This window comes from Escherichia sp. KS167_9B, assembly GCF_030295215.1.
Classification (GTDB): Bacteria; Pseudomonadota; Gammaproteobacteria; order Enterobacterales; family Enterobacteriaceae; genus Escherichia; species Escherichia coli_F.
On record NZ_AP025754.1, the window covers coordinates 2,521,865 to 2,578,979 of the forward strand.

Genomic DNA, 57,115 nt, shown 5'->3' on the forward strand with positions numbered 1-57,115 from the left:
CACGCCGTGAGCCAATAAAATCATATTTTGCGCACTGGGAATAAAACCCTTTCAGACACTCTGGACAAGTAAAACAGGGTAATAACGGCACACAGGCAACCGCATCGCCAGGATGTAAATCATCAACACCGGATCCCACAGCATCAATATAGCCGCTAAATTCATGGCCTAACGTTATTGGATAATAATGTGCACCATTTTTAAAAATTCTGGGTAAATCGGAACCACATAATCCCGAGCTGGCAATTTTTACCCGCACCTCATCCTGATGTTTAATTTCAGGAATGACTCGTTGGGCAACGCGTACGATACCATCAGTATCATTCACCACTGATTTCATAAAAACTCCTGATTATTAAGGGGGATAAACTCCCCCTCAGGTAAAAATTATTCTGCGAGAACGGCTTTTTCTTGTTTAATAAAGCCGCGCGCTCTACGCCAGGTCATGAAAATACCGGTAAGATAAATGGCACCGATAATAATGAAACCGGGAATATTTTGCGGGGAGAAAACCTGAATCAGTAACCAGGTAATGGGAGAACCGCCCTGATCCATTGAAGCCACCATGCCCCCGGCTTTTAACGCCCCAGCATTAGCCGCCAGTTGGGTGTGCAAACCAATAGTTTGCGTCGCGATCCACAGGGTGATGCTCATAATGATGACACCCGAGATTAAGGTGCGGAACAGATTTCCACGATGCACGGCAACTGCCATCGCAACAAAGAAGCCGATGGTGGCAAGGTCGCCAAACGGCAGTACCTGATTACCCGGAACACAAACAGCAATTAAAATGGTGAGCGGGATAAAAATCAGGCTTGCCGATACCACCGCCGTATGCCCCAGCAGCAACGCCGGATCAAGGCCAATCAGGAACTCCTGACCGCCGAACTTCGCCTGTAAACGACTACGGGCCTGCTTAGCGATGGGCGTTAAACCATCCATGATGGGTTTAATCACCCGTGGCATCAGCAGCATAACTGCCGCCGTTTTTACCGCCAGCTGCAATACACCTTTGACATCGTAACCCGCGAGGATGCCGATAATCAGCCCCATCACAAAGCCCACGGTGACAGGTTCGCCAAATGGGCCAAATTTGCGCTGAATATCGTCGGCGCTAAATTTAATACGGTTAACGCCTGGGATTTTCTCGATGATAGCATCCACCAGCACCGCAATTGGCCCCAGATACGCCGACGTACCGTGCGGAATAGCAATGCCTTCCAGCTCAAAGAAATTTCGGGTATCGCGGGCAAACCAGTCGCCGAGCTTATAAACAAACGCCGCGTGAATTACCACACCCGCCATCCCTATCATCCATGAACCGGTTGCCAGATGCAGCAATGCGCCGGTGAAGGTCATATGCCAGATATTCCATATATCAACATTTACCACCCGCGTCATACGGGTCAGTAGCATCGCCACGTTAACCAGAATCGCAATCGGAATCGCCACCAGCGCAATTTGCGACGCCCAGGTCATTGGTGAAGAGCCCGGCCAGCCGACATCGACCACATGCAGATTCAGGTCGAAATTTTCCGCCATCGCTTTCGCCGCCGGGCCAATGGAATCCAGCATTAAGCCAATCACAAGGCCAATGCCAACAAAGCCAATCCCGATATGCAGACCCGCTTTAAAGCAATCGCCTGCCTTCATGCCTAATATCTTAGAAAAAATAATGATGACAATCGGCAACATGACCGTAGGGCCGAGGTCGAGAATATAACGCATGACTTCTGAAAACATAGGTCACCCCTGTAAGATAGTCAGAATTTTATTTTGTAATGCTTCGATACCGACACCAGAAACAAAAGGCATGCCGTGAACTAACGGAATATCGCCAAAACTGCGGTCAACTCTGGCGGTAGTACAAATAAGATGTACACCATCCATATAGGTTTCTATTTCATTAACCCGACACTGGATTAATTCAACAGGAATATTATGACTCTGACACAACTCTTTAATTTCTTCCGCCGCCATCGTAGAGGTCGCAACCGCGCCTCCGCAAGCGACAATAATCTTGCGTTTCATAAATAGTCCTTTTTATTGTTACAGAGGGATTTATTCGTCTGAATCTAAAACATACTTTGTGAAGTATTCCTTTAACTGGGTTTCAGGAAGAGTGATTAGTGTCTCGACGATCTCGGGCTGTTGTAACTTGCCAAATAAACAGCGTAAAAGTTTCAATTGCTGCTGCGGATTTTCCACAATCAACGCAATAACCAACGATACCGCCACGTCGTTATCATCATCCGCTTGCTGAAAATGAACTTTATTTGTTGGCCTTAACAGATAAATGGCTGACGACTTAGCATGAATCGCCTCACAATGCGGTATTGCAATGGCGTGCTGTTCAAGCATTATCCCGGTGGGGAATTCTGCTTCTCTGGCAATTAATGCCTGTGGCCAGGTTTCATGAACCACACCTTTCGCGATCATCTCATTACCGATATGGGTTAAAACTTCGCTACGATCGACAAAAGAAATTCCGCTACGAACAAACAGGTTAGTCATATACCGTCCTTATTCCGCACAGCCGTAGCGATAGGCACGCAAAACATCATAAATTTTATCCATAATCAACTGATACGGTATTGCCGATAATTCCCCGGACTGTATGCGTTCAAATTGTTTGGGTAGATACTGACTAATCATGCCCAGTGGGATGTCCACGTCTTCCAGATTCGCCATCATCGTTTCAACGCTATTTTTAATTCGACTATGCGGCCAGTAATAACGAATACGATCCGACAGGCTGTAACGAATATCCAGTAATGAATCGTTAAAACCCGTGCGATAATATTTTTTCCAGTACTGCGGTTCATCGAGCATCACTTCTTCAATTACCGCCAGGCAACTGCTACGATTTTCGGGGCCGATAAGCTCCTGCTCAATTTGTGCCAGCGCAAATATCGCCTCGCGTAAAGCAAAGGTTAATGCGGGGCCGACTTTCAATATTGCAAAGTGATCGCGGACTAATTCCCAATAAGCCGTCCGGGTCTGGTAATCGGTAGAATGTGCTTCATAAACCATACGGGTGTTTTCTATCCATTGTGCCAGGGCCTGCGCTTCTTGCGGCTGATAATGGATAATATTGCTGTGATCAAATTCCACACCCGGCTGTACCACGATGGCAATCACGCGTGTTAACGCCTCTGCCAGCCCACGGGCAATAAAGGCCTTTTGATGCGTACGTAAAGTATTGGCGGCATCTTCAACCTGGGTGATGTGTACTGACTGAATGGCACTGGCCTCACCGCCTGGAACCGGAACTTCTGTGCCAATGACATAGCTCAGTTGCTCACGCTGGTAATCTGTCGCCACACTTTCCGCCACCTGACAAAGCACGGCAGCACGTTCAGCAACCGTTTCTGGCGCTAATGGTATTGGATCCCCCGCACATGACATTGACGCATCAAGGTGAATTTTACTGAACCCCGCTCGAACATATGCTTTTACCAGCTCGACGGATTTTTCCATCGCCGTATCCGCATTTTCTTGCTGCCAGCAGTTCGGTCCCAGATGGTCGCCGCCGAGAATGATACGCTCACGAGCAAATCCGATTTTATCGGCAATCGCAAACACAAATTCGCGAAAGTCCGCCGGTGTCATTCCGGTATAACCGCCAAATTGATTGACCTGGTTTGACGTTGCTTCAATCAGCACTTTGCGCGTGCTGTTGCGATCAAATGCCAGCGCCGCTTCGATAACCAACGGATGGGCAGAACAGACTGAACATATGCCGATATGTTCACCAGCTTTATGCCGGGCAATTAACGTTTTCATGTTTTTTCCTTGTTAAATGGCAGGTGCGTTATGCCCTGCCCTCGCAGCCACAATCGGCAATCACTTTGCTCACCACATCGCGCATTGCGGATTTAGCCGACTGCAAATAATCCCGGGGGTCAGTCGCTTCAGGGTGCTCGGTCAGGTAATTTTTTAACGCCTGCGAGAATGCATTTTTCAGCTCCGTTGCAACGTTGATTTTGCATATCCCCAGTTTGATGGTTTGCTGAATATCCTTAGTCGATAATCCTGACGCACCATGCAGCACCAGCGGTAAGTTCACCCACTGGCGAATGTTCTCCAGTCGAGAAAAATCAAGCGCCGGTGCGCTGGCATACATACCGTGAGCCGTGCCGATGGCGACCGCCAGGGAATCAATCCCGGTTGCCTCGGCAAATTCACGCGCCTGAACGGGGTTGGTGTACAACGCATCTGCTTCATTGACTTGCACATCATCTTCCTGGCCGCCAAGTTGCCCCAGCTCCGCTTCGACGCTGACATCAAAGCGATGGCAAAAATCCACCACCTCTTTGACCCGTGAAATATTTTGTGCAAAAGGCAGATGCGAGGCGTCGATCATTACCGAGCGCACACCTGAACGAACTTTCTGAGCGATATCGTCAAATTTCGTGTGATGGTCGAGGTGAATCGCCAATGGATGGTGATAGTGCTTCGCCATCGCGCTGACCAGCGCCACCAGATTTTCTGTACCAGCATGAGTAAATGTACCGGGCGTTCCGGCAATGATGACCGGCGCATGCATGCTGGCAGCGGTTTCCACCACCACGTGCATCGTTTCGAGATTATGAATATTGAATGCCGGAACCGCGTAACCGCCTCGCTGCGCGTTGTTCAGCATCTGCTTTGTCGATACCACGTACATTTTCACACCCTGTCGTTTGTTTTCGATTTCAAAATATAATGAAATTATTTGTTTTCAAATGTCGAGATAACGATCACAAAAACGACAATATGAAAATTAATCAGAATGACAGGAAAAAAAAACGGCCTCCCGGGGGAAGCCGTAACGAAGTGCGCGTGTTTTTATGCCGGATGCAACGTAAACGCCTTATCCGGCATACGTGGCAGCGCTGTGTAGGCATGATAAGACGCTTCAGCGTCGCATCAGGCATAGGTTGCCGGATGCGGTGTGAACGCCTTATCCGCCCTACGGGGTAGTGCTGTTCGTATGAGGCGTATCAGGCGATAGTAATTTTGCTATCGAGATAAACGTCCTGCACGGCGTTAATCAGTTTCACGCCGTCAGCCATCGATTTCTTGAACGCCTTACGTCCAAGAATCAGCCCCATTCCGCCTGCGCGTTTGTTGATAACCGCAGTACGCACTGCATCGCTGAGGTCAGTTTCACCGCCTGCAGCACCGCCGGAGTTTATCAACCCTGCCCGGCCCATATAGCAGTTAGCTAACTGATAACGCACCAGATCAATCGGGTTTTCGCTGGTCAACTTGCTGTACACGCGATCGTCGGTATAACCGTAATTAATCGCTTTATAACCGCCGTTATTTTCCGCCATTTTTTGTTTGACGATATCTGCACCTATGGTTGCCGCCAGATGGTTCGCCTGACCTGTCAGGTCGGCGGAAACATGGTAATCAACGCCATCTTTCTTAAAGGCGGAGTTACGCAAATAGGCCCACAGCACGGTCACCATGCCCAGCTCATGCGCGCGTTCAAAGGCCGCAGAAATTTCTTCAATCTGGCGACGTGACTCTTCCGAGCCAAAATAGATAGTCGCGCCAACCGCCACCGCGCCCATGTTGAACGCCTGCTCCACGCTGGCATACAGCGTTTGATCGTAAGTGTTCGGGTAACTTAGCGTCTCGTTGTGATTAAGTTTGACAAGGAATGGAATGCGATGCGCGTAACGCCGCGATACCGATGCCAGCACGCCGTAAGTTGACGCCACACAGTTACAACCCGCTTCGATCGCCAGTTCAACAATGTTTTTTGGATCAAAGTAGAGCGGGTTAGCGGCAAATGAAGCTCCGGCAGAGTGCTCAACGCCCTGGTCAACCGGCAGAATAGAAAGATATCCTGTGCCAGCCAGACGCCCAGTGTTGTACAACGTCTGCATATTACGTAACACCGCTGGCGGGCGATTATTGTCAATCATCACGCGGTCTACGTAGTCATGTCCGGGGAGATAAAGCTGGTCAGAAGGAATAGTCATACAACGGTGCTGTAAAAGGTTGTCGGCGTCTTTGCCAAGCAACTGCGCAATATCTGTCATTACTATGCTCCCGTAAATTCCGATTGGATATCGGCTATGGATTGTCCTGGCCCGCCTTTTGCGGGCAATCATAATCCTGGTCGTTACAGGCGAGTTTTTCCATCTTTTGGATGTTTTTTCAGCGTTTTCTGTTGGCTCGATTCATCAGAAAAAATGTTACCGCGGTCAAGTTTTCACCGCAAAGGTATTTAAAAGGTATTATTAAATGGTATTGTCATCGCGTACCTTACATTACCTGTCATGAAGGAATTAAAAGATGAAAACAACAGCAAAGCTGTCGTTCATGATGTTTGTTGAATGGTTTATCTGGGGCGCGTGGTTTGTGCCATTGTGGTTGTGGTTAAGTAAAAGCGGTTTTAGTGCCGGAGAAATTGGCTGGTCGTATGCCTGTACCGCCATTGCGGCGATCCTGTCGCCAATTCTGGTTGGCTCCATCACTGACCGCTTTTTCTCGGCGCAGAAAGTGCTGGCGGTATTGATGTTCGCTGGTGCGGCGCTGATGTATTTCGCTGCGCAACAGACCACTTTTGCCGGGTTCTTCCCGTTACTGCTGGCCTACTCGCTAACCTATATGCCGACCATTGCGCTGACTAACAGTATCGCTTTTGCCAACGTGCCGGATGTGGAGCGTGATTTCCCACGCATTCGTGTGATGGGCACTATCGGCTGGATTGCCTCCGGTCTGGCATGTGGATTTTTGCCGCAAATGCTGGGTTATGCCGATATCTCTCCGACTAACATCCCGCTGCTGATTACCGCCGGAAGTTCTGCTCTGCTCGGTGTGTTTGCGTTTTTCCTGCCCGACACGCCGCCAAAAAGCACCGGCAAAATGGACATTAAAGTCATGCTCGGCCTGGATGCGCTGATCCTGCTGCGCGATAAAAACTTCCTCGTCTTTTTCTTCTGTTCATTCCTGTTTGCGATGCCACTGGCGTTCTATTACATCTTTGCCAACGGTTATCTGACAGAAGTCGGCATGAAAAACGCCACCGGCTGGATGACGCTCGGCCAGTTCTCTGAAATCTTCTTTATGCTGGCATTGCCGTTTTTTACCAAACGCTTTGGTATCAAAAAGGTATTATTACTTGGTCTGGTCACCGCTGCGATCCGCTATGGCTTCTTTATTTACGGTAGTGCGGATGAATATTTCACCTACGCGTTACTGTTCCTCGGCATTTTGCTGCATGGAGTAAGTTACGATTTTTACTACGTTACCGCTTACATCTATGTCGATAAAAAAGCCCCCGTGCATATGCGTACCGCTGCGCAGGGGCTGATCACGCTCTGCTGCCAGGGATTCGGCAGTTTGCTCGGCTATCGTCTTGGTGGCGTGATGATGGAGAAGATGTTTGCTTATCAGGAACCGGTAAACGGGCTGACCTTCAACTGGGCCGGGATGTGGACTTTCGGTGCGGTGATGATTGCCATTATCGCCGTGCTGTTCATGATTTTTTTCCGCGAATCCGACAACGAAATTACGGCTATCAAGGTCGATGATCGCGATATTGCGTTGACACAAGGGGAAGTTAAATGAAAACAGAACGTATTCTCGGTGCTCTTTACGGGCAGGCGTTAGGGGATGCGATGGGGATGCCGTCCGAGCTTTGGCCACGCTCCCGCGTCAAAGCACACTTTGGCTGGATTGACCGTTTTTTGCCTGGCCCAAAGGAGAATAACGCGGCCTGTTATTTTAACCGCGCCGAATTCACCGACGATACCTCAATGGCGCTGTGTCTGGCGGATGCGTTACTGGAACGTGAAGGCGAGATCGATCCGGATCTGATTGGGCGTAATATTCTCGACTGGGCGCTGCGTTTCGACGCCTTTAACAAAAACGTACTAGGTCCGACCTCGAAGATTGCTCTCAACGCCATTCGCGACGGTAAACCCGTTGCTGAACTGGAAAACAATGGCGTGACCAACGGCGCAGCGATGCGCGTCTCGCCATTAGGTTGTTTGCTTCCGGCGCGTGATGTTGATTCCTTTATTGATGATGTAGCGCTGGCGTCCAGCCCGACTCATAAATCCGATCTGGCGGTGGCAGGCGCGGTAGTCATCGCATGGGCGATTTCTCGTGCCATTGACGGAGAAAGCTGGTCAGCGATTGTTGATTCACTGCCTTCAATTGCGCGACATGCACAGCAAAAACGCATCACTACCTTCAGCGCCTCACTGGCAGCACGTCTGGAGATTGCGCTGAAAATTGTGCGCAATGCCGACGGCACCGAATCCGCCAGCGAACAGCTGTATCAGGTGGTTGGGGCAGGTACCAGTACTATTGAGTCCGTTCCGTGCGCCATTGCGCTGGTTGAACTAGCACAAACCGACCCGAACCGTTGCGCCATTCTGTGCGCCAATCTTGGCGGTGACACAGACACCATCGGTGCTATGGCGACGGCAATTTGCGGCGCGTTGCATGGCGTTAACGCTATCGATCCTGCGTTAAAGGCGGAACTGGATGCGGTAAATCAGCTTGATTTTAATCATTACGCCACGGCGCTGGCGAAGTATCGTCAACAACGGGAGGCGGCATGAGCGGCGCTCGATTACACACGCTGCTGCCTGAATTAACCACGCGTCAGCCGGTTATGGTGATTGGCGCGGCAGTCATTGATGTGATCGCCGACGCTTATGCCCTGCCCTGGCGCGGGTGCGATATCGAACTGAAACAGCAGAGCGTTAACGTTGGCGGCTGTGCACTGAATATTGCCGTGGCGTTAAAGCGCCTCGGTATCGAAGCGGGTAATGCCCTGCCGCTCGGCCAGGGTGTGTGGGCGGAAATTATTCGTAACCGGATGGCGAAAGAAGGATTAATCAGCCTCATCGATAACGCTGAAGGCGATAACGGCTGGTGTCTGGCGCTGGTTGAGCCTGATGGTGAACGCACGTTTATGTCGTTCAGTGGTGTTGAAAATCAGTGGAATCGCGAATGGTTGGCGCGATTAACCGTTGCCCCTGGCAGCCTGCTCTATTTTTCCGGTTATCAACTGGCCTCGCCCTGCGGTGAATTGTTAGTGGAATGGCTGGAGAGTCTGCAAGACGTGACGCCGTTCATCGATTTTGGCCCACGTATTGGCGATATCCCGGATGCATTACTGGCGCGAATCATGGCCTGTCGACCTTTAGTGTCACTCAATCGTCAGGAGGGTGAGATTGCCGCCGAACGTTTTGCTTTATCAGCAGAGATAACAACACTTGGCAAGCAATGGCAGGAGAAATTTGCCGCGCCGTTGATCGTTCGTCTGGATAAAGAAGGCGCATGGTATTTCAGCAATAACGCTTCTGGCTGCATCCCGGCATTTCCAACGCAAGTTGTAGACACCATTGGGGCGGGCGACAGTCATGCAGGTGGCGTATTAGCTGGACTGGCCTCTGGTTTGCCACTGGCGGATGCCGTATTGCTGGGCAATGCAGTGGCGTCGTGGGTTGTCGGGCATCGCGGCGGTGATTGCGCGCCAACCCGCGAGGAACTACTCCTCACACACAAAAACGTATAGATCACTGCGACAGTGGCTGATGCTGTACTCAATAGGCCGTTGCTGTTGGTCAAGCGCCACTTGCTTGATCACCAGCACCGGTATTTTACTATCTAATTGAATATGTGACTGAAACTCGGCATCCGGCATCCGGGCGCTAACGCGGGAACGGGTACGCTTTGGAAAAATATGCTGACTGCGGAAGTAGTCATAAAGAGAGATTCCGATGGCATCAACATCATGAATTAAATGCGCCGGAACCCACGACTCCTCAATAGAGACCGCTTCTTCATCAACATAGCGAATACGCTTAAGCAAAAAGACATCACTACCCGCTTCGACCGCCAATTGCTGCGCCACCTCTTCAGGGCATTTAACCACTCGCTTGTTAACCCATAGCGTATCGGGCTTTTTCCCGCGCAACACCACCTGCTGAGAAAATCCTCGCGCTTCTTTTAACGAGTATTCAAAGATGTTATTAATCTGCGTGCCGTAGCCGCGCGAACGTGTCACCACGCCCTCTTCTTCCAGCGCCTGCATCGCCTTGCGCACCGTAATACGCGAAACGCCGGTTAACTGACTTAAATCGCGCTCGCCGGGTAAAATATTGCCATGTTCCAGCACCCCGCTGCGCACGGCATTTTTCACCGTTTCGGCAAACTTAATATAAAGCGGCGTGTTATCCGCCGCTAAAATACGTTCGTTCAGTTGGGCAATCAGCTGGGTATGCGCTTGTTCCATTTGTCTTTTTCCTGCCAGGGAGTCTGGTGGGAGTATATCACTGCTTCTTATTTAAGGCGTTTCTTTAATCCCATCAACGAATGCCTGCAACTCCTCCACCGTGCCATTAAACACATTAAAATCCACCGGACCATTAATGCCATCTACCTGTCCACGGTCGGAATGCTGCCAGAAGCGCCAGGCCATTCCGTCATTGTCCGGACGACGTTGATAGTAGTGAGCCACCCACCACGGATATTCATTGAAATAGCCCGCCAGATTCGTGTGATAAAAAACGGCTCCTGAGTAAATAATCGGCTTTTTTCCCGTGCGTTTTTCGACCATTTTTAGCCACTGACTTACCCGCTTGCGTAATTCTTTTGCCGATAATTTTCCCCGTTCTTCTACGTCCAGCACGGCAGGGAAATCGCCTTGTGAGAAATCCACCGTTTGCAGAAATAATCGCGCCTGAACTGAAGCGGATACCGACGGGGAGAAATAATGATACGCCCCGCGCAGCAGGCCATTTTCGCGGCTTAGTTGCCAGTTACGCGAAAAATAGGGGTCCACCAGCTTTTCGCCCTCCGTCGCCTTGATAAAGGCAAATTGCAAGCGAATACCGTTATCGCGCATTTTTGCCACCCGCTGCCAGTCGATTCGCTCCTGCCAGCGTGAAACATCAATACCATGAATGGTGTAACTGGCAGGAATGCGAATAGCAAAAGATTTGACCGGACGATAACCGTAGAAGTGGATGTAGTCTTTAATCTGAATTGCTGTCGAGTAGAAAAAATTCACCGTCTGACGCGGATAAATTGCAACGATGGAAATTAGCCCAAGAGCGCATAATAAAGCGGTGAATTTTTTTCGACTGGTGATGCTCAGCTGCATTGGTTTCATCCCTGAATGTCAGCGCCAAAGACTGACAATAACCAAAGCAGCTATAGTACGGTGCTCACCACCAGGCGTGGAAGTGGTGAACCGGACCAATACCGTGACCAACTTCCAGCGTGTCGGCCTGGGCTAATGCCGATGAAAGCCAGCTTTTTGCCTCCTGTACGGTGTCAGCCCAGTTTGTATGGCGCGGGCGCAGTGCAGCCAACGCCGCAGAGAGCGTACAACCAGTGCCGTGGGTGTTTTGGGTCATAATGCGCGGTGCGGTAAACCGTTGTTCACCCTCGCGGGTAAACAGCCAGTCCGGGCTTTGCTCATCATCCAGATGACCACCTTTCATTAGCACTGCGCCACAGCCCATCGCCAACAGCGATCGCCCTTGTTCCAGCATTTCCTGTTCGTTGCGCGCGTGTGGCGCGTCGAGCAAGGCGGCTGCTTCGGGCAAGTTTGGCGTTATTAATGAAACCTGTGGCAATAATCGACTGCGCAGCGTAGCAACCGCCGAAGGTGAAAGCAGCGGGTCGCCGCTTTTTGCCAGCATAACGGTGTCGAGCACCACGTTTTGGATCTGATAACGTTGCAACCGTTCTGCCACCGCTTCAACAATATCAGTTTCCGCCAACATACCGATTTTAGTGGTATCGATTCGCACATCGCTGAACACCGAATCGAGCTGGGCGGCGACAAAATCAGGCTCAATGCGATACACCGACTGTACGCCACGGGTATTTTGCGCCACCAGTGCAGTAATCACTGAGCAACCATAAGCGCCAAGTGCCGAGAACGTTTTGAGATCTGCCTGAATTCCTGCGCCACCACTGGGATCAGTGCCTGCAATTGTCAGAGCGTTAATTCGTTTCACGCCTGCACCTCCTGCGTCAATTGCCAGAGCGCATCAAGAAAATGGGGAACAAAACTGCCAGGCCCTTCACTTCTGGCGACGGCGCGTTCTCCGGCTTGTTTCATCCAGTGACAGGCAGATGCGATATTTTCCAGCATATCGCCAGGTAATGCACAACAGGCAGCGACAACTGCCGATAATGCACAGCCAGTTCCTACCACTTTGGTCATTAACGGATTGCCGCCGTGAATGCCAACGGTGCGACGACCATCGGTAACATAATCCACCTCGCCTGTGACCACGACGATTGCGCCAGTTTCCCGTGCCAGTGTTTGTGCAGCGGGTATCGCATTAGCTGCGGCGTCAGTGGTGTCCACTCCCCGTCCACCATTAGCAACGCCAGCTAATGCCATGATTTCCGAAGCATTACCACGTATCGCTGCCGGTTTAAAAGATAAAAGTTCATGACAAAAACGGCGACGATAATCGAGTGCGCCAACCGCGACCGGATCAAGCGTCCAGGGGGTTTGAGAGTGTGTTGCCTGTTCAACGGCAGCACGCATCGCCTGTGCGCGTGGCTGCGTCAGCGTGCCGACGTTAATTAGCAAGGCACTGGCGATAGCCGCAAACTGACTGGCTTCTTCGGTTTCGATAACCATCGCTGGCGATGCACCGAGCGCCAGCAAGGTATTGGCAGTAAAGGTTTGCACCACATCATTGGTCATGCAATGCACAAGAGGGGAATGTTGGTGAAAAAGGTGTAACGCGTGCGCAGATTGCGCGGAACTCAGCAGGTCGACTTGCATAGTTTGCTCCTGCCATAACGTGAAGAAGCAATGACCTGGTGGTCCGTGACTTCCCTACGCTGGCATTATCCAGATCAGGTGATACGGGTATTTCTCAGCCTTCACGCAGAAGGGCACCCCGAGTCGTTTGGTTGAATCTCTATATTTTGTGCCAGATTAGGGGAAGAGGCTTGCAGATGCAAGCTCGCCTCCATTCATCGCTTCTTCATTGTGACCCCATTTTGTACTCCATATCAGAAATGAAAAAGAAACAATCCACATCCATTATTCATATGGTAAAAACTATTGATTATCTTATTTATCTAATTTATATTATTTATCTAAATTTGATAGGTGAGATAAAAAATGACAGAAACCCAGATCTACGAGAACATTAAGCAAGCCATTAGCAGCGCACCACGAAATAGCCAAACGATGGAAATGCACCTCCAGATGATCAAATACGCTGACCATCTTAAAAACGTCACGGCAAAAGAGTTTTGCGAAGGTGTAGGACTTAAAGCCAGCTTTGGTACAGAGTTCAGCAAAATGAGAAATCTTACCGAGCGACTCAAAGCCGCCGGACTTGATACCACGAAGTTATAACAAACGAAATCATCAATATATTACTTTTGTTTTCCAGGGTTCCCTGTATATGTGTACCTATGATCATAAACACCAGTTACCACCACGTAGCTGATACCATAATATTTTCATTTTTACTTTAAATAAAGAGATAAGTTTAGAGAGTGGAATAATTAAGGTCTATTTCCTCTAGCTTTTTGAGATTGAAAGTTGAGAAAGATAATTCTTTCATCTCAATAACACCGAAGTTTGATAGCTGTTTAAGCCACAGTTGAAGACCAGCATCAGAGCAACCTGCTCGATGTGTTACATCACTATATTTTATTAGTGTTGATTTCCTCTTATAGAGATAAACAAGGACTTCATAGATGCGTTCTCCGGTGTCATTGGATACGCGCTATACCACCATTCTTGGCTAAATATTGGTTCATAATCATACTTTAATTAAAATGGATCTAAAAATTCATCATAGATGGCTGGATTTTTCATAGAAAAATATGTTTGAACACCATTTGATATTTTTATTTATTGATCACAGGTTAACGTTCTTGAATATTCTATAAATGATGCCTCCTCTATTCTAACTCTACCCACGCAATATATATACAACCCTACCTATACTCGAAGTACGTTCAACACATAAGACAACGAAAAGTAGTTGTGTGCTGTAAAATTTAAATATCTTAATAATTAATTTCAAGAGCATGCTGTGCCCCCTATATTATGCAAATGAAAAGTAGGAAAAAATCCATAAGACACATTAAACGATTACAATAATCAAACCTATATTAAGGTGAATAGAAGGTATTCGAATGAGTCATTTCTAATATTTTTAGTCTTACGGGCAAAGGCTATCTATTACCTAACATACAATGGAAAGCGGGAAAGTATGTAGATAGTGCAACTTGTTCCCTGAACTGCTGTTTATCCAACCTATTGCTATGAAAGTACGTAATAATTTCAAACCTAAACAATACCATTACTAAACAAATGAAAACTTGTTCATTTTACTAATTAATAGTTTTATAATGACTACCCCAAAATAGGTAACTCAAATCCAAGCAAAGGGAAAATATGAAGAGTAAAATTTTTGCTGCACTTCTGCTACTACCTCTATTTACTTATGCAAGCTCCTATAAATGTGATGCTCTTCAGCAGGGTCAAATTGGCAGCAATGGGAAAACCGTTACGGCACAATCCTCCATCGATATTGACGGCAAACAGATGCATTTTAGCTTGAACGGAGTGAGTTGGGATCTTTCATATATTGGTGAAAAACAGATTGCAAAGATGTATAGCACCGAAAGCGGGAACGTCTCTGTATCTTTCATTGATGCCAATCCCATCATCTTCGTGCTACATCTCGTAAACGATGATGGTAGAAAAGGCACTTACAACATCAGTGAATGTTCTGAATTATAAGAGGCTACAATGAAAAAACTACTCGTTACCGTCATCTTTGTGGCAATGATGCCAAATGCATTCGCACTAAGTCACGGAGACAGCGCAACACTTAAAGAAGGTACATTTAACTGTAAAAAGTTAACTGACTTTTACGAGATGATCAGTTACATTCAGGACAATGACCAACAGGCTATGCTGAGTCTCATTACATCCAATAAATGTCGCGTGTTAGATGAATCAATGACAGTAGAAATCCAGAGCGTCGATGACAAAGGTTTTGTTTCATTCATAACTCCAGGTGGTCATGGTGGCTGGGCTGTGAAGCAATTTTTCGAAAATTAATCAAACTATATCCTCGAATGGCGTGTGTCCTCACGCCATTTACTCTAATTCAGCTTAACGTCACTTGTCCCTCTATTTATTGCCTCAACTACGGCCATATTAGGCACTTTCATTTGATATAAGAATCCAGCACCTTCAGAACGACATCCAGATCTTCTTCACGTTTTAGCTCATCCCCCTGGTGAACGATGTGTTCCGTCAGATGCCCCTTAATCACTTCGCGCATCAGGCCGTTTACCGCGCCACGGATAGCAGCAATCTGTTGTAGAACAGCTGCGCATTCGTGCGGCTCGTCGAGCATTTTCTTGAGCGCCACGACCTGGCCCTGAATCTTACTGGCACGCGCTTTCAGTTTCTGTTTATCACGGATTGTATGAGACATGGCAACACCTGGTTAACAAGAACATGAAAAATCATAGCACTATTAATCTACTGGGGGGTAGTATCATGTACTGGGGGGGAGTAGAATCAGATTGTCGAATTAATACTAAGAATTATTATCATGACTGAATTTACCACTCTTCTTCAGCAAGGAAACGCCTGGTTCTTCATTCCCAGCGCCATCTTACTTGGTGCGCTTCATGGCCTGGAACCAGGGCACTCAAAAACGATGATGGCGGCGTTTATCATCGCCATCAAAGGCACCATTAAACAGGCGGTGATGCTCGGACTGGCAGCAACCATTTCGCATACCGCGGTGGTCTGGTTGATTGCCTTTGGCGGGATGGTGATCAGCAAACGTTTTACTGCTCAATCTGCAGAACCGTGGCTCCAGTTGATTTCCGCGGTGATCATTATTGGCACCGCGTTCTGGATGTTCTGGCGTACCTGGCGCGGCGAACGTAACTGGCTGGAGAATATGCACGGGCATGATCATGAGTATCATCACGATCACGAAGATCACCACGACCATGGACATCATCACCATCACGAACATGGGGAGTATCAGGATGCTCATGCACGAGCCCATGCCAATGACATCAAACGACGCTTCAATGGCAGAGAAGTGACCAACTGGCAAATTTTATTGTTTGGGTTAACAGGTGGACTGATCCCCTGCCCGGCAGCAATTACCGTGCTGTTGATTTGTATTCAGTTGAAAGCCCTGACACTAGGCGCAACACTGGTCGTCAGTTTCAGCATTGGCCTGGCGTTAACGCTAGTCACCGTAGGCGTTGGCGCAGCAATCAGCGTTCAGCAGGTCGCAAAACGCTGGAGCGGATTTAACACTCTCGCTAAACGTGCCCCCTATTTTTCCAGTCTGTTGATTGGCTTAGTTGGGGTGTATATGGGCGTGCATGGCTTTATGGGCATTATGCGATAGGCTGCATGTTATCTTCAGCCCAGGATGATTCTTAAATCAGCTATTTCCGCTGGCTCTCTGCTCGCTAAGGATGCTTTTAGGGCATCCTTTCATTTACACTTTTTACGAAATCATGGGATCACTAACAAAATATCGCTTGTCAGTTATATTGTATGGCAGGAAAGATATGCGACTGATATTACAGATCCCCAAAGTGGAGAGTATATGACCATTAAAAATAAGATGTTGCTGGGTGCGCTTTTGCTGGTTACCAGTGCCGCCTGGGCCGCACCAGCCACCGCGGGTTCGACCAATACCTCGGGAATTTCTAAGTATGAGTTAAGCAGTTTCATTGCTGACTTTAAGCATTTCAAACCAGGCGATACCGTCCCAGAGATGTACCGCACCGATGAGTACAACATTAAGCAGTGGCAGTTACGTAACCTGCCCGCGCCTGATGCCGGGACGCACTGGACCTATATGGGTGGCGCGTATGTGTTGATCAGCGACACCGACGGTAAAATCATTAAAGCCTACGATGGTGAGATTTTTTATCATCGCTAAAAAAAGCCCCCTCATCATGAGGGGGAAATGCAGACACCTTGTTATTTTTTATTATTAGCCACTTGCTCGTCTTGCTTGTTATTAGTCGTATTTCACGTTGATTAATGCGGTTGCCTCCAGTGCGCCAGATTTAATTTTATTTGTATCGTAGACGTAGTAACTGGCAGTTATCGGAATTGAAACCGTTGTATCTGTAAGTATTGACTTTGCCGCAATTTCTTTTAAATTTGTGTATTCTTTACTGCTGTTAGTGATATTTAAAAGTGTGACTGGAGAACCATTACTTTCAAGAATAAATCCTACACCATTATCTTCCGCACCTTTCAGTATTGTGTTGCTGTTGGTTAACAAGTCAGAACTTGATAAATACACCTGCATTTTCCGTGATGTTTGATTTTGTTGACCTAATAAGTTTTTACAACGCAGAACAATATCCCCTTTGTTACTATTTATTGTTGCTTTGTTACCTGTAGCTGGTAATTGTGAAACGGGAATACTCTCTAAAGTAATTAATAAATCGTCCGGTTTGCAGGTTGTGGTTATCGGGTTGTATGACAATGTCAGATTAAAGGAATAGACACCTGCATTTTGTGCCAATGCATTTCTGTAGCTATTTACACATGCATCCCATGACTTGCCACCGAATAAACACAGTAAAAATTGTACTGCAGCACTCCCGCGTGTCGATGATGAAGCACTGGATAATGTCGCAACACCATTAATCATCACTGAACCGCCGCCCCCCGCAGAAACATTCACTTTTGCATTACTGGCCGCAGGTGTCACCGTTACCGAATAACCATTGGTGAAACTGGTCTGATTATTTGACAACGTGATGTTGTTTTTATTGGCCCATTCAAAATGTAAATTTAATTTAATGGTATCGTTATAAAGTCCAACAATAACATCCGACGGGCTCATAGGGGTGATAGTATTTGTACTCACGCATGACGAATCATTAAAATTATGCTCATATGTTGCCATTTGTGTTTGAGTAAGTGCAAAATCCCCCTGAACAATCAAATTGTGCTGAACAGATAACTCACTATAACATGCTGCATAGCTCACAGGCATAACCATCATCGTTAATATAAATAGCATTATGCGAATTTTCATAGAACCACCTGACTATTACTGGCAAATATAATTTCTACTTTCATCAATCTCTTTACCGAAGGTGATTGTGCATGAAAGCCCTTGTTGCTTATCAATTGCTACATTAACCGATGGCGGTACTTCATTGGTGCGAATAAATAACTGGCTTCCCTGGCCGACAACGCCAATATTATGACCATGGATATCATTGACTTCATAACCAAACGTTAATGGTTGCCCATCCGTTCTTAACGCTTTTATAAACCAGGGCTTGCGCTGATCGGTATCAAAATTAACCAGTACAACCGCGCCGCGAAAAGGGGCGGCAATGTTCCGGTTGCCACGTAATTCTGCTTCGCTATCGCTTTGCGACACATCCAGCATCAGGTGATTTTCCCGATAAGGTGTCATTCCGTCGTATACCACCACTCCATTACGGTTTGTTGTGCGATATTTTTGCCCATTGACATAAGCATCTTTAATTCCTGGCGCATTCATCACAGCAAACGTTTCGGAAAGACGGTTCGCCAGATTAACGCCACCCGACCAGGCGACAATGCCCCCTGAAATACTGGCTCCAGCTTGTCGATAAGCACTCGACTGACTATAACTGCCATTCACTGTCGCAACCGGCGCGTTCCAGGTCAAATTCGCGCCAGCTGTCGTTTCATTTCCCTGATGCTGATGACTTAAGTTGACCCCATAGTTAAATTGATCCCGGCTTCCAACGGTTCCCGATAATCCCGTATTATTTGAGGCAAACCCCTGATCATCAAACGTCGTTGAGTTAGATATATATATTTGCCGACGAGGCGTCGTAACGTCATCACCCCAATCAAAGGGAATCGCTATAAAAATATTAAAACGTTTCTCTTCATGATGATTCTCGTCATAAGCCTGGCTTGCCGCGAGGGTATAGCTTATCCGTCGCAGGTTGTTGGAATAACTCAACTGATAATCCTTACTGCTGCCGCTACGCCCCCAGTAATCTCGCCATAACGTACTTAAGGACACAGAACCCCAGCCTTCTGGCAATGACTGGCTCATATTGGCAGAAAAGCTATTTTTACGGCCAAAATCGTTCTGGTAATAATCGGCAATGTCATAGATATCGTTTTCATCACGGCGATAATTATCTTTATTGTTTGCCCAAACGTGATCGTTAAATGTCCGGTAATCACGCGACGAATAACGCCAGGCCGCCAGACCAAAACGCGTCGACGTTTGGCTCACAAATTTGTTGTAGGCAATTTGATAACTTTGCCCGTCAAACACATCGCCGTTGTCTTGTTTACTATGCGACTTCGTGGCATCGACGGAAATGGCACCAATGCGTGTATTCCAGCCAGTCCCCAAAGTGAACGCGTAATAATTATTCGCGACCATCGATCCGCCATACAGCGTCAATAAGTTATTAAAACCATACTGATAACCCGCCTGAACAAAATCACTTTGTTTGCTCGCCCCTTCAATATGGCTACGACCTGCCGCAAAATCATATTTCGACACGCCGGGTTGCAGCATATTCGGCACTGCTGCATAAGGCACCAGATAGGTGGTTACCGAACCGTCCGCCTCTTTCACGCTGACATCAAGATCTGCTCCACCACCGGCCAACTGCAAATCTGTAATCGCAAACGGGCCAGGAGGAACCTCTTTCTGATAAACCACAAAACCGTTCTGTTCAATAGTTACCAGCGCGTTACTCTGAGCAATCCCCTGCACCCGTGGAGTAAAATTTTGTTTCGAGTTAGGCAACATCTGCATATCACGAAACAACCGCACACCGCTGAAGCGAACAGAATCAAAAATATCGCTTGATGTGTACATATCACCCACGCGAAGCGTGCCGAGAAGTTGGGCAAATCCACGTTCCAGATACAGGGTATTGCTTTTCCACACCCCTGGATTGCTATTTGTTTTACTTAAACTGGCATCAGAATGCAGTTGCCACCCCAGTAAGTTTAACCCGCTGTTAAAACGTACATATGTACTCTTGCTATTACCCGACGCTTTATAGTCGCTGTAATACTGACTCACATAATAAGAGGTATAAAACGCATTAATACCCCGCTCCCAGTTTTCCGGTGGAACATAGCCACTTTCCAGTTCTTCCACCCACGCCTGCGGTACACTGAAATCGAGACGAAAAACTCCGATATCCCAGGTATAGCTCCCACCGTGAACAAGTTGCTCAAATGTTAAACATTGCTTACCGCTGGCAAAGTTATCGGTATTAATGCCTAACCGCTTGATAATTTCCCTTGATAAACATGTTTCTTGCGGGTTGTCTTTAACAATAATCTCATATTTCCCGCGCCATTGCTTATTGACATAAATATCGATGTCATACTGCCCCGGCAAGGGTTGATTATCATCAAGACGAATATTTGCAACCTGCTGGTCTTTCATTCCACCTATCATAAAATGGGTATCAAAGGTTTCTTCAGCTGCATAAGCTTCAATGCCGAGCAATAACGCTACGATTGCTGATGCAAGTGGGGTCATTCTCAACATAGGCAGCTCCTGCAATTAAATTTTGTCACTAATATAGTTGCCATGGTCATCGATAATGGTCAGATACCAGTTATTCGCATTATTACTTTTGACATTAATACTCTGACTTTCTAAGGGGGCAATCATAATAGTTTCATAATTGACTTTGACATTATTAGCTTTGACATCCGAAATCGTTACCCAATTTGCTGAGTCATTTTTTATCACCAATCCATTGCCACTGCGATTTACCAGTAACTTTTTAAATGTCGCTTTATTTACCGGTGCAATACCCGCAGGCCGGTAAAACAATTTGATTCTGTTTTGCATTGCAAATTTCAGTGCATTCTTGCCCTCTTGCTCTGGACTATTTGGTGGAATATCCAGAACATTCAGATAAAAAATGCTCTCTTTATTAGTGGGCAGTTTATTCGACATAATTTTGATTTTTACTTGCTGCCCGGAATTTGCCCCTATTTTGGCCACTGGTGGCGTTAACATGAAAGGAACCTGAATTTTTTCTGGTGGTAACGACGTATCGCCATCATCAATCCACGCCTGCAGCAGCGAAGAACGGTTTCCCTGGTTCATCAACTGCACCATCACTTCTTTATTTTCTGCCGGGTAAATAATGCGCGTCCCGTAGATAACAATTCCGGCATGCGCAGGAAGGACCATAGAAGAAATGAGTAAAGCTAATAATCCTTTCATCTTAATGCCTCTTAAATTAAAAGGCCGCCATGGGGATAGCGGCCATGTTTATTACCTGGAGAAATTTGAAATTTTATTTATTAATCCTGCGCCACACGCATAACCAGAGAAGATAACACATCACCTGATTGCACTGAATTATCTGTCAGCTTCAGGTATTTTGCTTTAAACGGAATAGCATATTGACCTTCCGCTGTTTTATAACTCTCAATGTTAAAAGGTGCAGAAACATCCAGGACATCGCTGTTATCACCTAAATAGAGATAGTACCCCACGGTATCGTTGCTACTGGCTATCGCCTTATCGTTTCCGGTTATTTTATCGTTGGTAATCAACGAGAGTTTTACACCAGCAACTTCTTTCGGACAGCTAATTTTTAACATGCTGCTGGTTACACCGACTGCATCATCATAGGTCGAGTATTTAGCTTTACCTTCAAAGACAGTGGTTGGTACAGTTGGCATATTAATACTTACTGAATCACCACCCGCTTCGAATTTACACGGAGATTCTGCAATATTCCCTTTAATGGTTAATGTTCCGGTATCAACGTCTGCGGCAAATACCCCAGCGCTCATAAAAAAAGAAGAAAAGACAGCGGCAGCAATAATTGAACGTTTCATAATATGTTCCTTAATAAAATTTATTTTTTGGTTGTTAAGAGTCTGTATCTCTTGGAAACAAATTTCTCACATCAAAAAAGTTGCCGCAATGTAAACATATTGTTTTATTGATTTAAAACAAATTAACTATTGCAATATAAATACAACAAATACTTAAGCATATTAAATATTTATCACATCTATTAATTAATGCAGATTTTTTTAAATGGTATTATTAATATCAATAAAAAAGCTTAAATCATTCACACGAATGATTTCAGCTTTCTAAATCCGCTTAAAAAACCAGGGTGGCAAATTAATCGTAGCGATTTAACACGATTCGACGTTTGCTATCACTACCTGCAACAACCACTTCTGTCGTCACACCTTTAACTGGCGAAGAAACCTGATGACGAGTATCAACATTATACGTTAACTGACCACAATGCTGTTGAGGTTGACCATTAACCATAGCCATACTGCATGTTGGGGGACTGATCCTGCCATTAATCGTTAATGTGGCAGTCTGTGAAGAGAACGCGGGAGAAGCCATTCCATAGGCAAGAAAAATAATTCCTGACAGCCAGTACTTATTCATTGAACGTTATCCCTGTAGTAAAGGTTATGCCTGGATAGAATGAGTGCATAACAAACTATAGCTGTACATCCACTACACAGCCACGAAGGATGATAATGAAGCATTGCCTGTACAATCAATCGACTTTATAGAGTTTCGGACGAAGGTCCGCAGAATATTCGCAGCATTAAATAAGTGTTCATTAATGCGGCAAAAACAAATACACCGCATCAATGTAACATCTCTGCGGTGTACGAAAAACAACCAAAAAGGTTAATACGCGTCAGACCGCGCGGAAGGAAATCTCGCCAGGAATGACTTCTCCCTGCCAATAAAGCTGGGCTGCAACGCGGTCAGCCAGCTGGCGGTAGATAGCAGTAAATTCGCTCTCCGGACGGCTGATAACCGTTGGCGTGCCTTTATCGAGATCTTCACGTAAGGAGATGTGTAACGGCATCTGCCCCAGCAACTGCGTGTGGTATTTCTCGGCCAGTTTCTCTGCACCACCGGTACCGAAAATCGGTTCATGGTGACCACAGTTACTGCAAATATGCACACTCATGTTCTCGACAATACCGAGCACCGGAACCTCGACTTTCTCGAACATCACAATGCCTTTTTTCGCATCGATCAACGCAATGTCCTGCGGGGTGGTGACCACTACCGCGCCAGTTACTGGAATGTTTTGTGCCAGTGTCAATTGAATGTCACCGGTGCCTGGCGGCATATCAAGCACCAGATAGTCGAGATCCGGCCACAAGGTTTCCTGCAACATCTGCATTAACGCCTTGCTCGCCATCGGACCACGCCACACCATCGCATTGTCGTCAGTGACCAGATAACCAATTGAATTGGTTGCCAGTCCATGAGACATAATCGGTGCCATATGGGTACCGTCCGGCGAAGTTGGACGCTGATTTTCTGCGCCCAGCATGGTGGGTATTGATGGGCCGTAGATATCGGCGTCCAGAATGCCGACTTTCGCCCCTTCCGCCGCCAGTGCCAGCGCCAGATTTACCGCCGTGGAGGATTTACCCACGCCGCCTTTACCGGAGCTGACCGCAATGATGTTCTTCACGCCGTTAATTCCCGGCTGATTCTTCACGCGTTTTAAGGTGGCGATATTGTGCGACAGTTTCCAGTCGATAGCTTTCGCCCCGGTGATGCGCAGCAGTTCAGCGCTACATTGCTCTTTTAACTCTTCGAACGCGCTATGCCAGACGAATGGCATAACCAGTTCCACATGCAACGTGTCGTCCATCCAGGCGACATGGTGCAACGCTTTCAGCGTGGTGAGGTTATGCTTCAGGGTTGGGTGCTGAAAATTGGCCAGTGTCCCGGCGACCATTGCGCGCAAGGCTTCTGGTGATTTGGCCTGGGATTGTTCGTTCATCCCGACTCCTTTTTTGTATAGATAAACCATCAGCTGATAGTTTACCTGAAGAATATAGAGAAGTACTTACTTAACATTTTCCCATTTGGTACTATCTAACCCCTTTTCACTATTAAGAAGTAATGCCTACTATGACTCAAGTCGCGAAGAAAATTCTGGTGACGTGCGCACTGCCGTACGCTAACGGCTCAATCCACCTCGGCCATATGCTGGAGCACATCCAGGCTGATGTCTGGGTCCGTTACCAGCGAATGCGCGGCCACGAGGTCAACTTCATCTGCGCCGACGATGCCCACGGTACACCAATCATGTTGAAAGCTCAGCAGCTTGGTATCACTCCGGAGCAGATGATTGGCGAAATGAGTCAGGAGCATCAGACTGATTTCGCAGGCTTTAACATCAGCTATGACAACTATCACTCGACGCACAGCGAAGAGAACCGCCAGTTGTCAGAACTTATCTACTCTCGCCTGAAAGAAAACGGTTTTATTAAAAACCGCACCATCTCTCAGCTGTACGATCCGGAAAAAGGCATGTTCCTGCCGGACCGTTTTGTAAAAGGCACCTGCCCGAAATGTAAATCCCCGGATCAATACGGCGATAACTGCGAAGTCTGCGGCGCGACCTACAGCCCGACTGAACTGATCGAGCCGAAATCGGTGGTTTCTGGCGCTACCCCGGTAATGCGTGATTCTGAACACTTCTTCTTTGATCTGCCCTCTTTCAGCGAAATGCTGCAGGCATGGACCCGCAGCGGTGCGTTGCAGGAGCAGGTGGCAAACAAAATGCAGGAGTGGTTTGAATCTGGCCTGCAACAATGGGATATCTCCCGCGACGCCCCTTACTTCGGTTTTGAAATTCCGAACGCGCCGGGCAAATATTTCTACGTCTGGCTGGACGCACCGATTGGCTACATGGGTTCTTTCAAGAATCTGTGTGACAAGCGCGGCGACAGCGTAAGCTTCGATGAATACTGGAAGAAAGACTCCACCGCCGAGCTGTACCACTTCATCGGTAAAGATATTGTTTACTTCCACAGCCTGTTCTGGCCTGCCATGTTGGAAGGTAGCAACTTCCGTAAGCCGACCAACCTGTTTGTTCACGGCTATGTAACGGTGAACGGCGCGAAGATGTCCAAGTCTCGCGGCACCTTTATTAAAGCCAGCACCTGGCTGAATCATTTTGACGCTGACAGCCTGCGTTACTACTACACTGCGAAACTCTCTTCGCGCATTGATGATATCGATCTCAACCTCGAGGATTTCGTCCAGCGCGTGAATGCCGATATCGTTAATAAGGTTGTAAACCTGGCATCCCGTAACGCGGGCTTTATCAACAAGCGTTTTGACGGCGTGTTGGCAAGCGAACTGGCTGACCCGCAGTTGTACAAAACCTTCACGGATGCCGCTGAAGTGATTGGTGAAGCATGGGAAAGCCGCGAATTTGGTAAAGCAGTGCGCGAAATTATGGCGCTGGCTGATCTGGCTAACCGCTATGTCGATGAACAGGCTCCGTGGGTGGTGGCGAAACAGGAAGGCCGCGATGCCGACCTGCAGGCAATTTGCTCGATGGGCATAAACCTGTTCCGCGTGCTGATGACTTACCTGAAGCCGGTACTGCCGAAACTGACCGAGCGTGCAGAAGCATTCCTCAATACGGAACTGACCTGGCATGGTATCCAGCAACCGCTGCTGGGCCACAAAGTGAATCCGTTCAAGGCGCTGTATAACCGTATTGACATGAAGCAGGTTGAAGCACTGGTGGAAGCATCTAAAGAAGAAGTGAAAGCCACTGCCGCACCAGTTACTGGCCCGCTGGCAGATGATCCGATTCAGGAAACCATCACCTTTGACGACTTCGCCAAAGTTGACCTGCGCGTGGCGTTGATCGAAAACGCAGAGTTTGTTGAAGGTTCTGACAAACTGCTGCGCCTGACGCTGGATCTCGGCGGTGAAAAACGCAATGTCTTCTCCGGCATTCGTTCTGCTTACCCGGATCCGCAGGCACTGATTGGTCGTCACACCATTATGGTGGCTAACCTGGCACCACGTAAAATGCGCTTCGGTATCTCCGAAGGCATGGTGATGGCTGCCGGTCCTGGCGGGAAAGATATCTTCCTGCTAAGCCCGGATGCCGGTGCTAAACCGGGCCATCAGGTGAAATAATCCCCCTTCAAGGCGCTGCATCGACAGCGCCTTTTCTTTATGAATTCCTAAAGTTGTTTTCTTGTTTGTTCAACGCTCTTAATTTTTTTCATTAACTGCTAGCATCCGCTTATAACTGGATATAAATACAGGGAACGCGGATGAAGAGTTATATCTATCAGGACGAAAAATCGCATAAATTCTGGGCGGTGGGGCAGCAAGGTAACGAGTTGCATATCAGTTGGGGAAAAGTTGGCACCCAAGGGCAAAGCCAGATAAAAAGCTTTGCGGATGCTGCGGCGGCGGAAAAAGCGGAACTGAAGCTTATCGCTGAGAAAACGAAAAAAGGCTATGTGGAAGACGCTTCGGCAAACGTACATATCCCCCCCGTCACCAAAGTCACTCCTGAAGTTGAAACTTCACCTGAGAGTAAAAACAAACGCCCATGGCTGGCTGATGATGCAGCCATTCCGCTAACCGACGATATTAACCGATTTGCTTTTCCACATCGCTCTCGCCCCAGAGATATCAATTATCTGCACAAAGATGGCCAAATATGGAAGCGCATCGCGAATAACACGAGGGCATATGACCCCGACAATAATTACCGCTCTTATCCAGAAAACTGGCAGCAGGCTTTTGCTGAGTTACAAATGCGAGTTCAGGGTAATCAACCGACAGGGAGTGCGCAATCTGATGCAGCATTGCTCTGGGGCTTTTGGAACTCTTACTCTCAAGATGAACTGGTCGATGACTTAGTCATTCGCTGTGGTCTGGAAAGTGCCGTTGAAATCGCCCTTCTCGCTCTTCAACTCAAATATAAACCAGTAAAAGGCGCAGTAACCACCATCATTCCACCTAATCACGAAGCAGAATCGCTACCGAGTTGGCATCAACGTCTATGTCATCATCTTTCACTCGCTTCAGAAGATGAGTGGCAACGCTGTGTGGATAAAGTGCTTACTGCTATTCCGACGCTATCCCCCGCACGGCAACCTTTTGCTGCATTACTGATCCCTGAACGCCCGGATATTGCCAATGCTATGGCGCTACATTATGCAGATCAAAACGTCCCTGCGATGACCTGGTTAAGACTGGTGGTAACCAATGACGCTGCTCCCACTACAACCGAAAAATACGACTTCCCACCATTGCATCGTGATTTTCGCGCTTATCTGGCAATGTTGCTGGCGAATAATGGCGTGCGCGGTGTAAGCCGGATACTTACTGAGTTTGTGGAAGAGCATTCTGACAATCCCACTTATCTCTTCGAGCGCATCAGCGAGACTGAAGATCTTGTCAAATGGCTATGGAAAACGAATCACCCGGATGCGATTCAAATTCTGATCCTCGGTGTAAATAGCAAGAAAAAGCACCTGGAATACTTAAGCAAAGCCTGCCAAAAACATCCCGCTGCGGCTATTGCCGCTTATGCAACTTTGCTGGCAATACATGAAGACGCACAGTGGCGCAACGCGCTTGTCAAACTGGTTACCGTCACGCCAGAGTTAGTATGCGACGTCATTCCCTGGGTTAATGCTAAGGCGGCAGGCATATTATCTGAATGTCGTCCTCAGTCAGTCGCTGAAGAATGTGAGTATGCCACTGCGGATATGTTGCCAGAGCTGCTTGTCGCTCCACCGTGGGCAATAAATAAGAAAAAGAATGTAATACCCGTATTTGATTTACCGGTACTTCCCATCCCTTCCGTCACTGACATCACACCTGGAATTACAGAGTTAATCAGTCACACTGACATATCCAGATTCAGTGAAATCGCGAAATATCAGGCATCACAGCAAACCTTATTTACCGATCTGCCACTAATTGAAAAGGAAAGCTGGGAAACGTCTTTCATCCCTTTAACGCCAGAACAGCAAATCCTTTGGCTACTGGGGTTTAAGGAATGGAGCAGAACCGGAGAAGAACAATACGAAAAAAACAATAATGCCACAAAGCGCAGTTGAGGCCCTGTTACGTTTCGATTTCCCCGCGCTGAAAGCAGAATGCGCAGGTAATCAGTGGCGAAGGTGAAGATAATGTGCTGACGTTATCACTGCCAGCTTCAGCCAGTGCGCCCTTTGCTGTTGAACGCATGGCAGCTCTGTTACAACAAACAGAAGATCCCGTTAGTCTGGTTTCTGGGTTTATCAATTTTGCTGAGGGGCAATTGACACTGGAACCACGAGTAATGATGACGCAAACCCTCGCCTGGGCGCTGGACGCAGAAACTGCGCCTGTGGCACCGCTACCTTCTGCCAGCGTTTTGCCTGTGCCGTCTACCGCTCATCAGTTGCTGATGCGCTGCCAGGCGTTACTTATTCAACTGCTCCATAACGGCTGGCGCTATCAGGAACAGAGTGCTATTGGTCAGGCAGAGTTGCTGGCGAATGACCTCACTGCGGTGGGTTTTTATCGGCTGGCACATGTGTTGGGACAATTTCGTAATACAGAAGGCGAGGCACGGGGAGATGCAATGAATAACTGCGTTTTGCTTTGCGAACAATTATTAACCTTGCTTGAGTAACAAGGACAAATAGTGCTTTTTACAAAGAGTTCTACTCCAGTTCCGGACTGCTCACGCCAAGGTATTAGGCATATCCTATATGGCCCCTGGTGTGGTCACCAGTTCCTTGATTAAATAAAATGGAGTTTTACATGAAGGCTTTCAATAAGCTGTTTTCCCTTGTTGTTGCATCTGTTCTGGTTTTCTCTCTTGCTGGCTGCGGTGACAAAGAAGAATCGAAGAAATTTAGCGCTAATCTGAACGGTACTGAAATTGCTATTACCTATGTCTACAAAGGTGACAAGGTTCTTAAGCAATCTTCTGAAACCAAAATTCAATTTGCCTCCATTGGTGCAACCACCAAAGAAGATGCTGCCAAGACACTTGAGCCGTTAAGTGCCAAATATAAAAATATCCCTGGCGTTGAAGAAAAATTAACCTTTACCGATACTTATGCTCAGGAAAACGTGACTATCGATATGGAAAAAGTTGATTTTAAAGCCCTGCAGGGTATTTCAGGTATCAACGTTTCTGCTGAAGATGCCAAAAAAGGTATCACTATGGCGCAAATGGAACTGGTGATGAAAGCCGCTGGTTTTAAAGAAGTGAAATAATCTGTCGGCGGCCATGTTTTTCGCATGGCCGCCATGCCCGTCTTAGCTTTTCTTCACATGCTGGCGCGCTGCCAGTCCACGCAAAAAATAACGTAAAAATTGATCGCCGCATTCGCGGAAGTTTTTATGATCCGGTGCACGCATCATCGCCGTAATTTCCGGCATCGAAACGCGGAACTGCTGTTCGGTAAGGATCGCCAGAATATCATCAGTTTTCAGCGAAAACGCGATACGTAATTTTTTCAGCACGATGTTGTTATTAATGCGACGTTCCGGCTCCAGTGCCGGCGCTGACTCATCCTTGCCACGTTTTTCATAAATCAGGCCATTCAGGAATGAAGACAGAACAATGTCCGGACAACGCTGAAACCCTTCTTCGTCTTCTTTGCGTAGCCAGACGGCGATCTGTTCCGCAGTGGCTTCGACATTACCCAGCGCCAGAATGCGCACCAGGTCGTTATTATTGGCTTTCAAAATGTAGCGCACGCTGCGCAGAATATCATTACTAAGCATGAGGCCTTCAGGTGTTGATGAGGCAAAAAGCCATTTTAGCAGTCTTTTACAGGCCAATCGCCTCTTTTAAACTTTTCAGATAGCGGCGGCTGACAGGGACGGTTAAACCATTACGCAAAATCAACTCAGCCTGACCGTTATCTTCCAGGCGAATCTCCTGTAAATGCGCGAGGTTAACCAGATACTGACGATGGCAGCGCAGTAGTGGTGTACGGCTCTCCAGGGTGCGCAAAGTCAGTTCGGTAAAACCTTCTTTCCCTTCGTGGCTGGTAACGTAGACACCGCTCATCCGACTGCTGACAAATGCTACATCTCTCATTTGCAGCAAATAAATCCGACTATGCCCCGTACAAGGGATAAATTTCAGCGCCTGTTGATTTTCCGGTAACAGCGAAACATCCTGCTTGCTGCGCTCCTGACGCAAACGCGCCAGCGTTTTCTCCAGCCGCGCTTCATCAATTGGCTTCAGGAGATAATCAAATGCATGTTCTTCAAAGGCTTTAATGGCGTATTCGTCAAACGCGGTGAGAAAAACGATATACGGACGATGTTCCGGGTCGAGCATTCCCACCATTTCCAGACCACTGATGCGCGGCATCTGGATATCGAGGAACAGCACGTCCGGGCGCAGTTTATGCACCGCGCCGATCCCTTCTACAGCGTTTGAACACTCGCCGACAATTTCAATATCACTCTGCTCCTGCAAAAATACGCGCAGGTTCTCCCGTGCTAACGGTTCGTCATCGACAATTAAGACTTTAATCATGCCTCGTCCCTCCATGGCAGTCGTAACGTTATTCGGGTGTAATTATCAGGTTCACAGGCGACGCTTATCCCATAGTCATCGCCAAACCGTTCACGTAAACGCTTATCCACCAGATTCATCCCCAGCCCGCTGGCATTGGTTACCGGTTGATACAAGCCAGCATTGTCTTCGATCTCCAGCATCAAATGTTGCCCCTCACGTCGGGCGCTGATTGCTACTCGCCCTGTATCCAGCAGTTGTGATGTCCCATGTTTAATGGCGTTTTCCACAATCGGTTGCAGGGTAAACGCGGGCAATTGCTGCTGGGATAATTCTTGCGGAATAGCAATGCTGACCTGCAACCGCGACTGGAAGCGCGCCTTTTCAATTTGCAGATAAGCGTTCACATGTTCAATTTCGTCGGCGAGAGTAACAAACTCCGAAGGCCGCTTTAAGTTTTTACGGAAAAAAGTGGAAAGATACTGCACCAGCTGACTGGCCTGTTCGCTGTCGCGTCGGATCACCGCTTTAATGGTGTTAAGCGCATTGAACAGAAAATGGGGGTTCACCTGGGCGTGAAGCAGTTTGATCTCTGACTGGGTGAGCATCGCTTTTTGCCGCTCATATTGCCCGGCGAGGATCTGCGCCGAAAGCAGTTGCGCAATCCCCTCGCCCAGCGTGCGGTTGATTGAACTGAATAAACGGTTTTTGGCTTCATACAATTTGATGGTACCCATCACCCGCTGATTTTCACCACGCAACGGAATTACCAGCGTCGAACCCAGTTTGCATTGCGGATGCAACGAGCAACGGTAAGGCACTTCGTTGCCATCGGCGTAGACCACTTCACCGGTTTCAATCGCTTTTAAGGTATAAGTCGAAGAAATCGGTTTGCCGGGTAAATGGTGGTCGTCACCAATTCCGGTAAAGGCCAGCAATTTCTCTCGATCGGTAATCGCGACTGCACCAATATCCAGCTCCTGATACAGCACCTGTGCCACTTTCATGCTGTTCACTTCGTTAAACCCCTGGCGCAAAATGCCTTCCGTCGAGGCAGCCACTTTCAGCGCAGTAGCAGAAAAAGCCGAAGTGTATTTTTCAAACATCGCGCGTTTATCGAGCAATATACGCATAAACAGCGCCGCGCCGACGGTATTGGTGACCATCATTGGCGCAGCAATATTACTCACCAGACGCACCGCATCTTCATAAGGTCGGGCGATCGCCAGGATGATCAACATTTGCACCATTTCAGCGACGAACGTGACGGCACCGGCGGTAATGGGGTTAAAGACTTTATCAGTGCGCCCGCGACGGATCAGGATGCTGTGTACCAGGCCGCCGAGCAATCCTTCAACGATGGTCGAGATCATGCAACTTAGCGCGGTCATGCCCCCCATCGAATATCGATGTAACCCGCCGGTCAGACCAACCAGCCCACCGACGACCGGACCGCCGAGTAAGCCGCCCATTACCGCGCCTATCGCACGGGTATTGGCAATAGAATCGTCAATATGCAGCCCAAACCAGGTGCCCATGATGCAGAAGATGGAAAAGACGATGTAGCAGAGAAATTTATGCGGCAGACGAACCGTGACCTGCATTAACGGTATGAATAATGGCGTTTTACTCATTAACCACGCAATGACTAAAAAAACGCACATCTGCTGAAGCAGCAGCAACACCAGATTAAAATCGTACATACCCGCAAACCACACTTCCCTTTAAAACGCGTAACATACATTGCCTGCGTTTAACTTTCTTTGAACTCTTGCAGAAAAATGAGAATTCGTGAGTACGATCACTCAAAATCGCCTGGCAAAAATAAAATCACCCTATAGATGAACAAAAAACGGGCAAAACTACCTGGTTCGCAAAACTGCGTCTAAAGTTAAACTGGGACCTCGCGAGCAAGGGTGAGACGATGGCGCTTTACACAATTGGTGAAGTGGCGTTGCTTTGTGATATTAACCCTGTCACGTTACGCGCGTGGCAGAGGCGTTACGGATTGCTGAAACCGCAACGGACAGACGGCGGTCATCGGCTGTTCAATGATGCCGATATTGACCGGATCCGCGAGATCAAACGCTGGATCGACAACGGCGTGCAGGTCAGCAAAGTTAAAATGCTGCTCAGTAATGAAAATGTTGATGTGCAGAACGGCTGGCGCGATCAGCAAGAAACATTACTGACTTACCTGCAAAGCGGCAATCTGCATAGCCTGCGAACGTGGATCAAAGAGCGCGGTCAGGATTACCCCGCCCAGACACTCACCACGCACCTGTTTATTCCTCTGCGCCGACGACTTCAGTGCCAACAACCGACTCTCCAGGCGCTGCTGGCGATCCTCGACGGCGTACTGATCAACTACATCGCCATTTGTCTGGCTTCGGCACGTAAAAAACAAGGTAAAGATGCGCTGGTGGTTGGCTGGAATATTCAGGATACCACCCGTCTGTGGCTAGAGGGCTGGATTGCCAGTCAACAAGGATGGCGCATTGATGTCCTCGCCCACTCGCTCAATCAACTACGCCCTGAACTGTTCGAAGGCCGTACATTGCTGGTGTGGTGCGGTGAAAATCGAACCTCTGCCCAACAGCAGCAACTTACCAGTTGGCAGGAACAAGGCCATGATATTTTCCCACTCGGCATTTAATGATTCGTTAACAAATGCGCTTTACTGTACAATCCTTTCGTTAACATAAGGAGTGCATTATGCGCATAGCTAAAATTGGGGTCATCGCCCTGTTCCTTTTTATGGCGTTAGGCGGAATTGGTGGCGTCATGCTCGCAGGTTATACCTTTATTTTGCGTGCTGGCTAAGCGCCTGCACCAGCCTTTCAAACAGGCGGTCTGCGATGATCGCCGCCAGTGCCACCAGTAACGCCCCCTGGATCACATACGCGGTATTAAATCCGCTAAGCCCGATGATGATGGGCGTACCCAGCGTGCTGGCCCCTACCGTTGAGGCGATCGTCGCCGTACCAATGTTGATAATCACCGAAGTTCGCACACCCGCCAGAATCACCGGAGCCGCCAGCGGTAGCTCGACCTTACGCAGTTGCTGTCCACGGCTCATTCCCATACCCTTAGCAACTTCTGTCACGCTGGCATCAATCGCTCCCAGCCCGGCAAGTGTCGCCTGCAGGACGGGCAGCACACCGTACAGGATCAAGGCGATAATCGCGGGTTGCAGACCAAACCCAATCACCGGAACGGCAATCGCCAGCACCGCAACGGGCGGAAAAGTCTGCCCAACGGCGGCAATAGTTTCCACCAGTGGGCGAAATTCCGCGCCCCACGGGCGAGTAACAATAATTCCGGCACCTGTGCCAATGATCACCGCAAACAAACTCGAAATTCCCACCAGCCAGAAATGAGCCAGTGCCAGAGCAGCAAAACTTTCTTGCTGATAAACGGGGCGTGGCAGTTGTGGGAACAAGGCAGAAAACAGCGGCTGGCTGTAAGGCAGCCAGAAAATCAGTGCCACAAACAAAGCAATGAGCCAGAACAGCGGATCGCGCAACATCTTCATACGCTTACGCCTCCACCAGCAGATCCTGAAAATGCAGCGTGCCGCAAGGCTCGCCCTGCGTGTTCACCACCGGCAGCACTTCACAACCCCGCGCGACAAACAGGGAGAGCGCATCGCGTAGCGTCATCTCTTCTGCCAGTGCCTCACCTTCTGCCCGTTCTTCGCGACGCACGTAATCCGCCACGCTACGTAACGAAAGCAGGCGGACCCCCAGTTCACTATGCCCAAAAAACTGGCGGACGAAATCATTCGCCGGACGAGTCAGCATCGTCAGCGGATTGCCCTGCTGCACCACTTCACCGTGATCCATCAATACCAGATGTTCTGCCAGCCGTAGCGCCTCATCAATATCATGAGTGACCAGCACAATGGTACGCCCCAACAAACGGTGAATACGCGTCATCTCTTGTTGCAACGCGCCGCGCGTTACCGGGTCCAGTGCGCCAAAGGGTTCATCCATCAATAAGACTTGCGGATCGGCAGCCAGTGCGCGCGCCACTCCCACACGTTGCTGCTGACCGCCGGAAAGCTGATGCGGATAACGCTCACGCAAATTTGGCTCCAGCCCCAGTAGCGCCATTAATTCGTCAATACGGTCGTCGATCCGCGCCCGAGGCCATTTTTGTAATTGCGGCACAGTAGCAATGTTTTGCGCCACGCTCCAGTGGGGAAACAGGCCAATAGATTGAATGGCATAGCCCATCCGGCGGCGTAACTCCAGCACTGGCAGCGAGCGAATTTCTTCTCCGGCAAAGCGGATCACGCCACTGTCATGCTCCACCAGGCGGTTAATCATTTTCAGAGTGGTGGATTTACCGGAGCCTGATGTACCAATCAGCACCGAAAAACTCCCCTCCTGAAAATTGAGATTGAGATCGTTAACGGCTTTTTGTGTGCCGAACAGTTTGCTGACATGGCTAAATTCAATCATTACGTTTCACCTTCAGCAGTGCGATAAGCAAATCGAACAGCGCGTCGATCAGCACCGCCAGAACAATTACCGGGATCACCCCCAGCAACACTAAATCAATGGCACTGCTTAGCAGCCCCTGGAAAACCAGCGCACCAAAACCGCCTGCGCCGATTAACGCCGCAATCACCGCCATGCCGACGGTTTGCACCATCACCACCCGCAGGCTGCGCAGAAATACCGGTAACGCCAGCGGTAACTGAACATGCAGGAATCGCTGCGCCCCGCTCATGCCCATCGCTCTGGCGCTCTCCAGCACATCGCGCGGGATCTGGTTCAAGCCGACTACCACACCGCGCACCAGCGGCAGCAAGGCATAGAGCACCAGCGCAATCAGTGCGGGTGTCATTCCGGTTCCTGCTATGCCGAGCTTACCCAGCCACGGAAAGGCCGTAACCAGCGCGGCAAGCGGCGCAATCAACAGGCCAAAGAGCGCCACCGAAGGCACGGTCTGAATGACATTCAGCAGAGAAAAAATCGCCCCCTGCCGCGCAGTGGAAAAGTAGCACCAGACGCCCAGCGGCACACCAATCACTAACGCAGGCAGCACCGCACCAAACAGCAACGTCAGATGTTGCGCCAGCGCGTCATTAAACACATCCTGACGGTTGGCGTATTCTTTCATTAGCGAAAGATCGTTAAGCGTGCCGGAGTACAGCAACCACAGCGGAATGATGGCAATCTGCATATGCAACAACCAGCGCCACAGCGGATGCGTGGAAATTCGGCGGATGGCATCGCTACAGGCCAGCAGTGCCAGCGCCGCAGCCAGCCAGAAACCACTGCCGAGGCTGGTACGCGCCAGCGCACTGCCATTTTGCGCCAGTTGTGTCGCCGCCTTTCCTGCCCCCCATACCAGCAACACGAAGACGAGTTGCGCCAGGATGAGTGCAAAAATGCTGCCTTTTCTACCGGGAATAAAACAGGCTGTCAGCCAGGCGCAACATACGCCCACCAGCATCCAGATCGTTTGCGGCCACAACTGCCAGAGATGACGCCCCTCACCAGAGACTAAACGATTAGGCGCGTAACTGATAAACGGCAGCGCCGCTGCGATTGCCGTCAGCAACAGCAGCAGCGCCAGAACAGGATTAATACGGAAATAAGTCACGGGAAATTACTTCGTCCACCCTTTTTGTTTCAGGTAGTCGGCAGCCACTTTTTTGGCATCCAGACCTTCCACAGCAATGCTGGCATTCAGTTGCTGCAATGTTTTTGCATCGAGGCTGGCGAAGACTGGCTGTAGCCACTGTGCCATTTGCGGATACTCCTTCAACACCGATTCACGCACCACTGGTGCAGGCGCGTAGATAGGTTGCACGCCTTGCGGATCGCTTAAGGTTTGCAGCCCCAGCGCCGCGACCGGGCCGTCAGTGCCGTAAGCCATCGCCGCATTAACGCCGGATGTTTGCTGGGCAGCAGCTTTGATTGTCACCGCAGTGTCGCCACCGGCCAGTGACAGCAACTGATCCTGACTGAGCTTAAAGCCATAGGCTTTTTCAAAAGCGGGTAAGGCATCGGCGCGTTCGATAAACTCTGCTGAGGCCGCCAGTTTGAAGGTGCCACCGTCTTTCAGATAACGACTCAGGTCGGCAAGCGAAGTGAGTTTGTTTTTCTCTGCAACATCCTGACGCACGGCGATGGTCCAGGTGTTATTTGCAGGCGCAGGCGTCAGCCAGATTAACTTGTTTTGTTCTGCATCGAGCTTTTTGACTTTCTCGTAGCCTTGCCCGGCATTTTTCCACGCCGCATCGTTTTCATCTTTAAAGAAAAACGCGCCATTGCCGGTATATTCCGGATAGATATCCAGTTCACCGGAAGTAATCGCCCCGCGCACCACCGGCGTGGTTCCCAACTGGACTTTATTCACCGTCGGTACGCCGTGGCTTTCCAGCACTTGCAAAATAATGTTGCCGAGTAGCGCGCCTTCGGTATCGATTTTCGAACCGACTTTAACGGGGGAAGCCGCCTGTAGCGGCAGGCTCACGGCTGCCAACAAAACCAGTGAACCTGCCCAGAGCTTTGAGAGTGGCATGATGCTTTCCTCATTCTTTTACTGTTGTTTTCAGCGAATTAAGAGAAAAGCATAGTTGATAATGGCGGGGTTAGCCTGAGCGGAAGGATTCAGTTGCAGAATCAGATAAATACTTAAAGGGCATATTTTGCCCGTCGTTTCTTGCCGGATGCGGCGTAAACGCCTTATCCAGCCTACAAACAGCGAAAATTCAAGAGGTTAAAAACCCCTGAAGGCCTGATAAGCGCAACGCATCAGGCAAAGGGCGCAGACGTCGCGCCCTGACTAAAGCATTACAGCAATTCAAACTCGCCTTTCTTAACGCGCGCGGAATCGGTGCCGATGAAGACATTGAACTTGCCAGGCTCGGCGTCATATTTCATCTGTTGATTCCAGAACTTCAGCGCCTCAATATCGATCGGGAAGCTGACGGTCTGAGTTTCGCCCGGTTTCAGGGTGATTTTCTCAAAGCCTTTCAGTTGCTTCACCGGACGACTCATGGAAGCGGTCACATCCTGCAAGTACATCTGCACTACCGTCGCCCCTTCGCGCTTACCGGTGTTCGTCACCTGCACACTGGCGGTCACTTTGCCGTCACGCTTCATGGTCGGCGCAGAAAGTTTCACATCAGAGACGGTGAAGGTGGTATAGCTCAGACCATAGCCGAACGGATACAGCGCCCCGTTAGCTTCATCAAAATAACGCGAAGTGTATTTGTTCGGCTTGTCGGCATTATACGGCCGACCGGTATTCAGATGGCTGTAGTACACCGGGATCTGCCCGACAGAACGCGGGAAGGACATCGGCAGCTTGCCCGACGGGTTGTAATCGCCAAACAACACATCGGCAATCGCATTACCGCCTTCAGTCCCCGCAAACCAGGTTTCCAGAATCGCATCAGCCTGCTGATCTTCTTTCACCAGCGCCAGTGGACGTCCGTTCATCAGCACCAGCACCAGCGGTTTACCGGTGGCTTTCAGCGCCGCAATCAAGTCACGTTGGCTTTGTGGAATAGTAATATCGGTACGGCTGGAAGCCTCGTGCGCCATCCCCTGAGCTTCACCGACCACAGCCACCACCACATCAGATTGTTTTGCGGTTTGCACCGCTTCATCAATCATCTCTTGGGGCGAACGCGGATCGACTTTGACCGCCTCTTCATACTGATTCAGGAAATCGATAATGCCTTTGTCACTGGTAACGTTCGCCCCTTTGGCGTACAGCACTTTACCGTTTTCACCGACGGCATTTTTAATCCCGGTCAGTACGGTCACGGATTGATCGGCAACACCGGCTGCGGACCAGCTGCCCATCACGTCACGTTTGCTGTCCGCCAGTGGCCCAACCACCGCAATGGTGGCTGATTTTTTCAGCGGTAACGTTTCGAGACGGTTTTTCAGCAACACCAGGCTTTCGCGTGCCACTTCACGCGCTTCTTTGCGGTGCAGGCGGCTTTCGGCATTGGTATCCACCGGGTCAGACTCTTTCGGACCGAGATGGCTGTACGGGTCGTTAAACAACCCCATATCATATTTCACGTTCAGTACATGACGGGCAGCGTCATCCAGCTCTTCCATCGTCACTTTGCCGGATTTGATCAACCCAGGCAGATACTTCGAGTAATACTCGTCGCTCATACTCATGTTGATGCCGGATTTCAGTGCCACGCGCACCGCATCTTCCGGGTCTGCCGCCGTGCCATGTTTAATCAGCTCTTTGATTGCGCCGTGATCGGAAACGGTGATGCCTTTAAAGCCCCACTGGTCGCGCAGAACATCTTTCAGCAGCCAAGAGTCGGAGGTGGCTGGCGTGCCGTTCAGCGAGTTCAGCGCCACCATCACCGCGCCGCTGCCTGCATCCAGCCCCGCTTTGTACGGCGGCATATAGTCGTTAAACAGGCGCTGCGGACTCATATCGACGGTGTTGTACTCTTTACCACCTTCTACCGCGCCGTAAGCGGCAAAGTGTTTGACGCTGGTCATCACCGAGTAGCGATCTGCCGGGCTTTTACCCTGCATCGCTTCCACCATAGTCTTACCCATAATCGAAGTGAGATACGTATCTTCCCCAAAACCTTCGGAAGCACGTCCCCAGCGCGGATCGCGCGAGACATCGACCATCGGTGCCCAGGTCATGTTCAGGCCATCATCTGCGGCTTCATAAGCAGAGACACGCCCGACCGTTTTCACCGCATCGAGGTTAAAAGACGAGGCCAGACCGAGGCTAATCGGGAACACCGTGCGCTGACCGTGCAGCACGTCGTAAGCAAAGAAAAGAGGAATTTTCAGGCGGCTCAGTTCCATCACCTGATCCTGCATGGCGCGGATATCCTGACGGGTTACGGTGTTGAAAATCGCTCCAACCTGCCCGTCTTTGATCATCTCGCGGATCGCCTCTTTCGGGTTATCCGGGCCGACGCTGATTAAGCGCAGCTGACCAATTTTCTCATCAACTGTCATTTTCTTGAGCAGTTCGGTGACGAACGCATCACGCGCTTCAGGCGTTAATGGATGGTTACCGAATAAATCATCCGCCAGTGCTGGTTGCAGGGCCAGACTCACCGCGATACCTACTGAACATAGCCATTTCATATGGATTATTCTTCCTCTGTTGCCCGACGAGGCAGCGAAAATGGTGCAAAAACCGTAGTTTGCCATAAGCATGATGGAGAGAGAAAAAGAATGCTCAGTTTATTGTCTGAATTTTCAAAATATTCACTCGCTGAATTGTCATACAAGGCGCTATGCTAGTTTGTGATATTTTTTCGCCACCACAAGGAGTGGAAAATGTCTTCCATGACAACAACTGATAATAAAGCCTTTTTGAATGAACTTGCCCGTCTGGTCGGTCATTCACACCTGCTCACCGATCCCGCAAAAACGGCCCGCTATCGCAAGGGCTTCCGTTCTGGTCAGGGCGACGCGCTGGCTGTCGTTTTCCCTGGCTCACTACTGGAATTGTGGCGGGTGCTGAAAGCCTGCGTCACCGCCGACAAAATTATTCTGATGCAAGCCGCTAATACCGGCCTGACCGAAGGCTCGACGCCAAACGGTAACGACTATGATCGCGATATCGTGATCATCAGCACCCTGCGTCTCGACAAACTACATGTTCTCGGCAAGGGCGAACAGGTGCTGGCATATCCTGGCACCACACTCTATTCGCTGGAAAAAGCTCTCAAACCGCTGGGACGCGAACCGCACTCAGTGATTGGATCATCGTGTATAGGCGCATCAGTCATCGGCGGTATTTGTAACAACTCCGGCGGCTCGCTGGTACAGCGTGGCCCGGCGTATACCGAAATGTCGTTATTCGCGCGTATAAATGAAGACGGCAAACTGACGCTGGTGAACCATCTGGGGATTGATCTCGGCGAAACGCCGGAGCAGATCCTTAGCAAGCTGGATGACGATCGCATCAAAGATGACGATGTGCGCCACGATGGTCGTCACGCCCACGATTATGACTATGTCCACCGCGTTCGTGATATTGAAGCCGACACACCAGCACGTTATAACGCCGACCCGGATCGCCTGTTTGAATCCTCCGGTTGCGCCGGTAAACTGGCCGTCTTTGCGGTACGTCTTGATACCTTCGAAGCAGAAAAAAATCAGCAGGTGTTTTATATCGGCACCAACCAGCCGGAAGTACTGACCGAAATCCGCCGTCATATTCTGGCTAATTTCGAAAATCTGCCGGTTGCCGGGGAATATATGCACCGGGATATCTACGATATTGCGGAAAAATACGGCAAAGACACCTTCCTGATGATTGATAAGTTAGGCACCGACAAGATGCCGTTCTTCTTTAATCTCAAGGGACGCACCGATGCGATGCTGGAGAAAGTGAAATTCTTCCGTCCGCATTTTACCGACCGTGCGATGCAAAAATTCGGTCACCTGTTCCCCAGCCATTTACCGCCGCGCATGAAAAACTGGCGCGATAAATATGAACATCATCTGCTGTTAAAAATGGCGGGCGATGGCGTCGGTGAAGCAAAATCGTGGCTGGTGGATTATTTCAAACAGGCCGAGGGCGATTTCTTTGTCTGTACGCCGGAGGAAGGCAGCAAAGCGTTTTTACACCGTTTCGCCGCTGCGGGCGCAGCAATTCGTTATCAGGCGGTGCATTCCGATGAAGTCGAAGACATTCTGGCGCTGGATATCGCTCTGCGGCGTAACGACACCGAGTGGTATGAGCATTTACCGCCGGAGATCGACAGTCAGTTGGTGCACAAGCTCTATTACGGCCATTTTATGTGCTATGTCTTCCATCAGGATTACATCGTTAAAAAAGGCGTGGATGTGCATGCGTTGAAAGAACAGATGCTGGAACTGCTACAGCAGCGCGGCGCGCAATACCCTGCCGAGCATAACGTCGGTCATTTGTATAAAGCACCGGAGACGTTGCAGAAGTTCTATCGCGAGAACGATCCGACCAACAGCATGAATCCGGGGATCGGTAAAACCAGTAAGCGGAAAAACTGGCAGGAAGTGGAGTAAATACGGCTGGATGCCTGATGCAAATAGAAGCATCGCATCAGGCATCGTGCACCGAATGCCGGATGCGGCGTGAACGCCTTATCCTGCCTACGGACGCGTCACGTTTGTAGGCCTGATAAGATGCGCAAGCATCGCATCAGGCATTGTGCTCCGAATGCCTGATGCGGCGTAAACGCCTTATCCTGCCTACCCTTAATCGTTCTGTGCCGTCTGCCCCGCCGCCGCCATCTGGGCGGCTTTTTGTTTTTTATAGCTCAACGCTGCTGCCGGAACAGGCATCACTTTACCGGTTTCAATCCAGGTACGCAGGCGGCTGGCATCGGCAAAATGGGTATATTTGCCAAACGCGTCCATCACCACCAACGCTACCGGTTTATTATTGATAACCGTACGCATCACCAGACAATGGCCCGCCGCATTGGTAAAGCCCGTTTTGGTTAACTGAATATTCCAGTTATCGCGATACACCAGATGGTTAGTATTGCGGAACGGCAGCGTATACGTCGGGTTAGAGAAGGTTGCCATATCTTCCCTGGTAGTACTTAACTGACCAATCAACGGATATTGTTTGCTGGCAATGAGCAGTTTGGTTAAGTCACGGGCAGTTGAAACGTTATGCACCGACAATCCGGTCGGTTCAACAAAGCGCGTGTTGTTCATTCCGAGCGATTTCGCTTTCGCATTCATCGCCTTAATAAAGGCTTTGTAACCACCGGGATAATGGTGCGCAAGGCTTGCCGCCGCGCGGTTTTCTGAAGACATCAGCGCCAGCAACAGCATATCTTTACGGCTGATTTCGCTGTTCAGTCGTACGCGCGAATAGACCCCTTTCATCTCCGGCGTCTGGCTGATATCCACTTTCAGTTTTTCATCCAGCGGCAATCGTGCATCCAGCACAACCATCGCGGTCATTAATTTACTGATAGACGCAATCGGACGCACCAAATCCGGGTGGTTCGAATAGATCACTTTGTTGGTATTCAGATCAACAATCATCGCGCTACCGGAGGCAATTTCCGGCTGTGAAGCGGTGGTAGCGGCTGCCGTTTTCGCAACGGCCTGCGGTGCAAAAGGCACAGCCAGCATCAGGGCCAGGCTAAATAAAGAAACTCGAAATTTCGGCATGATGAGCATTCAGATAGTGGTTCACGCGCACAGGTTGCGCACCGCCGGAGTAAGGATTTACTGAGGCTAGCAACGCCATCATAACGAGCAAAAAGTGCGATCGTCAAAGGAGAATCGTGAGGAAATGCTGCATTGCTGACATTTACGCCAGCAATGCAACGCAAAAGAACTTGCTAGAACAAACGATAACCGTAGCCCCATAGTATAACGGTAAGGGCGAGCAGCACTTCCAGTACCAGCACGCCAATCGCCAGCGTCGAACTGGAGAAGCTAAGGCCTTCCTCTTTGTTGATATTCAGGAAGCTCGGAATACCGAGATAAAGCAGGTAGCCGGTGTAAAACAGCGCCACCGTGCCGACCAGCGCACACAACCAGACCAGCGGATAAAGCGCCACCAGACCGCTTAAAAACAGCGGAGTTGCAACGTAGCCCGCAAAGACCATGCAGTGCGCAAGTGACGGACGCTGCGGATAATTGCGCGCCATCCACCAGATGACCCGCCCCATCACCGCGACCCCAGCCAGCATAACGCCATAAAACAAGACGGCCAGCGCCAGTCCGGTAAACCAGGATAACTTCAGGATGGTGCCATCGCCAAAATTCCAGCCAATTTGTGTGGTGCCAATGAAGGCGCAAATCACCGGAATCGCCGCCATCAGCAAAACGTGGTGGGTGTAATGGTGAGAAATCGTTTCGTTTTCGCGATTAATCACCTGCATTTCACGATCGGGATGGGAAAACAGTCCCCAGACATGGCTCATACCGCCCCCTTGTTGTGAGTTCATGAACCTGACAGTTCAAGTATAAGTCAGCTTGTGATTATTTTTTGTGCATTCATAGAATTTGCACCGTCTGATGAGCGTCCTTTTTCAGCGTGAATGATTCACAGGGTGTATGCTTACAAGCAACCAAAGGGAGACAGACGGGCCTATGGATCTCAATACACTCATCTCACAATATGGTTATGCTGCGCTGGTGCTCGGAAGTCTGGCGGAAGGTGAAACCGTGACGTTGCTGGGAGGCGTTGCGGCACATCAGGGGTTATTAAAGTTCCCGCTGGTGGTACTTTCTGTGGCGCTTGGCGGCATGATTGGCGACCAGGTGCTTTATCTGTGCGGGCGGCGCTTTGGCGGCAAGCTATTACGCCGTTTCTCGAAACATCAGGATAAAATTGAGCGGGCGCAGAAACTTATCCAGCGCCATCCGTATCTGTTTGTCATTGGTACGCGTTTTATGTATGGCTTTCGGGTCATTGGCCCGACGCTGATTGGTGCCAGCCAGCTGCCGCCGAAAATCTTTCTGCCGCTGAATATTCTCGGCGCATTTGCCTGGGCGTTGATTTTTACCACTATCGGTTATGCTGGTGGTCAGGTGATTGCGCCGTGGTTGCACAATCTCGACCAGCATTTGAAGCACTGGGTCTGGTTGATTCTGGTCGTGGTTCTGGTGGTTGGCGTGCGCTGGTGGCTGAAACGGCGCGGGAAGAAAAAGCCGGATGATCAGGCGTAAAACCATTGCCTCGGATAAGGCGGTTTGCGCCGCATCCGACATCCGTCGCACCATGCCTGATGCGACGCTTGCACGTCTTATCATGCCTACCAAATATTACCCATTGAAATAACCACGCACCTCACTGTGCTATTCTGGGTTGAACTGCGGATTCGCCAGCATAAAGCCACCATCGACAATTAACGACTGCCCGGTGGTGTAATTTGCGCCTTCAGAGCATAACCACGCCACCAGGCTGGCAATCTCATGCGTTGCGCCGAAACGCCGCAGGGGAATCGAAGGCTCCGCGTCGGGCTTCACGTCGCCGTCATCCATGCCATTCATTGGTGTGGCGATAGCCCCAGGCGCGACTGCATTCACCAAAATCTTATACCTGACCAGCTCAAGCGCCATCGCTTTGGTTAGCCCACCGAGTGCATGTTTAGCAGCTGTATAGGCGCTGGCATCCGGCAGCGGCGTATGCTCATGTACCGACGTAATGTTGATGATGCGACCGCCCTGCCCTTGTTTCACCATCTGGCGGGCCGCAATTTGCGAGCATAAAAATGCACCATCAACATCAACGGTAAAAATCTTGCGCCACTCATCGAAAGCCATATCAAGAAACGGCGCTTTGGTCATTGTGCCCGCATTATTCACGAGTACATCGATGCGCCCCAGCCGTTGAATAAGTTTCTCCAGCGCCAGTGCCCCCTCTGGCAGTTTACCGAGATCGAGCTGCACCATCTCCGCACGTACGCCGTGGCTAACCACCTCACGCGCGGTATCTTTTGCCCCTTCTTCATCTGAGTGCCAGGTAATACCAATATCAAAACCCTGCTGCGCCAGTAATAACGCGCACTCTTTGCCGATCCCCGAATCGGAAGCGGTAATAATCGCGACCTGTACCATCGAGTTCTCCACTTAACGCTGAATAAACGTTAAGTATAGAAGGCGTATATCATCAGCGTTTGTACCCCCCGCCCAACGCACCAGTGAGTTGAATGGAGGCATCCAGCCACTGCCCTTGCAATAACAGGCCATTGGCCCGCTCACGCAGCGCCGGGATCCTGGCTTCGCTGACGCGGGAACCAGCAATGATACCCGCGTTAAAGCGGGCCTGCGCAAGACCTACCACACGCAAGGCATCGCGCTCAATTTGCGCCTGATGCTGGTTTTTCTCCGCCAGCGTCTGAACCTGACTGGCTGCCCGCGCCACGTCATTCACCGCTTCAACCACCGCTTTGTTGTAGCTGGCGATAGACAAGTTGCTTTCGGCTTTTGCAATATCGAGGTTGGCGTTAAGACGACCACTATCGAAAATGGGTAGCGTCAGGCCTGCCGTAACGCCCATTTGCTGCGCGGAATGACGGAACAAATCGCTTAAGTGCAACGCATCCTGTTGCAGGAAGGCCATCAGGTTGATGTCAGGGTAAAATGCCGCTTTTGCCGCATCAATGGTGCTTAACGATGACTCAACGTACCAATGCGCTGCCTGCAAATCTGCCCGCCGTGCCAGCAATGAATACCCCAGTTCATCAGGAAGCTGACTTGCCACTTTCGGCAACTCAACCGGTTTAAGCTTCAATGACTTTATCTGGTGATTTGTAAGTGCGCTTAACCGTGCCTCAATAATTTTCATTTTTCCCACGACATCGTTGAGCTGCTGCCGGGTCTTGCTGGCATTAATATCGGTTTCCACACCTTCAACTGAAGAAGTAATCCCGTTCTGATATAGCTGGCGATCGGTCGCGATAATGGTGTTCTGCTCTTTTTCGATTTGCTGCAAAACAGTGTTTAACGCTGCCTGGGTTTGCCACTCCCAGTAAAGGCGGGCAACGCTGCCAGCCAGCAATTGGCGGGTTTGCTCGCGTTCCGCCGCTCGTGCTTTAACCGTACCCAGGCGAGCAGTTACCTCCGCCCGATTCTTTCCCCAGATATCGAGATGCCAGCCCGCCGTTAAGCCAAAAGTACCGTTGGTGTACCACGGACCGGTCGTACCTGCGGCAGGATCGTTCAGAGCAAACGGCCCCATTAGCCCTTCTGCCGACATTTTTTGCCGCTCCATATCCGCAGAAAAATCGATCTGAGGGCCATCCTGAGTGGCAACTGCCTTCGCCTGGGCTTCAGCCAGCTGAATGCGCTGTTCAGCCACCTGCATATCCGGTGCGTTCTGCAGTGCATAGTTAATTAATGAAGTGAGTTGATTATCGTGATACTCCAGCCACCATTGGCTGTCTGGCCAACCATTTTTCAGCGCCGTAGGTAATGCGGTGTCAACTTGCGCAGCGGGTGTTTGCTGGCTTAACGCCTGGCGGGTTTCATGCATAGGCGCACACCCGGCCAGCATCAGTAACAGAGGAAAACAGGCGATGGCTGGGTAAAAGGAATCACGATTCATGGAGGAATAGTCAGGTAAGAAAAGGTGCGCGGAGATTACCGTGTGATGCAATATATTTTTTAGTTTCGCGTGGCAATACATCAGTGGCAATAAAACGACATATTCAGAAAAATATACAGTAAGTGAATGATATTCTCCGATTTATCTTAATCACTTATGAGTAACGGCAAAGGGCTTCGTTTTTTCCTATACTTATTCGACACTCACAAATAAAGGAACGCCAATGAAAATTATACTCTGGGCTGTATTGATTATTTTCCTGATTGGACTACTGGTGGTGACTGGCGTATTTAAGATGATATTTTAAAATTAATTAACGTCATCAGATCCGAAAATAACGAGAATATTTCAGTCTCTCATCCTGTTGCGCTCCTGTCATGTGCATTGCTTCATATAATCACTAGCGCAAGGAGCGCGCAGGGGGCGACCAGTCGCCGCCGCCCCCTGCACCCCCGGGCTCTGGCGAACAAAATCGCCGCTGCGCGGTGCCCTCGGCTTATCCCTTACGGCTACCGGGTCGGGCGCGAGGTAACATCCCTGTAAAACGCGCCCTCAGCCCACATCCATGTGGGCTGCCCCGGCCTTCAGGGAACGCCTCGGCGATTTTGACGCCACCAAACAACCGTGCGGCCTATTGATAAAGAGCTAACACATTGTCAAAAAACATCACTATGGTTTCTTAGAGTTTCTCGATATCAATGGTCTGAATAGCCCTTGCAATATCAAGGGAATTATTCAACACCCGAACATGCTGAAATAATTCCGTTGCTTCATCGTATTCTTTACGCAAATAACTCAACCACTGTTTAATCCGCGCAACGTGATATAACCCAGTATCGCCCTGCTTTTCCAGACGGGTATATTTTTGTAGCAAAGCAACCACCTCCGGCCACGGCATTCGCGGTTCGTTATATTTTACCACTCGGCTCAGATTGGGAATATTGAACGCTCCGCGACCAATCATCACCGCGTCACAGCCGCTGATCGCCATACACTGTTGCGCGCTCTGCCAGTCCCAGATTTCACCGTTGGCAATCACCGGAATATTCAGCCGTTGGCGAATCTCGCCAATCGCCTGCCAGTCAATATGCTCCGCGCGGTACCCCTGCTCTTTTGTCCGCCCATGCACCACCAACTCCGTAGCGCCAGCCTGTTGAACCGCATCGGCGATTTCAAATTTCTTCTCACCGCTGTCCCAGCCCAGACGCACTTTCACACTGACGGGCAAATGCGCCGGTACAACTTCACGCATCGCTTTTGCACCCTGGTAGATGAGTTCAGGATCTTTGAGTAGTGTCGCCCCGCCGCCGCTACCGTTAACCGTTTTCGACGGACAGCCGCAATTAAGATCCACACCCCAGGAACCTAACTCCACCGCACGGGCGGCGTTCTCTGCCAGCCATTGTGGGAACTGCCCCAGCAATTGCACGCGCACCAGCGTACCGGATGGCGTTCGGCTGGCGTTTTGTAGCTCCGGGCAAATGCGATGAAAAACTTTTACCGGCAGCAGTTGATCCACCACGCGGACAAACTCGGTGATGCACAGATCGTAGTCGTTAACTTCGGTCAGCAATTCACGCACCAGAGAGTCGAGTACACCCTCCATCGGTGCCAGTAACACACGCATATCATCACCCGCAAAAAAATGAGGCGCTATGTTAGCGCCTCTGGTGTTTGCAGACAAACTGACTTACTGATTAATTCGGGCAAGATTTTTCCCCTCACCCTAACCCTCTCCCCAAAGGGGCGAGGGGACCGTCCGTGCACCTGATTGGGTAAGAAGTACTCAGCGTGGTTGCAGACAGTTATCTTCTTTCCAGCCGTACAGCCACTCCATGCCGCGATAAAACTCTGCCTGCGATTTCCCTTTCCACAGCAGATTACGTACCTGACGTTCTACCCCTGCGGCGTGATAAACCCGCCCCATTTCACGGGTCGACCAGACGATGCGCGCGGTACGCGGAATACGTACCGACTCATACAGCGCAAAAGCTTGCGCCGCATCACCCTCACACTGCGCCAGCGCCTTACCCAGCGTTACTGCATCTTCCAGCGCCATACAGGCACCTTGTGCCATATATTGCGCCACCGGATGAGCCGCATCGCCCACAAGCGTTATGCGCTTCGTTCCCCACTTCGCCACCGGTTCACGGTCAGCGGTTGACCAGCGTCGCCATGAAGTCGGTTTATCCAGCATCTGGCGCGGACGGGGGTGAATCCCTTCAAAGTAAGAGAGCACTTCCTCTTTACTGCCATCCTTCACGCCCCACTCTTCCTGGTGGCGACTGTGGAATGTCACCACCAGGTTATACTGCTTGCCGCCGCGCAAAGGATAATGCACCAGGTGACAGTGCGGACCCGCCCACAATACCGGCGCATTAATACGTAAATCTTCCGGCATATCCGCACAATCGATAACCGCACGGTAGACCACATGACCGGTGACGCGCGGCGCATCGCCTAATAAGCTCTGGCGCACCACTGACTTCACGCCATCACAGCCAATCAAAATATCGCCGCTCCAGCTATTACCTCGATCGTCGAAAACGGTGACATCGTCCGGCGTCTCGCGAATATCAACGACGTTTGTGGAGGTGTGATACTCCACGTCCGGATGCGTCAGTACCGCTTCCCATACCGAGGCATGAATATCAACGCGATGGATCACCGCGTAAGGGCCGCCGAAATGGTCACGAAAGGCCTGCCCGGTTTCAATACGCACCACTTCTTCGGCGTTCACCGCATCCATCATGGTGATGTGATCGGTAAACACCGCGCGCTGGCGGGCGATTTCGCCAACACCAAGACTATCCAACGCCGAAAACGCGTTTGGCCCCAACTGGATGCCTGCGCCGATCTCACCGATCTCATGCGCCTTTTCCAGCAGCACCACTTTGATCCCCTGGCGGGCCAGTGACAGCGCAGTTGCCGCACCGCCGATCCCGCCTCCCACAATTACTGCGCGTGTCACTTTAGTCATTATGGTTCTCCTGGTCAGGCTGAAATTTTATCTTGTTGATTTTCTGGCGCTGCGGCAATGAACGCTGGCAGTTGTGTGCAGGCGTCGTACACCGCTTTGCAGCGCGGATATCCACTCAGATCGCAGTTCATACGTAGCGCGTTCGCCCACTGCGGAACAAGGCAGCAGTCTGCCAGCGTCGGCGTCTCACCCACACAAAATTGCCCCGACTGGCTCTGGCGCAGTAGCTGTTCCACCGCGCTTAACCCTTGCTGGATCCAGTGCGCATACCAGCGTTTTTTCTCTTCTTCACTGACGTTCAGCTCTTCGGTCAGGTAGCGCAGCACGCGCAGGTTATTCAATGGATGAATATCACAAGCGATGGCATAGACAATTTCCAGCACCTTGTTGCGGGCCGGTTCTTCCTGCGGCACCAGCGGAACTTGCGGGTAGTGACGATCCAGCCAGTCAATAATCGCCAGCGACTGACCGAGTGACTCGCCCTCGTCAGTCAGCAGCGTCGGCACCAGCCCGACAGGATTCATCCGCCGATAGGCCAGTTCATTTTGCTGACCAATACGGATATTCACCCCTTCGGTCTGGTAATTAATGCCTTTCAGCGCCAGCGCAATGCGTACCCGGTACGATGCTGAACTATTAAAAAAACTGTACAGCTTCATCATGCACCTCAGACAATCTTCACCGCGATAGGGGTTAAGCCCTCGACGTTGCCCGTGATCACATCACCTTTCACTACCGGGCCCACCCCTTCTGGCGTACCAGTGAAGATCAGATCGCCCGGTTGCAGTTCAAAGAAGCCTGACAGGTAGCTGATGGTTTCATTCACTGACCAGATGAGATGACGAATATCGCTGCGCTGGTGATCTTCACCGTTTACCTGTAACCAGATTGGTGCGTTATCAATACCGCCGGTTTCGCTGGCTTTGTGCAGCGGTGCGATGGGGGCCGAGAGATCAAATGCTTTGCCGATTTCCCACGGGCGGCCCATCTGACGCATTTCCATTTGACGGTCCCGGCGCGTCATATCAAGGCCTGTGGCATAACCCCAGACATATTCATGGGCCTTTTCCAGTGGGATATCGCTGCCCTTTTTACCAATCGCCACCACCAGTTCAATTTCGTAATGATAGTTATCGGTCTGCGCCGGATACGGCAGCGCCAGCGTTTCGCCAGCGGCGACCGGAACAACGGCATCTGCTGGTTTGCAGAAGAAGAAGGGGGGTTCACGATCCGGATCAAAGCCCATTTCGCGGGCGTGGGCGGCATAGTTACGCCCGACGCAGTAAACGCGGCGCACGGGGAATTGTTCATCACCGCCAACAACCGGTACGGTAACGGGCGCTTGTGGTTCGAATACATATTGAGTCATTTTCTCTCTCCCAAATTAATAACGCGCTTCGCGGAACAGCCCCAGGGCTTCTTGTACCGGTCTGTCCGAAAAACTGAATAAAACGGTATCTTGCGTGGTCTGGAACGACACGCCGTGCCAGGTCGGCACCACAAAGAGATCTTTTGCACTAAAGCTGAAGGTTTCATTGCCGATAGTGACCTGCCCGTCGCCTTCCACCACGTGATAGATGGTGCTGTCAGTAGTACGCGCCACGCGTGAGGCGAACCCTTTCGGCAGCAGTTGCAGGAAAGCGCCCATCGACGGCATCGGATAGCCGCCGGTGACCGGGTTGACGTAGCGCATTTTGTAGCCATCCCACTCATCGGCATCGCCCAGGCGGGTTAAATCGTGCAGCACTTCGCGGCTACGGTCATAACGGTAGTTAAAGATGGGTGAGGAGTTCCCGGTCTGATGGCGCAGCGGCAACATATTGGCAGCGTAACGTGGCAGATAATCGCCCTCTTTACGCGTTACCGGTTGTTGCTCTTCCGGGTAATCTTCGGCAAAACCGCAGCCCAGAGTGTTCACTAATGGCAGATCCAGCCCATCGAGCCAGATAACCGGTTCGTCGCCAGGGTTACCGTGATCGTGCCAGCGCCATTGTGGGGTCAGGATAAAATCGCCCTCATTCATTGGCGTGCGTTCGCCATCAACGGCGGTAAATGCCCCTTTGCCTTCAACAATAAAACGCAGCGCCGATTGGTTATGACGATGACTCGGTGCCACTTCGCCCGGCATGATCAGTTGCAAACCAGCATACAAAGTCGCGGTGATGGAAGACTGCCCGCGCAGCGCCGGGTTTTCCAGTACCAGCACACGACGCACAGCTTCTTTCGCGCCAATCAGGCTGCCGCTCTCCAGCAGCAGCGGGCGGATCTCCTGATAATTCCAGTACGCTGGCGCACAGTTGGCGTTGGGCGTTTTCGGCACCAGGTGGTGCAGTGACTCCCACAGCGGGGTCAGGTTTTGCCCGGAAATATGCTGATAAAATTGCTCGCGGCTTTTTTGATTGTTATCAGTCATTAGGATGCTCCTTATTCGTTCACAATGCCTGCGCGAGGCAGTGAGTCAGGGACAGAGGTCGACTGGCGAACCACGGTGATCAGCAGGCTTAACATCACCGCACTGATCGCCGCGGGCACAGCGATAATGAAAAACAGGGTGTCGAAAGAGAAATTCATCGCCATCATCAGGCCGCCAGAAAGCGAGCCGACAATCGCGCCGCAGCGGCCTACGGCGTTTGACCAGCTCACGCCCGTGGCGCGGCTTTGCGTTGGGTAGAGCGTTGCGGTCAACGCGTTCAACCCCACCTGAGATCCGCTAATGCCAATGCCGGTGCCGAAAATCGCCAGCGCCATCAGCCATAATCCATCCTGGCTTAAGCCAATCATCACGATGCATACAGCGCCTACGGCATAGCTCAGCGCCAGCACGCGGAAAGGATTGAACTTATCCATCAGCACGCCCAGCGCCAGCGCGCCTAACGTACCACCAATCTGGAACGCGGCGGTGACCCAGGACGCGTGTTGCAGGTCGATGCCGCGATGGTTCAGTAGCGTCGGCATCCAGCTTGAGAGCAGGTAAATAATCAGCAGGCTCATAAAGAACACTACCCACAACATCAACGTGATGGGTAACTGACGTCCCATAAACAGTTGACGAATGCTGCCTTTTGTAACGGAGGCTGATTCAATGAGATAAAAGTGGGTATCGACATAACGCTCGCGGGTGATGGCGCTGACGGTTTTCGCAATCACCGCCTGCGGTAGCTGGCGGCGCACCTGCCAGCGTGGCGATTCCGGCAGAACTACCAGCAGTGCGACAAACAGCATCAGCGGTAACACGCCACCCAACACCAGAATGCCGTGCCAGCCAATCACCGGCACCAGCTGTGCGCTGACAATCCCGCCAAACGCCGAACCCAGCGTAAAGCCGCAAAACATCAGCGTCACCAGCGCGCCTCGGCGGCGGGCAGGCAGATATTCCGAGGTCATGGTGATGGTGTTCGGCATCGCGCCGCCCAGACCCAGGCCGGTGAGAAAGCGCAGGAAGACCAGCGTTTGCAGATCCGGTGAGAAAGCCGAGGCGAGGCTTAACGCGCCAAACAAAAAGACGCACAGCTCAATCACCCGCTTGCGACCAAAGCGATCGGACAACGGGCCACAAAGCAGTGCGCCTGCGGTTAATCCCAGCAGACCCGCGCCAAAAAGCGGGGCGAGATCGCCTGCGGTGAGTTGCCAGTGAGTGCGAATATCAGGGGCGATAAATCCGATAGCCGCGGTGTCAAAACCATCGAGCATTACCACCAGAAAACAGCAGATGATAACGCGCCACTGCATCTTGCCGACCGGAGCAGCATCGATCAGTGCTTGTAAATCACGTCGTTGAGTCATAGTAAATGCCTCAGTGCAGGTAAGGTAGATGTTTCTTTTGTTTTATGTATGTTGCGATAATGTAATTAAAGAGATGAGATGTACAATGGCATTTCGGACAGAGAGATAACCTGGAGGTTATGGCAAATGGCGAACTGGGCGCAAAAACTAAAACTACATCACCTGCAAATGCTGGTGGCGCTGGGTGAACAGGGCAATCTGACCCATGTCGCGCGGATGATGAATATCACCCAGCCTGCGCTGTCGAAATGGTTGTCACAACTCGAAGATGAGATCGAACTCACACTTTTTGAGCGGCACAGCAAAGGACTTCGTCCTACTGAAGGCGGCAAATTGTTATTGCAACATGCCCAACGGTTAATCAATGACATGGAAAGATCGCAATATGAACTGGCTCGCTTTAAACAAGGTGGACTGGTCGGCAGTCTGAAAATTGGCTGTTCTCCCGTCGCCACTGACTGCGTATCCCAGGCGATTTTGCATTTGCTCAAGGAGATGCCAACTCTACACCTGAATATCGAAGAGAAGGTGATGACCCCATTGCTGCAAGATCTGTTGGCAGGTTCTATCGATGTGGTGGTTGGGCGAATTGGCGGTCGCGCGTTGCAGCTGCCGCTGAATTATCGCGTGCTCTACACCGAGCCGGTATGCTTTGTCGCCCGTCCTGAGCATCCACTGGCGAAATACGCCACCCTCAGCTGGAATGATCTTGCTAACTGGCGGTGGATAGTCTGGCCGACAGGTACCCCCATCCGCATCAGCATTGATAATGCGCTGGTAGACCACGGCGTGATGCTGCCAGAAAACACGATTGAGTCGGCGTCGATGAACGTCAGTACCAACCTGTTACAAAGCAGCAATATGATCTCTATTTTGTCATTACGCCTGGCGCAACGTTATGCCAGCCAGGGGCAACTGGTGATCCTCAACCTGCCAAAGATTGAACAGAAAGGCAGCGTCGGTGTGTTTTGGCGTAATAACGAAACGCCTTCTTATGCTTTAAGTCAGTTTCTGCACTTTTTACAGCAGAATTAGTGTGCTGAACTGGGCACTCGCCCGATGTTACTTCCCTGTAATTCAACTATGCTGAGAATTCTTAATGTGATCGGTAGCACGTTTTACGAATTAATTGTATGATGAATCCATCTCATCTGGGGTGTTGATTATGAGTAAGACACTGAACATTATCTGGCAATATTTACGCGCTTTTATCCTGATTTATGCCTGCCTGTATGCAGGCATTTTCATTGCTTCCCTGCTACCGGTAACCATTCCGGGCAGCATCATCGGGATGCTGATCTTGTTTGTCCTGCTGGCCTTGCAAATTCTTCCTGCAAAGTGGGTCAATCCGGGATGCTACGTACTGATTCGCTATATGGCGCTATTGTTTGTGCCGATTGGCGTAGGCGTCATGCAATATTTTGATTTGCTCCGCGCACAGTTTGGTCCGGTAGTGGTTTCCTGTGCAGTCAGTACGCTGGTGGTTTTTCTGGTGGTGAGCTGGAGTTCGCAACTGGTGCACGGTGAACGTAAAGTCGTAGGTCAGAAAGGATCAGAAGAATGATGGCAAATATCTGGTGGTCATTGCCGCTAACGTTAATTGTCTTTTTTGCCGCCCGCAAACTGGCGGCGCGGTATAAGTTTCCCTTGCTTAACCCATTGCTGGTTGCAATGGTGGTGATCATTCCTTTTTTAATGCTGACCGGCATCTCTTACGACAGCTACTTTAAAGGTAGCGAAGTGCTAAACGATCTGCTGCAACCGGCGGTTGTCGCACTGGCCTATCCTTTATATGAGCAGCTGCACCAGATCCGCGCGCGCTGGAAATCGATCATCACCATCTGTTTTATCGGCAGCGTGGTTGCGATGGTGACGGGGACTTCCGTGGCATTGTTGATGGGCGCTTCACCGGAAATCGCCGCGTCAATCCTGCCGAAATCAGTCACCACGCCTATTGCAATGGCGGTTGGCGGCAGTATTGGTGGTATTCCGGCAATCAGCGCAGTTTGCGTGATTTTCGTCGGTATTCTGGGCGCAGTGTTTGGTCATACGTTACTTAATGCGATGCGTATTCGCACCAAAGCAGCGCGCGGTCTGGCGATGGGGACAGCCTCGCACGCCCTCGGTACGGCACGCTGTGCTGAGCTGGATTATCAGGAAGGTGCATTTAGTTCGCTGGCGCTGGTGTTATGCGGGATTATTACTTCGCTGATCGCACCGTTCCTTTTCCCGATTATTCTGGCAGTAATGGGCTAAAATTTGCGATGCGTCGCGCATTTTTGATGTAAGTTTCATTCGTTGCACAATTAATGAGATTCAGATCACATATAAAGCCATAACGGGTTCGTAAACTGTTATCCCATTACATGATTATGAGGCAACGCCATGCATCCACGTTTTCAAACCGCTTTTGCCCAACTTGCGGATAACTTGCAATCTGCACTGGAACCTATTCTGGCAGACAAGTACTTCCCCGCTTTGTTGACCGGGGAGCAAGTCTCATCGCTGAAGAGCGCAACGGGGCTGGACGAAGACGCGCTGGCATTCGCACTACTCCCGCTGGCGGCGGCCTGTGCGCGTACGCCATTGTCGAATTTTAATGTTGGCGCAATTGCGCGCGGTGTGAGCGGAACCTGGTATTTCGGTGCCAATATGGAATTTATTGGTGCGACAATGCAGCAAACCGTTCATGCCGAACAAAGCGCGATCAGCCACGCCTGGTTGAGTGGTGAAAAAGCGCTCGCAGCCATCACCGTTAACTACACGCCTTGTGGTCACTGCCGTCAGTTTATGAATGAACTGAACAGCGGTCTGGATCTGCGTATTCATCTGCCGGGCCGCGAGGCACACGCGCTGCGTGACTATCTGCCGGATGCCTTTGGGCCGAAGGATCTGGAGATTAAAACGCTGCTGATGGACGAGCAGGATCACGGCTATGCGCTGACTGGTGATGCGCTTTCTCAGGCGGCGATTGCAGCGGCAAATCGTTCACACATGCCTTACAGTAAGTCGCCAAGCGGTGTCGCGCTGGAATGTAAAGACGGTCGTATTTTCAGCGGCAGCTACGCTGAAAACGCCGCATTTAACCCGACTCTACCACCGTTGCAGGGGGCGTTAATTTTGTTGAATCTCAAGGGTTATGATTACCCGGATATCCAGCGCGCGGTTCTGGCAGAAAAAGCCGATGCGCCGTTGATTCAGTGGGATGCAACCTCCGCAACGCTGAAAGCTCTCGGTTGTCACAATATCGACCGCGTGCATCTCGCTTAAGACTGGTGCCGGATGTGGCGTGAACGCCTTATCCGGCCGCCTTCAGGTCTGACACACTGATAAACGTCGCATCATACTTGCCTGCTCTCTCCCGGTGTCGAAAATCCCGGCAAACAGTTTGCCGTTTCTTGCGCAAAACCAGCGGGTAAAGTAGCCTGATGGAAATTTTCCTTAGATCGAGTCTCCTGCATGTTAAAGCGCGTGTTCTACAGCCTGTTAGTCCTGATCGGCTTGCTGCTGTTGACTGTGCTCGGCCTCGATCGCTGGATGAGCTGGAAAACCGCGCCTTATATCTACGACGAATTGCAGGATCTCCCCTACCGCCAGGTCGGCGTGGTGCTCGGCACAGCAAAATATTATCGTACTGGCGTAATTAATCAGTATTATCGCTACCGTATTCAAGGAGCGATTAATGCCTATAACAGCGGCAAGGTAAATTATCTATTACTGAGCGGCGATAATGCTTTGCAAAGTTATAATGAGCCAAAGACCATGCGCAAAGATTTAATCGCCGCAGGTGTCGACCCATCAGATATTGTCCTCGATTACGCAGGTTTTCGTACGCTGGATTCCATCGTGCGTACACGCAAAGTTTTTGATACTAATGATTTCATTATTATCACCCAACGTTTCCACTGTGAGCGGGCATTATTTATAGCGCTACATATGGGGATTCAGGCCCAGTGTTATGCCGTACCG

Annotated in this window: 56 protein-coding genes, 2 pseudogenes and 1 riboswitch (2 of these 59 cut by a window edge); of the genes and pseudogenes, 22 read left to right on the top strand and 36 right to left on the bottom strand. The window is 50.1% G+C overall.

The features are described 5' to 3' along the window. From gatD to fbaB, 7 genes are all read right to left on the bottom strand, one after another. Positions 1–340, bottom strand: the 5' end (the start) of a protein-coding gene (gene gatD, locus QUE34_RS12655; RefSeq protein WP_032303335.1) for a galactitol-1-phosphate 5-dehydrogenase. The gene continues 701 nt to the left of window position 1, outside the view; the window shows 340 of its 1,041 coding nt (coding positions 1–340); its start codon is at positions 338–340; its stop codon lies off the left edge, out of view. A 47-nt stretch (positions 341–387) separates the two neighbouring features. Continuing rightward, positions 388–1,743 carry a PTS galactitol transporter subunit IIC gene (locus tag QUE34_RS12660; protein ID WP_000490663.1) on the bottom strand — a complete coding sequence of 452 codons (1,356 nt, stop codon included), beginning with the start codon at positions 1,741–1,743 and terminating at the stop codon, positions 388–390. Between the two features lie 3 nt (positions 1,744–1,746). Beyond that, positions 1,747–2,031, bottom strand: a complete 285-nt coding sequence (gatB, locus tag QUE34_RS12665) for a PTS galactitol transporter subunit IIB (protein ID WP_000823288.1) — start codon at positions 2,029–2,031, stop codon at positions 1,747–1,749. 30 nt (positions 2,032–2,061) lie between these two features. Further along, a complete protein-coding gene (gene gatA, locus QUE34_RS12670; protein ID WP_032303336.1) occupies positions 2,062–2,514 on the bottom strand; it encodes a PTS galactitol transporter subunit IIA in 453 nt (150 codons plus the stop codon). Between the two features lie 9 nt (positions 2,515–2,523). Continuing rightward, positions 2,524–3,786, bottom strand: a complete 1,263-nt coding sequence (gene gatZ, locus QUE34_RS12675) for a tagatose-bisphosphate aldolase subunit GatZ (RefSeq protein WP_032303337.1) — start codon at positions 3,784–3,786, stop codon at positions 2,524–2,526. A 28-nt stretch (positions 3,787–3,814) separates the two neighbouring features. Then, entirely contained in the window at positions 3,815–4,669 is an 855-nt protein-coding gene (gatY, locus tag QUE34_RS12680) for a tagatose-bisphosphate aldolase subunit GatY (protein WP_045145362.1), read from the bottom strand. 316 nt (positions 4,670–4,985) lie between these two features. Further along, on the bottom strand, positions 4,986–6,038 hold the full coding sequence (fbaB, locus tag QUE34_RS12685) for a class I fructose-bisphosphate aldolase (RefSeq protein ID WP_000129551.1): 1,053 nt from the start codon (positions 6,036–6,038) through the stop codon (positions 4,986–4,988). A 256-nt stretch (positions 6,039–6,294) separates the two neighbouring features. On the opposite strand from fbaB, the gene QUE34_RS12690 reads away from it, so the two are divergent. From QUE34_RS12690 to QUE34_RS12700, 3 genes are read left to right on the top strand one after another with little or no spacing between them, the layout of a single operon-like run. Then, positions 6,295–7,572: a nucleoside permease gene (locus tag QUE34_RS12690; RefSeq protein WP_001595961.1), complete on the top strand. Its 1,278-nt coding sequence runs from the start codon at positions 6,295–6,297 to the stop codon at positions 7,570–7,572. After that, positions 7,569–8,573, top strand: a complete 1,005-nt coding sequence (locus QUE34_RS12695) for an ADP-ribosylglycohydrolase family protein (RefSeq protein ID WP_032303339.1) — start codon at positions 7,569–7,571, stop codon at positions 8,571–8,573. Before QUE34_RS12690 ends, QUE34_RS12695 begins: the two co-directional genes overlap by 4 nt. Further along, positions 8,570–9,535, top strand: a complete 966-nt coding sequence (locus tag QUE34_RS12700) for a carbohydrate kinase family protein (RefSeq protein WP_032303340.1) — start codon at positions 8,570–8,572, stop codon at positions 9,533–9,535. The genes QUE34_RS12695 and QUE34_RS12700 overlap by 4 nt, the downstream gene beginning before the upstream one ends. On the opposite strand, the gene QUE34_RS12705 is transcribed toward QUE34_RS12700, so the two are convergent. The 4 genes from QUE34_RS12705 to thiM form a co-directional block, all read right to left on the bottom strand. Continuing rightward, positions 9,509–10,255, bottom strand: a complete 747-nt coding sequence (locus QUE34_RS12705) for a GntR family transcriptional regulator (protein ID WP_000434034.1) — start codon at positions 10,253–10,255, stop codon at positions 9,509–9,511. The two genes, QUE34_RS12700 and QUE34_RS12705, sit on opposite strands and share 27 nt — an antisense overlap. A gap of 51 nt (positions 10,256–10,306) precedes the next feature. Beyond that, entirely contained in the window at positions 10,307–11,125 is an 819-nt protein-coding gene (locus QUE34_RS12710) for a glycoside hydrolase family 25 protein (protein ID WP_032303341.1), read from the bottom strand. Between the two features lie 64 nt (positions 11,126–11,189). Next, positions 11,190–11,990, bottom strand: coding sequence for a bifunctional hydroxymethylpyrimidine kinase/phosphomethylpyrimidine kinase (gene thiD, locus QUE34_RS12715; protein ID WP_032303342.1), 801 nt, complete (start codon positions 11,988–11,990; stop codon positions 11,190–11,192). Next, on the bottom strand, positions 11,987–12,775 hold the full coding sequence (thiM, locus tag QUE34_RS12720; RefSeq protein ID WP_032303344.1) for a hydroxyethylthiazole kinase: 789 nt from the start codon (positions 12,773–12,775) through the stop codon (positions 11,987–11,989). Before thiM ends, thiD begins: the two co-directional genes overlap by 4 nt. Before the next feature lie 34 nt (positions 12,776–12,809). Continuing rightward, positions 12,810–12,906: riboswitch (TPP riboswitch) on the bottom strand. A gap of 214 nt (positions 12,907–13,120) precedes the next feature. Between thiM and QUE34_RS12725 the strand changes: the two genes are divergently transcribed. From QUE34_RS12725 to QUE34_RS12735, 3 genes are all read left to right on the top strand, one after another. Beyond that, the gene (locus QUE34_RS12725; RefSeq protein ID WP_032303346.1) at positions 13,121–13,360 is read left to right on the top strand and encodes an HTH-like domain-containing protein; all 240 of its coding nucleotides are present in this window, start codon (positions 13,121–13,123) and stop codon (positions 13,358–13,360) included. A gap of 1,053 nt (positions 13,361–14,413) precedes the next feature. Then, positions 14,414–14,761 carry a hypothetical protein gene (locus QUE34_RS12730; protein ID WP_032303347.1) on the top strand — a complete coding sequence of 116 codons (348 nt, stop codon included), beginning with the start codon at positions 14,414–14,416 and terminating at the stop codon, positions 14,759–14,761. A gap of 9 nt (positions 14,762–14,770) precedes the next feature. Next, positions 14,771–15,085 carry an outer membrane protein gene (locus QUE34_RS12735; RefSeq protein ID WP_000735648.1) on the top strand — a complete coding sequence of 105 codons (315 nt, stop codon included), beginning with the start codon at positions 14,771–14,773 and terminating at the stop codon, positions 15,083–15,085. Positions 15,086–15,194: 109 nt separating this feature from the next. Here QUE34_RS12735 and rcnR read toward each other — a convergent pair whose 3' ends face one another. Further along, a complete protein-coding gene (gene rcnR, locus QUE34_RS12740; protein WP_000019944.1) occupies positions 15,195–15,467 on the bottom strand; it encodes a Ni(II)/Co(II)-binding transcriptional repressor RcnR in 273 nt (90 codons plus the stop codon). 120 nt (positions 15,468–15,587) lie between these two features. Here rcnR and rcnA point away from each other — a divergent pair, with 120 nt between their 5' ends. Further along, positions 15,588–16,409, top strand: coding sequence for a nickel/cobalt efflux protein RcnA (gene rcnA, locus QUE34_RS12745; RefSeq protein WP_000134589.1), 822 nt, complete (start codon positions 15,588–15,590; stop codon positions 16,407–16,409). A 204-nt stretch (positions 16,410–16,613) separates the two neighbouring features. Beyond that, on the top strand, positions 16,614–16,952 hold the full coding sequence (gene rcnB, locus QUE34_RS12750; protein ID WP_000153067.1) for a Ni(II)/Co(II) efflux transporter accessory subunit RcnB: 339 nt from the start codon (positions 16,614–16,616) through the stop codon (positions 16,950–16,952). A gap of 81 nt (positions 16,953–17,033) precedes the next feature. Here rcnB and QUE34_RS12755 read toward each other — a convergent pair whose 3' ends face one another. The 6 genes from QUE34_RS12755 to apbC form a co-directional block, all read right to left on the bottom strand. Continuing rightward, positions 17,034–18,068, bottom strand: coding sequence for a putative fimbrial-like adhesin protein (locus QUE34_RS12755; protein WP_286338968.1), 1,035 nt, complete (start codon positions 18,066–18,068; stop codon positions 17,034–17,036). Between the two features lie 15 nt (positions 18,069–18,083). Continuing rightward, positions 18,084–20,564 carry a fimbrial biogenesis outer membrane usher protein gene (locus QUE34_RS12760; RefSeq protein ID WP_032303349.1) on the bottom strand — a complete coding sequence of 827 codons (2,481 nt, stop codon included), beginning with the start codon at positions 20,562–20,564 and terminating at the stop codon, positions 18,084–18,086. A gap of 15 nt (positions 20,565–20,579) precedes the next feature. Further along, positions 20,580–21,254, bottom strand: coding sequence for a fimbria/pilus periplasmic chaperone (locus QUE34_RS12765; protein ID WP_000677343.1), 675 nt, complete (start codon positions 21,252–21,254; stop codon positions 20,580–20,582). Between the two features lie 80 nt (positions 21,255–21,334). Beyond that, positions 21,335–21,877 (bottom strand): fimbrial protein, encoded by a 543-nt coding sequence (locus tag QUE34_RS12770; RefSeq protein ID WP_000830468.1) that lies wholly within the window; start codon positions 21,875–21,877, stop codon positions 21,335–21,337. Positions 21,878–22,172: 295 nt separating this feature from the next. Continuing rightward, positions 22,173–22,454, bottom strand: coding sequence for a YehE family protein (locus tag QUE34_RS12775; protein WP_032303350.1), 282 nt, complete (start codon positions 22,452–22,454; stop codon positions 22,173–22,175). A gap of 262 nt (positions 22,455–22,716) precedes the next feature. Next, a complete protein-coding gene (gene apbC, locus QUE34_RS12780) occupies positions 22,717–23,826 on the bottom strand; it encodes an iron-sulfur cluster carrier protein ApbC (protein WP_001005448.1) in 1,110 nt (369 codons plus the stop codon). Positions 23,827–23,957: 131 nt separating this feature from the next. Between apbC and metG the strand changes: the two genes are divergently transcribed. From metG to QUE34_RS12800, 4 genes and pseudogenes are all read left to right on the top strand, one after another. Next, entirely contained in the window at positions 23,958–25,991 is a 2,034-nt protein-coding gene (gene metG, locus QUE34_RS12785; RefSeq protein WP_010359719.1) for a methionine--tRNA ligase, read from the top strand. Between the two features lie 140 nt (positions 25,992–26,131). Then, a pseudogene (locus QUE34_RS12790) lies at positions 26,132–27,983 on the top strand (WGR domain-containing protein); the annotation flags it as partial. Beyond that, positions 27,976–28,497, top strand: a pseudogene (locus QUE34_RS12795) (YehQ C-terminal OB-fold domain-containing protein); the annotation flags it as partial. The pseudogenes QUE34_RS12790 and QUE34_RS12795, both read left to right, overlap by 8 nt. 131 nt (positions 28,498–28,628) lie before the next feature. Next, positions 28,629–29,090: a YehR family lipoprotein gene (locus tag QUE34_RS12800; RefSeq protein WP_001353103.1), complete on the top strand. Its 462-nt coding sequence runs from the start codon at positions 28,629–28,631 to the stop codon at positions 29,088–29,090. Between the two features lie 42 nt (positions 29,091–29,132). On the opposite strand, the gene QUE34_RS12805 is transcribed toward QUE34_RS12800, so the two are convergent. Genes QUE34_RS12805 through btsS form a run of 3 tightly spaced genes read right to left on the bottom strand, consistent with a single transcriptional unit; the run spans position 29,133 to position 32,051 of the window. Beyond that, entirely contained in the window at positions 29,133–29,603 is a 471-nt protein-coding gene (locus QUE34_RS12805; RefSeq protein ID WP_001295430.1) for a YehS family protein, read from the bottom strand. 46 nt (positions 29,604–29,649) lie between these two features. Continuing rightward, a complete protein-coding gene (gene btsR, locus QUE34_RS12810) occupies positions 29,650–30,369 on the bottom strand; it encodes a two-component system response regulator BtsR (protein ID WP_001353101.1) in 720 nt (239 codons plus the stop codon). Further along, complete coding sequence (btsS, locus tag QUE34_RS12815) at positions 30,366–32,051, bottom strand: two-component regulatory system sensor histidine kinase BtsS (RefSeq protein WP_045145355.1); 1,686 nt, start codon at positions 32,049–32,051, stop codon at positions 30,366–30,368. Before btsS ends, btsR begins: the two co-directional genes overlap by 4 nt. A 221-nt stretch (positions 32,052–32,272) precedes the next feature. On the opposite strand from btsS, the gene mlrA reads away from it, so the two are divergent. Beyond that, positions 32,273–33,004: an HTH-type transcriptional regulator MlrA gene (mlrA, locus tag QUE34_RS12820; protein ID WP_001240401.1), complete on the top strand. Its 732-nt coding sequence runs from the start codon at positions 32,273–32,275 to the stop codon at positions 33,002–33,004. A 59-nt stretch (positions 33,005–33,063) separates the two neighbouring features. After that, entirely contained in the window at positions 33,064–33,171 is a 108-nt protein-coding gene (locus QUE34_RS12825) for a protein YohO (RefSeq protein WP_001216963.1), read from the top strand. Here QUE34_RS12825 and yehW read toward each other — a convergent pair. From yehW to bglX, 5 genes are all read right to left on the bottom strand, one after another. After that, positions 33,152–33,883, bottom strand: coding sequence for a glycine betaine ABC transporter permease YehW (gene yehW / locus QUE34_RS12830; RefSeq protein WP_039020542.1), 732 nt, complete (start codon positions 33,881–33,883; stop codon positions 33,152–33,154). The two genes, QUE34_RS12825 and yehW, sit on opposite strands and share 20 nt — an antisense overlap. Positions 33,884–33,887: 4 nt before the next feature. Continuing rightward, positions 33,888–34,814 carry a glycine betaine ABC transporter ATP binding protein YehX gene (gene yehX, locus QUE34_RS12835; protein ID WP_045145353.1) on the bottom strand — a complete coding sequence of 309 codons (927 nt, stop codon included), beginning with the start codon at positions 34,812–34,814 and terminating at the stop codon, positions 33,888–33,890. Continuing rightward, entirely contained in the window at positions 34,807–35,964 is a 1,158-nt protein-coding gene (gene yehY / locus QUE34_RS12840) for a glycine betaine ABC transporter permease YehY (protein WP_045145352.1), read from the bottom strand. The genes yehX and yehY overlap by 8 nt, the downstream gene beginning before the upstream one ends. A gap of 6 nt (positions 35,965–35,970) precedes the next feature. Beyond that, positions 35,971–36,888 (bottom strand): glycine betaine ABC transporter substrate-binding protein OsmF, encoded by a 918-nt coding sequence (gene osmF, locus QUE34_RS12845; RefSeq protein ID WP_045145351.1) that lies wholly within the window; start codon positions 36,886–36,888, stop codon positions 35,971–35,973. 272 nt (positions 36,889–37,160) lie between these two features. Next, positions 37,161–39,458 carry a beta-glucosidase BglX gene (gene bglX, locus QUE34_RS12850; protein WP_000871488.1) on the bottom strand — a complete coding sequence of 766 codons (2,298 nt, stop codon included), beginning with the start codon at positions 39,456–39,458 and terminating at the stop codon, positions 37,161–37,163. 195 nt (positions 39,459–39,653) lie between these two features. Here bglX and dld point away from each other — a divergent pair, with 195 nt between their 5' ends. After that, complete coding sequence (gene dld / locus QUE34_RS12855; protein ID WP_000097369.1) at positions 39,654–41,369, top strand: D-lactate dehydrogenase; 1,716 nt, start codon at positions 39,654–39,656, stop codon at positions 41,367–41,369. A gap of 192 nt (positions 41,370–41,561) precedes the next feature. On the opposite strand, the gene pbpG is transcribed toward dld, so the two are convergent. Both pbpG and QUE34_RS12865 read right to left on the bottom strand, forming a co-directional pair. Next, positions 41,562–42,494, bottom strand: coding sequence for a D-alanyl-D-alanine endopeptidase (gene pbpG, locus QUE34_RS12860; RefSeq protein ID WP_001319943.1), 933 nt, complete (start codon positions 42,492–42,494; stop codon positions 41,562–41,564). Positions 42,495–42,667: 173 nt separating this feature from the next. After that, on the bottom strand, positions 42,668–43,255 hold the full coding sequence (locus tag QUE34_RS12865) for a Yip1 family protein (RefSeq protein WP_001295454.1): 588 nt from the start codon (positions 43,253–43,255) through the stop codon (positions 42,668–42,670). Positions 43,256–43,424: 169 nt separating this feature from the next. On the opposite strand from QUE34_RS12865, the gene QUE34_RS12870 reads away from it, so the two are divergent. Then, positions 43,425–44,003: a DedA family protein gene (locus QUE34_RS12870; protein ID WP_001353099.1), complete on the top strand. Its 579-nt coding sequence runs from the start codon at positions 43,425–43,427 to the stop codon at positions 44,001–44,003. A gap of 129 nt (positions 44,004–44,132) precedes the next feature. Here the strand turns inward: QUE34_RS12870 and QUE34_RS12875 are convergent, their stop codons facing one another. Together QUE34_RS12875 and mdtQ are read right to left on the bottom strand one after the other, a co-directional pair. After that, positions 44,133–44,894 carry an SDR family oxidoreductase gene (locus QUE34_RS12875; protein WP_045145348.1) on the bottom strand — a complete coding sequence of 254 codons (762 nt, stop codon included), beginning with the start codon at positions 44,892–44,894 and terminating at the stop codon, positions 44,133–44,135. A gap of 52 nt (positions 44,895–44,946) precedes the next feature. Beyond that, complete coding sequence (gene mdtQ, locus QUE34_RS12880; RefSeq protein ID WP_001078154.1) at positions 44,947–46,383, bottom strand: multidrug resistance outer membrane protein MdtQ; 1,437 nt, start codon at positions 46,381–46,383, stop codon at positions 44,947–44,949. A gap of 223 nt (positions 46,384–46,606) precedes the next feature. Between mdtQ and yohP the strand changes: the two genes are divergently transcribed. After that, positions 46,607–46,690, top strand: a complete 84-nt coding sequence (gene yohP, locus QUE34_RS12885) for a small membrane protein YohP (protein WP_000691708.1) — start codon at positions 46,607–46,609, stop codon at positions 46,688–46,690. 372 nt (positions 46,691–47,062) lie between these two features. Here the strand turns inward: yohP and dusC are convergent, their stop codons facing one another. The 6 genes from dusC to mhbT all read right to left on the bottom strand — a co-directional run bounded on the left by dusC (position 47,063) and on the right by mhbT (position 53,146). Then, on the bottom strand, positions 47,063–48,010 hold the full coding sequence (gene dusC, locus QUE34_RS12890) for a tRNA dihydrouridine(16) synthase DusC (RefSeq protein WP_105268403.1): 948 nt from the start codon (positions 48,008–48,010) through the stop codon (positions 47,063–47,065). 159 nt (positions 48,011–48,169) lie between these two features. Continuing rightward, on the bottom strand, positions 48,170–49,363 hold the full coding sequence (locus tag QUE34_RS12895; protein WP_032303358.1) for a 3-hydroxybenzoate 6-monooxygenase: 1,194 nt from the start codon (positions 49,361–49,363) through the stop codon (positions 48,170–48,172). 14 nt (positions 49,364–49,377) lie between these two features. Beyond that, positions 49,378–50,022: a maleylacetoacetate isomerase gene (gene maiA / locus QUE34_RS12900; RefSeq protein ID WP_000781197.1), complete on the bottom strand. Its 645-nt coding sequence runs from the start codon at positions 50,020–50,022 to the stop codon at positions 49,378–49,380. Positions 50,023–50,030: 8 nt separating this feature from the next. Further along, positions 50,031–50,732, bottom strand: a complete 702-nt coding sequence (locus tag QUE34_RS12905; protein WP_032303359.1) for a fumarylacetoacetate hydrolase family protein — start codon at positions 50,730–50,732, stop codon at positions 50,031–50,033. 15 nt (positions 50,733–50,747) lie between these two features. Next, positions 50,748–51,776, bottom strand: coding sequence for a gentisate 1,2-dioxygenase (gtdA, locus tag QUE34_RS12910; protein ID WP_032303360.1), 1,029 nt, complete (start codon positions 51,774–51,776; stop codon positions 50,748–50,750). Between the two features lie 11 nt (positions 51,777–51,787). Then, the gene (gene mhbT / locus QUE34_RS12915) at positions 51,788–53,146 is read right to left on the bottom strand and encodes a 3-hydroxybenzoate transporter MhbT (protein WP_032303361.1); all 1,359 of its coding nucleotides are present in this window, start codon (positions 53,144–53,146) and stop codon (positions 51,788–51,790) included. 126 nt (positions 53,147–53,272) lie between these two features. On the opposite strand from mhbT, the gene QUE34_RS12920 reads away from it, so the two are divergent. The 5 genes from QUE34_RS12920 to sanA form a co-directional block, all read left to right on the top strand. Beyond that, entirely contained in the window at positions 53,273–54,181 is a 909-nt protein-coding gene (locus QUE34_RS12920) for a LysR family transcriptional regulator (RefSeq protein ID WP_032303362.1), read from the top strand. Positions 54,182–54,311: 130 nt separating this feature from the next. Beyond that, positions 54,312–54,710, top strand: a complete 399-nt coding sequence (locus tag QUE34_RS12925) for a CidA/LrgA family protein (RefSeq protein ID WP_001353095.1) — start codon at positions 54,312–54,314, stop codon at positions 54,708–54,710. Beyond that, positions 54,707–55,402, top strand: a complete 696-nt coding sequence (locus QUE34_RS12930; RefSeq protein ID WP_000968208.1) for a CidB/LrgB family autolysis modulator — start codon at positions 54,707–54,709, stop codon at positions 55,400–55,402. Before QUE34_RS12925 ends, QUE34_RS12930 begins: the two co-directional genes overlap by 4 nt. 129 nt (positions 55,403–55,531) lie before the next feature. After that, complete coding sequence (cdd, locus tag QUE34_RS12935) at positions 55,532–56,416, top strand: cytidine deaminase (protein ID WP_032303363.1); 885 nt, start codon at positions 55,532–55,534, stop codon at positions 56,414–56,416. 189 nt (positions 56,417–56,605) lie between these two features. Further along, a protein-coding gene (sanA, locus tag QUE34_RS12940) for an outer membrane permeability protein SanA (protein ID WP_000920073.1) crosses the window boundary here: on the top strand, positions 56,606–57,115 show its 5' portion. 210 nt of this gene lie beyond the right edge of the window; 510 of the gene's 720 nt are visible here — the first part of the coding sequence; its start codon is at positions 56,606–56,608; its stop codon lies beyond the right edge, outside the window.

Excerpts from the sequence above, each read along its gene's own strand:
- QUE34_RS12765 (WP_000677343.1), bottom strand. The coding sequence starts at position 21,254 with ATGAAAGGATTATTAGCTTTACTCATTTCTTCTATGGTCCTTCCTGCG.
- pbpG (WP_001319943.1), bottom strand. The coding sequence starts at position 42,494 with ATGCCGAAATTTCGAGTTTCTTTATTTAGCCTGGCCCTGATGCTGGCT.
- QUE34_RS12710 (WP_032303341.1), bottom strand. The coding sequence starts at position 11,125 with ATGCAGCTGAGCATCACCAGTCGAAAAAAATTCACCGCTTTATTATGC.
- yehX (WP_045145353.1), bottom strand. The coding sequence starts at position 34,814 with ATGATTGAATTTAGCCATGTCAGCAAACTGTTCGGCACACAAAAAGCC.
- QUE34_RS12730 (WP_032303347.1), top strand. The coding sequence starts at position 14,414 with ATGAAGAGTAAAATTTTTGCTGCACTTCTGCTACTACCTCTATTTACT.
- apbC (WP_001005448.1), bottom strand. The coding sequence starts at position 23,826 with ATGAACGAACAATCCCAGGCCAAATCACCAGAAGCCTTGCGCGCAATG.
- fbaB (WP_000129551.1), bottom strand. The coding sequence starts at position 6,038 with ATGACAGATATTGCGCAGTTGCTTGGCAAAGACGCCGACAACCTTTTA.
- maiA (WP_000781197.1), bottom strand. The coding sequence starts at position 50,022 with ATGAAGCTGTACAGTTTTTTTAATAGTTCAGCATCGTACCGGGTACGC.
- QUE34_RS12735 (WP_000735648.1), top strand. The coding sequence starts at position 14,771 with ATGAAAAAACTACTCGTTACCGTCATCTTTGTGGCAATGATGCCAAAT.
- bglX (WP_000871488.1), bottom strand. The coding sequence starts at position 39,458 with ATGAAATGGCTATGTTCAGTAGGTATCGCGGTGAGTCTGGCCCTGCAA.
- QUE34_RS12700 (WP_032303340.1), top strand. The coding sequence starts at position 8,570 with ATGAGCGGCGCTCGATTACACACGCTGCTGCCTGAATTAACCACGCGT.
- dusC (WP_105268403.1), bottom strand. The coding sequence starts at position 48,010 with ATGCGTGTGTTACTGGCACCGATGGAGGGTGTACTCGACTCTCTGGTG.
- QUE34_RS12690 (WP_001595961.1), top strand. The coding sequence starts at position 6,295 with ATGAAAACAACAGCAAAGCTGTCGTTCATGATGTTTGTTGAATGGTTT.
- dld (WP_000097369.1), top strand. The coding sequence starts at position 39,654 with ATGTCTTCCATGACAACAACTGATAATAAAGCCTTTTTGAATGAACTT.
- cdd (WP_032303363.1), top strand. The coding sequence starts at position 55,532 with ATGCATCCACGTTTTCAAACCGCTTTTGCCCAACTTGCGGATAACTTG.
- QUE34_RS12875 (WP_045145348.1), bottom strand. The coding sequence starts at position 44,894 with ATGGTACAGGTCGCGATTATTACCGCTTCCGATTCGGGGATCGGCAAA.
- QUE34_RS12925 (WP_001353095.1), top strand. The coding sequence starts at position 54,312 with ATGAGTAAGACACTGAACATTATCTGGCAATATTTACGCGCTTTTATC.
- QUE34_RS12905 (WP_032303359.1), bottom strand. The coding sequence starts at position 50,732 with ATGACTCAATATGTATTCGAACCACAAGCGCCCGTTACCGTACCGGTT.
- QUE34_RS12930 (WP_000968208.1), top strand. The coding sequence starts at position 54,707 with ATGATGGCAAATATCTGGTGGTCATTGCCGCTAACGTTAATTGTCTTT.
- rcnA (WP_000134589.1), top strand. The coding sequence starts at position 15,588 with ATGACTGAATTTACCACTCTTCTTCAGCAAGGAAACGCCTGGTTCTTC.
- rcnB (WP_000153067.1), top strand. The coding sequence starts at position 16,614 with ATGACCATTAAAAATAAGATGTTGCTGGGTGCGCTTTTGCTGGTTACC.
- QUE34_RS12870 (WP_001353099.1), top strand. The coding sequence starts at position 43,425 with ATGGATCTCAATACACTCATCTCACAATATGGTTATGCTGCGCTGGTG.
- mhbT (WP_032303361.1), bottom strand. The coding sequence starts at position 53,146 with ATGACTCAACGACGTGATTTACAAGCACTGATCGATGCTGCTCCGGTC.
- QUE34_RS12865 (WP_001295454.1), bottom strand. The coding sequence starts at position 43,255 with ATGAGCCATGTCTGGGGACTGTTTTCCCATCCCGATCGTGAAATGCAG.
- QUE34_RS12725 (WP_032303346.1), top strand. The coding sequence starts at position 13,121 with ATGACAGAAACCCAGATCTACGAGAACATTAAGCAAGCCATTAGCAGC.
- yohP (WP_000691708.1), top strand. The coding sequence starts at position 46,607 with ATGAAAATTATACTCTGGGCTGTATTGATTATTTTCCTGATTGGACTA.
- QUE34_RS12660 (WP_000490663.1), bottom strand. The coding sequence starts at position 1,743 with ATGTTTTCAGAAGTCATGCGTTATATTCTCGACCTCGGCCCTACGGTC.
- osmF (WP_045145351.1), bottom strand. The coding sequence starts at position 36,888 with ATGCCACTCTCAAAGCTCTGGGCAGGTTCACTGGTTTTGTTGGCAGCC.
- QUE34_RS12760 (WP_032303349.1), bottom strand. The coding sequence starts at position 20,564 with ATGTTGAGAATGACCCCACTTGCATCAGCAATCGTAGCGTTATTGCTC.
- gatB (WP_000823288.1), bottom strand. The coding sequence starts at position 2,031 with ATGAAACGCAAGATTATTGTCGCTTGCGGAGGCGCGGTTGCGACCTCT.
- QUE34_RS12805 (WP_001295430.1), bottom strand. The coding sequence starts at position 29,603 with ATGCTTAGTAATGATATTCTGCGCAGCGTGCGCTACATTTTGAAAGCC.
- QUE34_RS12695 (WP_032303339.1), top strand. The coding sequence starts at position 7,569 with ATGAAAACAGAACGTATTCTCGGTGCTCTTTACGGGCAGGCGTTAGGG.
- QUE34_RS12800 (WP_001353103.1), top strand. The coding sequence starts at position 28,629 with ATGAAGGCTTTCAATAAGCTGTTTTCCCTTGTTGTTGCATCTGTTCTG.
- QUE34_RS12920 (WP_032303362.1), top strand. The coding sequence starts at position 53,273 with ATGGCGAACTGGGCGCAAAAACTAAAACTACATCACCTGCAAATGCTG.
- mdtQ (WP_001078154.1), bottom strand. The coding sequence starts at position 46,383 with ATGAATCGTGATTCCTTTTACCCAGCCATCGCCTGTTTTCCTCTGTTA.
- QUE34_RS12755 (WP_286338968.1), bottom strand. The coding sequence starts at position 18,068 with ATGAAAATTCGCATAATGCTATTTATATTAACGATGATGGTTATGCCT.
- rcnR (WP_000019944.1), bottom strand. The coding sequence starts at position 15,467 with ATGTCTCATACAATCCGTGATAAACAGAAACTGAAAGCGCGTGCCAGT.
- gatZ (WP_032303337.1), bottom strand. The coding sequence starts at position 3,786 with ATGAAAACGTTAATTGCCCGGCATAAAGCTGGTGAACATATCGGCATA.
- btsS (WP_045145355.1), bottom strand. The coding sequence starts at position 32,051 with ATGTACGATTTTAATCTGGTGTTGCTGCTGCTTCAGCAGATGTGCGTT.
- mlrA (WP_001240401.1), top strand. The coding sequence starts at position 32,273 with ATGGCGCTTTACACAATTGGTGAAGTGGCGTTGCTTTGTGATATTAAC.
- metG (WP_010359719.1), top strand. The coding sequence starts at position 23,958 with ATGACTCAAGTCGCGAAGAAAATTCTGGTGACGTGCGCACTGCCGTAC.
- gatA (WP_032303336.1), bottom strand. The coding sequence starts at position 2,514 with ATGACTAACCTGTTTGTTCGTAGCGGAATTTCTTTTGTCGATCGTAGC.
- btsR (WP_001353101.1), bottom strand. The coding sequence starts at position 30,369 with ATGATTAAAGTCTTAATTGTCGATGACGAACCGTTAGCACGGGAGAAC.
- QUE34_RS12770 (WP_000830468.1), bottom strand. The coding sequence starts at position 21,877 with ATGAAACGTTCAATTATTGCTGCCGCTGTCTTTTCTTCTTTTTTTATG.
- gtdA (WP_032303360.1), bottom strand. The coding sequence starts at position 51,776 with ATGACTGATAACAATCAAAAAAGCCGCGAGCAATTTTATCAGCATATT.
- thiM (WP_032303344.1), bottom strand. The coding sequence starts at position 12,775 with ATGCAAGTCGACCTGCTGAGTTCCGCGCAATCTGCGCACGCGTTACAC.
- QUE34_RS12775 (WP_032303350.1), bottom strand. The coding sequence starts at position 22,454 with ATGAATAAGTACTGGCTGTCAGGAATTATTTTTCTTGCCTATGGAATG.
- QUE34_RS12895 (WP_032303358.1), bottom strand. The coding sequence starts at position 49,363 with ATGACTAAAGTGACACGCGCAGTAATTGTGGGAGGCGGGATCGGCGGT.
- QUE34_RS12705 (WP_000434034.1), bottom strand. The coding sequence starts at position 10,255 with ATGGAACAAGCGCATACCCAGCTGATTGCCCAACTGAACGAACGTATT.
- gatY (WP_045145362.1), bottom strand. The coding sequence starts at position 4,669 with ATGTACGTGGTATCGACAAAGCAGATGCTGAACAACGCGCAGCGAGGC.
- QUE34_RS12825 (WP_001216963.1), top strand. The coding sequence starts at position 33,064 with ATGCGCATAGCTAAAATTGGGGTCATCGCCCTGTTCCTTTTTATGGCG.
- yehW (WP_039020542.1), bottom strand. The coding sequence starts at position 33,883 with ATGAAGATGTTGCGCGATCCGCTGTTCTGGCTCATTGCTTTGTTTGTG.